At 59.0% G+C, this 57,671-nt stretch carries 47 protein-coding genes and 1 riboswitch (1 of these 48 running past the window's edge); of the genes, 13 read left to right on the plus strand and 34 right to left on the minus strand.

All coding sequences use genetic code 11. From position 1 onward, the window contains the following. Positions 1–117: 117 nt before the first annotated feature. The 4 genes from B0G75_RS27255 to xylA form a co-directional block, all read right to left on the minus strand. A complete protein-coding gene (locus tag B0G75_RS27255) occupies positions 118–1,317 on the minus strand; it encodes a sugar ABC transporter permease (RefSeq protein ID WP_106313076.1) in 1,200 nt (399 codons plus the stop codon). Next, positions 1,314–2,873, minus strand: coding sequence for a D-xylose ABC transporter ATP-binding protein (gene xylG / locus B0G75_RS27260; protein WP_106313079.1), 1,560 nt, complete (start codon positions 2,871–2,873; stop codon positions 1,314–1,316). Before xylG ends, B0G75_RS27255 begins: the two co-directional genes overlap by 4 nt. A 79-nt stretch (positions 2,874–2,952) precedes the next feature. Continuing rightward, complete coding sequence (xylF, locus tag B0G75_RS27265; RefSeq protein ID WP_106313082.1) at positions 2,953–3,981, minus strand: D-xylose ABC transporter substrate-binding protein; 1,029 nt, start codon at positions 3,979–3,981, stop codon at positions 2,953–2,955. 168 nt (positions 3,982–4,149) lie between these two features. Then, positions 4,150–5,472 carry a xylose isomerase gene (xylA, locus tag B0G75_RS27270; protein ID WP_106313085.1) on the minus strand — a complete coding sequence of 441 codons (1,323 nt, stop codon included), beginning with the start codon at positions 5,470–5,472 and terminating at the stop codon, positions 4,150–4,152. Positions 5,473–5,742: 270 nt separating this feature from the next. On the opposite strand from xylA, the gene B0G75_RS27275 reads away from it, so the two are divergent. The 3 genes from B0G75_RS27275 to B0G75_RS27285 all read left to right on the plus strand — a co-directional run bounded on the left by B0G75_RS27275 (position 5,743) and on the right by B0G75_RS27285 (position 8,552). Beyond that, positions 5,743–6,960: a DNA-binding transcriptional regulator gene (locus B0G75_RS27275; RefSeq protein WP_106313342.1), complete on the plus strand. Its 1,218-nt coding sequence runs from the start codon at positions 5,743–5,745 to the stop codon at positions 6,958–6,960. A gap of 33 nt (positions 6,961–6,993) precedes the next feature. Further along, a complete protein-coding gene (locus B0G75_RS27280; RefSeq protein WP_106313088.1) occupies positions 6,994–8,079 on the plus strand; it encodes an aldose epimerase family protein in 1,086 nt (361 codons plus the stop codon). Between the two features lie 170 nt (positions 8,080–8,249). Beyond that, positions 8,250–8,552: a DUF4148 domain-containing protein gene (locus B0G75_RS27285; protein WP_106313343.1), complete on the plus strand. Its 303-nt coding sequence runs from the start codon at positions 8,250–8,252 to the stop codon at positions 8,550–8,552. Positions 8,553–8,769: 217 nt separating this feature from the next. On the opposite strand, the gene B0G75_RS27290 is transcribed toward B0G75_RS27285, so the two are convergent. Continuing rightward, positions 8,770–9,024: a hypothetical protein gene (locus B0G75_RS27290; RefSeq protein ID WP_258194719.1), complete on the minus strand. Its 255-nt coding sequence runs from the start codon at positions 9,022–9,024 to the stop codon at positions 8,770–8,772. Between the two features lie 297 nt (positions 9,025–9,321). Between B0G75_RS27290 and B0G75_RS27295 the strand changes: the two genes are divergently transcribed. Further along, positions 9,322–11,052 (plus strand): methyl-accepting chemotaxis protein, encoded by a 1,731-nt coding sequence (locus B0G75_RS27295; protein WP_106313091.1) that lies wholly within the window; start codon positions 9,322–9,324, stop codon positions 11,050–11,052. 201 nt (positions 11,053–11,253) lie between these two features. Here the strand turns inward: B0G75_RS27295 and B0G75_RS27300 are convergent, their stop codons facing one another. The 6 genes from B0G75_RS27300 to B0G75_RS27330 form a co-directional block, all read right to left on the minus strand. Continuing rightward, a complete protein-coding gene (locus tag B0G75_RS27300; protein ID WP_106313094.1) occupies positions 11,254–11,715 on the minus strand; it encodes a hypothetical protein in 462 nt (153 codons plus the stop codon). Between the two features lie 695 nt (positions 11,716–12,410). Further along, entirely contained in the window at positions 12,411–14,714 is a 2,304-nt protein-coding gene (locus B0G75_RS27305) for an AAA family ATPase (protein ID WP_106313097.1), read from the minus strand. Positions 14,715–15,275: 561 nt separating this feature from the next. Then, positions 15,276–16,529 carry a HEPN domain-containing protein gene (locus B0G75_RS27315; protein ID WP_106313103.1) on the minus strand — a complete coding sequence of 418 codons (1,254 nt, stop codon included), beginning with the start codon at positions 16,527–16,529 and terminating at the stop codon, positions 15,276–15,278. Between the two features lie 359 nt (positions 16,530–16,888). After that, on the minus strand, positions 16,889–17,767 hold the full coding sequence (locus B0G75_RS27320; protein ID WP_258194721.1) for a hypothetical protein: 879 nt from the start codon (positions 17,765–17,767) through the stop codon (positions 16,889–16,891). Beyond that, positions 17,748–19,292, minus strand: coding sequence for a hypothetical protein (locus B0G75_RS27325; RefSeq protein ID WP_146142542.1), 1,545 nt, complete (start codon positions 19,290–19,292; stop codon positions 17,748–17,750). Before B0G75_RS27325 ends, B0G75_RS27320 begins: the two co-directional genes overlap by 20 nt. 19 nt (positions 19,293–19,311) lie before the next feature. Then, positions 19,312–20,673, minus strand: a complete 1,362-nt coding sequence (locus B0G75_RS27330; RefSeq protein ID WP_181309361.1) for an OmpA family protein — start codon at positions 20,671–20,673, stop codon at positions 19,312–19,314. Positions 20,674–21,257: 584 nt separating this feature from the next. Between B0G75_RS27330 and B0G75_RS27335 the strand changes: the two genes are divergently transcribed. Next, entirely contained in the window at positions 21,258–22,361 is a 1,104-nt protein-coding gene (locus tag B0G75_RS27335) for an acyltransferase (protein WP_181309362.1), read from the plus strand. A gap of 125 nt (positions 22,362–22,486) precedes the next feature. Here B0G75_RS27335 and B0G75_RS27340 read toward each other — a convergent pair whose 3' ends face one another. The 12 genes from B0G75_RS27340 to B0G75_RS27390 form a co-directional block, all read right to left on the minus strand. Further along, positions 22,487–24,061, minus strand: a complete 1,575-nt coding sequence (locus B0G75_RS27340; protein ID WP_106313115.1) for a hypothetical protein — start codon at positions 24,059–24,061, stop codon at positions 22,487–22,489. A 4-nt stretch (positions 24,062–24,065) separates the two neighbouring features. After that, positions 24,066–24,503 (minus strand): FdtA/QdtA family cupin domain-containing protein, encoded by a 438-nt coding sequence (locus B0G75_RS27345; RefSeq protein ID WP_374956922.1) that lies wholly within the window; start codon positions 24,501–24,503, stop codon positions 24,066–24,068. A gap of 4 nt (positions 24,504–24,507) precedes the next feature. Continuing rightward, the gene (locus tag B0G75_RS27350) at positions 24,508–24,861 is read right to left on the minus strand and encodes a GtrA family protein (RefSeq protein WP_106313121.1); all 354 of its coding nucleotides are present in this window, start codon (positions 24,859–24,861) and stop codon (positions 24,508–24,510) included. Between the two features lie 2 nt (positions 24,862–24,863). Next, positions 24,864–25,793 carry a glycosyltransferase family 2 protein gene (locus tag B0G75_RS27355; RefSeq protein WP_106313124.1) on the minus strand — a complete coding sequence of 310 codons (930 nt, stop codon included), beginning with the start codon at positions 25,791–25,793 and terminating at the stop codon, positions 24,864–24,866. A gap of 4 nt (positions 25,794–25,797) precedes the next feature. After that, positions 25,798–26,748 carry a GNAT family N-acetyltransferase gene (locus B0G75_RS27360; protein WP_106313127.1) on the minus strand — a complete coding sequence of 317 codons (951 nt, stop codon included), beginning with the start codon at positions 26,746–26,748 and terminating at the stop codon, positions 25,798–25,800. Beyond that, a complete protein-coding gene (locus tag B0G75_RS27365) occupies positions 26,745–27,560 on the minus strand; it encodes a hypothetical protein (protein WP_258194723.1) in 816 nt (271 codons plus the stop codon). Before B0G75_RS27365 ends, B0G75_RS27360 begins: the two co-directional genes overlap by 4 nt. Before the next feature lie 107 nt (positions 27,561–27,667). Further along, a complete protein-coding gene (locus B0G75_RS27370) occupies positions 27,668–28,348 on the minus strand; it encodes an acetyltransferase (protein ID WP_106313133.1) in 681 nt (226 codons plus the stop codon). Between the two features lie 11 nt (positions 28,349–28,359). After that, on the minus strand, positions 28,360–29,040 hold the full coding sequence (locus B0G75_RS27375) for a class I SAM-dependent methyltransferase (protein WP_258194724.1): 681 nt from the start codon (positions 29,038–29,040) through the stop codon (positions 28,360–28,362). A 68-nt stretch (positions 29,041–29,108) separates the two neighbouring features. Then, positions 29,109–30,230, minus strand: coding sequence for a DegT/DnrJ/EryC1/StrS aminotransferase family protein (locus tag B0G75_RS27380; RefSeq protein ID WP_106313139.1), 1,122 nt, complete (start codon positions 30,228–30,230; stop codon positions 29,109–29,111). Positions 30,231–30,512: 282 nt separating this feature from the next. Beyond that, the gene (locus tag B0G75_RS40820; protein WP_181309363.1) at positions 30,513–30,662 is read right to left on the minus strand and encodes a hypothetical protein; all 150 of its coding nucleotides are present in this window, start codon (positions 30,660–30,662) and stop codon (positions 30,513–30,515) included. A 166-nt stretch (positions 30,663–30,828) separates the two neighbouring features. Further along, positions 30,829–32,289: an amino acid permease gene (locus B0G75_RS27385; RefSeq protein WP_106313142.1), complete on the minus strand. Its 1,461-nt coding sequence runs from the start codon at positions 32,287–32,289 to the stop codon at positions 30,829–30,831. 208 nt (positions 32,290–32,497) lie between these two features. Beyond that, entirely contained in the window at positions 32,498–34,423 is a 1,926-nt protein-coding gene (locus B0G75_RS27390) for a potassium transporter Kup (RefSeq protein WP_106313345.1), read from the minus strand. Between the two features lie 389 nt (positions 34,424–34,812). Beyond that, a riboswitch (yybP-ykoY riboswitch) is annotated at positions 34,813–34,978 on the plus strand. Positions 34,979–34,988: 10 nt separating this feature from the next. On the opposite strand from B0G75_RS27390, the gene mntP reads away from it, so the two are divergent. Together mntP and B0G75_RS27400 are read left to right on the plus strand one after the other, a co-directional pair. After that, positions 34,989–35,558, plus strand: a complete 570-nt coding sequence (mntP, locus tag B0G75_RS27395) for a manganese efflux pump MntP (protein WP_106313145.1) — start codon at positions 34,989–34,991, stop codon at positions 35,556–35,558. A gap of 161 nt (positions 35,559–35,719) precedes the next feature. After that, positions 35,720–36,040 carry a pyrimidine/purine nucleoside phosphorylase gene (locus tag B0G75_RS27400; protein WP_012428513.1) on the plus strand — a complete coding sequence of 107 codons (321 nt, stop codon included), beginning with the start codon at positions 35,720–35,722 and terminating at the stop codon, positions 36,038–36,040. 124 nt (positions 36,041–36,164) lie between these two features. On the opposite strand, the gene B0G75_RS27405 is transcribed toward B0G75_RS27400, so the two are convergent. Both B0G75_RS27405 and B0G75_RS27410 read right to left on the minus strand, forming a co-directional pair. Next, on the minus strand, positions 36,165–39,278 hold the full coding sequence (locus B0G75_RS27405) for an EAL domain-containing protein (protein ID WP_106313147.1): 3,114 nt from the start codon (positions 39,276–39,278) through the stop codon (positions 36,165–36,167). Beyond that, positions 39,275–40,069, minus strand: a complete 795-nt coding sequence (locus B0G75_RS27410; protein WP_106313150.1) for an ABC transporter substrate-binding protein — start codon at positions 40,067–40,069, stop codon at positions 39,275–39,277. The genes B0G75_RS27405 and B0G75_RS27410 overlap by 4 nt, the downstream gene beginning before the upstream one ends. A gap of 424 nt (positions 40,070–40,493) precedes the next feature. Here B0G75_RS27410 and B0G75_RS27415 point away from each other — a divergent pair, with 424 nt between their 5' ends. Together B0G75_RS27415 and B0G75_RS27420 are read left to right on the plus strand one after the other, a co-directional pair. Beyond that, the gene (locus B0G75_RS27415; protein ID WP_106313153.1) at positions 40,494–41,555 is read left to right on the plus strand and encodes a catalase family peroxidase; all 1,062 of its coding nucleotides are present in this window, start codon (positions 40,494–40,496) and stop codon (positions 41,553–41,555) included. After that, the gene (locus B0G75_RS27420) at positions 41,552–42,094 is read left to right on the plus strand and encodes a cytochrome b (protein WP_106313156.1); all 543 of its coding nucleotides are present in this window, start codon (positions 41,552–41,554) and stop codon (positions 42,092–42,094) included. The genes B0G75_RS27415 and B0G75_RS27420 overlap by 4 nt, the downstream gene beginning before the upstream one ends. 87 nt (positions 42,095–42,181) lie before the next feature. On the opposite strand, the gene B0G75_RS27425 is transcribed toward B0G75_RS27420, so the two are convergent. From B0G75_RS27425 to B0G75_RS27450, 6 genes are all read right to left on the minus strand, one after another. After that, the gene (locus B0G75_RS27425; RefSeq protein WP_106313159.1) at positions 42,182–43,924 is read right to left on the minus strand and encodes an ABC transporter substrate-binding protein; all 1,743 of its coding nucleotides are present in this window, start codon (positions 43,922–43,924) and stop codon (positions 42,182–42,184) included. Between the two features lie 108 nt (positions 43,925–44,032). Further along, on the minus strand, positions 44,033–44,314 hold the full coding sequence (locus B0G75_RS27430) for a DUF2160 domain-containing protein (protein WP_106313162.1): 282 nt from the start codon (positions 44,312–44,314) through the stop codon (positions 44,033–44,035). Continuing rightward, positions 44,314–45,123, minus strand: a complete 810-nt coding sequence (locus B0G75_RS27435; protein WP_106313165.1) for a carbohydrate ABC transporter permease — start codon at positions 45,121–45,123, stop codon at positions 44,314–44,316. The genes B0G75_RS27430 and B0G75_RS27435 overlap by 1 nt, the downstream gene beginning before the upstream one ends. Next, positions 45,113–46,009 (minus strand): carbohydrate ABC transporter permease, encoded by an 897-nt coding sequence (locus B0G75_RS27440; RefSeq protein WP_106313168.1) that lies wholly within the window; start codon positions 46,007–46,009, stop codon positions 45,113–45,115. Before B0G75_RS27440 ends, B0G75_RS27435 begins: the two co-directional genes overlap by 11 nt. Continuing rightward, positions 46,006–47,094 carry an ABC transporter ATP-binding protein gene (locus B0G75_RS27445; protein WP_106313171.1) on the minus strand — a complete coding sequence of 363 codons (1,089 nt, stop codon included), beginning with the start codon at positions 47,092–47,094 and terminating at the stop codon, positions 46,006–46,008. Before B0G75_RS27445 ends, B0G75_RS27440 begins: the two co-directional genes overlap by 4 nt. Then, the gene (locus B0G75_RS27450) at positions 47,081–48,187 is read right to left on the minus strand and encodes an ABC transporter ATP-binding protein (RefSeq protein ID WP_106313174.1); all 1,107 of its coding nucleotides are present in this window, start codon (positions 48,185–48,187) and stop codon (positions 47,081–47,083) included. Before B0G75_RS27450 ends, B0G75_RS27445 begins: the two co-directional genes overlap by 14 nt. Positions 48,188–48,546: 359 nt before the next feature. Between B0G75_RS27450 and B0G75_RS27455 the strand changes: the two genes are divergently transcribed. Continuing rightward, positions 48,547–50,445, plus strand: coding sequence for a S9 family peptidase (locus B0G75_RS27455; RefSeq protein ID WP_106313177.1), 1,899 nt, complete (start codon positions 48,547–48,549; stop codon positions 50,443–50,445). Positions 50,446–50,526: 81 nt separating this feature from the next. Here B0G75_RS27455 and B0G75_RS27460 read toward each other — a convergent pair whose 3' ends face one another. The 3 genes from B0G75_RS27460 to B0G75_RS27470 form a co-directional block, all read right to left on the minus strand. Further along, positions 50,527–51,486: an alpha/beta fold hydrolase gene (locus B0G75_RS27460; protein ID WP_258194726.1), complete on the minus strand. Its 960-nt coding sequence runs from the start codon at positions 51,484–51,486 to the stop codon at positions 50,527–50,529. Between the two features lie 189 nt (positions 51,487–51,675). Beyond that, positions 51,676–52,392 (minus strand): glutathione S-transferase C-terminal domain-containing protein, encoded by a 717-nt coding sequence (locus B0G75_RS27465; RefSeq protein ID WP_106313181.1) that lies wholly within the window; start codon positions 52,390–52,392, stop codon positions 51,676–51,678. Positions 52,393–52,594: 202 nt separating this feature from the next. After that, positions 52,595–53,617 carry an SGNH/GDSL hydrolase family protein gene (locus tag B0G75_RS27470; RefSeq protein WP_106313184.1) on the minus strand — a complete coding sequence of 341 codons (1,023 nt, stop codon included), beginning with the start codon at positions 53,615–53,617 and terminating at the stop codon, positions 52,595–52,597. A gap of 322 nt (positions 53,618–53,939) precedes the next feature. On the opposite strand from B0G75_RS27470, the gene B0G75_RS27475 reads away from it, so the two are divergent. The 3 genes from B0G75_RS27475 to B0G75_RS27485 all read left to right on the plus strand — a co-directional run. Next, the gene (locus B0G75_RS27475) at positions 53,940–54,854 is read left to right on the plus strand and encodes a LysR substrate-binding domain-containing protein (RefSeq protein WP_106313187.1); all 915 of its coding nucleotides are present in this window, start codon (positions 53,940–53,942) and stop codon (positions 54,852–54,854) included. Positions 54,855–55,035: 181 nt separating this feature from the next. After that, positions 55,036–56,343: a dicarboxylate/amino acid:cation symporter gene (locus tag B0G75_RS27480; RefSeq protein ID WP_106313190.1), complete on the plus strand. Its 1,308-nt coding sequence runs from the start codon at positions 55,036–55,038 to the stop codon at positions 56,341–56,343. Beyond that, positions 56,340–57,671, plus strand: partial view of an aspartate/glutamate racemase family protein gene (locus tag B0G75_RS27485; protein ID WP_106313193.1) — the 5' portion only. The gene runs 162 nt beyond the window's last position; the window shows 1,332 of its 1,494 coding nt (coding positions 1–1,332); the start codon lies at positions 56,340–56,342; its stop codon lies off the right edge, out of view. Before B0G75_RS27480 ends, B0G75_RS27485 begins: the two co-directional genes overlap by 4 nt.

Here is a 57,671-nt window from a genome sequence, read left to right on the forward strand (position 1 = left end):
GGTCCTGTTCTTCTTTGTCACGGTTGCTTCGGTCATAGGACGTTATTTCCGTTATCGTCTCATGACCTCGGCACACAGAAAATCTGACAGGCTCCGCCGCCGCACCTCCCTTCAATCTCATCGCCGGTTCGACCCCGACACGACATCGATCCACACGGCCAGCACGAGAATGCTGCCCTTCACGATCATCTGCCAATAAGCGTCGACGTCGAGCATCGACATACCGTTGTCGAGGCTCGCCATCACGAGCGCGCCGATCAGCGCGCCATAGACCGTGCCGGAACCGCCGCGCATCGACGTCCCGCCGATAAAGCACGCGGCAATTGCATCGAGCTCGCCCATCGATCCCGCCGACGGCGAACCCGCCGCCAGCCGCGCCGTATTGACGATGCCGCCGAATGCGCACATAAGCCCCATCAGCGCGAAGATCGCCAGCTTCACGCGATTGGTGTTGACGCCAGAGAGCCGCGTCGCTTCAAGATTCGAACCGACCGCATAGATACGCCGCCCGAACACGGTCTGCGTGGCGATCCACGTGAAAATACCCAGCATCGCGAGCAGCAACAGAACCGGCACCGGAATACCGCCGTAACGATCGAGCGTGGCGACGAAGCCCGCGAGAATCACACCCGCGCCAACCACTTTCACGACGTCCTGCCAGAACGGCACCACGCGTAACTGATAGCGCTCGCGATTGCGCCGCTGCCGTATCGTCAGAAACGCCAGCAGCAGAAACAACACCACCGCGAGCGTATCGCCCGCGAGCCGCGGCAAATACCCTTGCCCGACGAACACGAAGCTGTCCGACACGGGCGCAATCGTCGAGCCGCCTGTCACGCCGAGCAGAATGCCGCGATACGCGAGCATGCCGCCGAGCCCAACGATAAACGAAGGCACGCGCCGGTAAGTCGACCACCATCCGTTGAACATGCCGACTAGCACGCCGAGCAGCATCACCACCGGCAACGTGACGCCGATCGGCCAGTGACGGTTGACGTCGAGTATCGCCGCCACGCCGCCGAGCAAACCGAGCAGCGACCCGACCGACAGATCGATCTCGCCGGCGATGATCACGAACACCATGCCGCATGCGAGCATGCCGGTAATCGACATCTGCCGCAGCAGGTTCGACAGATTGCGCGGCGTGACGAACGCGCCGTGCGTGAGCGTTGAAAAGAAAATCCAGATCGCCGCCACGGCGATCAACAGCGCGAGAATCTTGTAGCGCGCGAACAATTGCTGAATACGCTGCGGACCGCCGAATGCGCCTCGCGGCGCGGCTTCGTCGGCGCGTTGGGAAGTAACGTCGGGCGTCATGCGGCACTCGCTGCGGTTGGGTTCGGGGATCGCTGCACGGGACGGATCGCGGCGCTGAGAATGTCCTCTTGCGTGAGGCCGTCGTTGACGAAATCGCCTCGCAACTCGCCTTCGCCGATCACCAGCACGCGATCGCTGATGCCCAGCACTTCGGGTAATTCAGAGGACACCATCACGATCGACATGCCGCGCTGCGCCAGTTGAAAGATCAGCTTGTAGATTTCATATTTCGCGCCGACGTCGACGCCGCGCGTGGGTTCGTCGAGAATCAGCACTTTCGGATTGGTCAGCAACATGCGCGTCAACACGGCCTTTTGCTGATTGCCGCCCGACAGACTCGCAATCGACAACATGGGATGCGCGGCGCGCACCGAAAGCCGCTTCATCTCCGTATTAATCGTATCGAGTTCGGCTGCGGAATCGATTCGCCCGCCCGACGCAAAGCGCTGCAACACCGCCAGCGTGATGTTGTGGCCGACGCTCAGCCCCGGCACGATACCGTGGCGTTTGCGATCTTCCGGCACCATGCCGATGCCCGCGCGAATCGCATCGACGGGAGCGCGAATCTTGAGCGGCTTGCCGTCCATCACCACGGTCGCCTCGCTCACGCCGGGATACGCGCCGAAGATCGCCTGCATCAACTCTGTGCGCCCCGCGCCGACCAGACCGGCCACGCCGAGAATCTCGCCGTGCCGCAGCGCGAACGACACGTCGTTCACACGCTTGCGGCGCGGATTGGTCACGTCGAAACAGGTGACGTGACGCGCTTCGAAGATCACATCGCCGATCGGATGCGGCTCGCGTGGAAACAGGTTCTTGATCTCGCGGCCCACCATCAATGAAATGATGCGGTCGGTGGTAAGTGCGCGCATTGGCTCGGTCGCGACATGGCGGCCGTCGCGAATCACGCTGATCGTGTCGCAAACGGCCGCCACTTCATCGAGCTTGTGCGAGATGTACACGCAGGCCACGCCGCGCCGCTTCAGATCGCGCACGATGTCGAGCAGAATCCGGATCTCGGAAGAAGTCAGCGAAGAAGACGGTTCATCGAGAATCAGCAGCTTGGCTCGCTTGTTCAGCGCCTTCGCAATCTCGATCAACTGTTGATGGCCGCCGCCATAGTTCATCACCGGCTGCGCGGCATTGATTCCGCTAATGCCGAGTTCGCGCAGCAGTTCGTCCGCGCGCTGGTACATCGCGGCGTAATTCATGCGGCCACCGGGCAGCGTGATTTCATTGCCGAGAAAGATGTTCTCCGCCACCGACAGTTCCGGCACCAGCATCAACTCCTGGTGAATGATGATGATGCCGGCGCGTTCGGTGTCGCGTACGCTGGCGGCTTTCAGCGGCTCGCCTTCCCAGATGATTTCGCCGTCCCACGTGCCCCACGGATATACGCCTGAGAGCACTTTCATCAGCGTCGATTTGCCTGCGCCGTTCTCGCCGCACAGGCCCACGCACTCGCCGGGAGCGACCGTGAGGTCGATACCGTCGAGCGCCTTTACGCCGGAAAACGCCTTGACGATGCCGCGCATCGTCATGAGAGCTTGCGTCATTCGCTATGCCTCGCTGCAAGGCGCGCGGCGGCGCCGATGCGTATGAAACGCATCGAGGACCGCCGCGCACACGTTACGCTCATTGGCTCGCGAGCTGGGCCTGGCTGTAGAAGCCGTCCTTGACGACTACATCGACATTGCTCTTGGTGAGCAACGTGGGTTGCAGGAGCACCGTGTCGACTTTCTTCTTGCCGTTGTCGTATTGCGAGTTAAAGGCGGGTTTTTCGCCCTTTGCAAGCGCGACGGAGAGCTTGGCTGCTTCGCCGGCAATCAGTTTGAGCGGCTTGTAGACGGTCATGGTCTGCGTGCCGGCAATCACACGCTTCACGGCCGCGAGGTCCGCGTCCTGGCCCGACACCGGCACCTTGCCCGCCATGTGCTGCGCGGCGAGCGCCTGGATCGCGCCACCCGCGGTGCCGTCGTTCGATGCGACGATCGCGTCGATCTTGTTGTTATTCGCCGTCAGCGCATCTTCGACAATGCGCAGCGCCGTGGACGCGCTCCATTCCGGTACCCACTGCTGACCGACTACTTTGATATCGCCCTTATCGATGGCGGGCTTTAGTATCTTGAGCTGACCTTCGCGCAGCATCTTGGCGTTGTTGTCGGTCGGCGCGCCGCCGAGCAGGAAGTAGTTGCCCTTCGGTTGCGCGTTGTAGACGCCTTGCGCCTGCAATTCGCCGACCTTTTCGTTATCGAACGAGATATAGGCGTCTACGTCGGCGTCGAGAATCAGGCGGTCATATGAAACGACCTTGATGCCCGCTTTCCTCGCTTCGGCGACTACGTTGCCGAGCGTCTTCGAATTGAACGGCACGATCACGATGACATCGACGCCGCGCGAGATCAGGTTTTCAATCTGCGAAATCTGGCGCGCTTCGCTCGCGTCGGCGGATTGCACCGACACTTTCGCGCCGAGTTTTTCCGCTGCGGCAACGAAATAGTCGCGATCGCGCGACCAGCGCTCGACGCGCAGATCGTCGATACAGAAGCCAATTTCAGGGTGATCCTTGCTTGCATGCGCGAGCGGCGCGACAAGCGACAGGCTGGCGAGCACCGCTCCACACACGAGCGAACTCAATACGGTACGACGCGTTGCGAATTTCATCTCTGTCTCCTTCTTCTGATAGCCGGAATACCGGATTGGACGGTTTGCGCTGCGAGCTGCAAGACCGGACAAGCGACAACCCAAAGCTTCTATTCACGCGGTCGACATGGCCACGCAATTTTTATTTAGTGTTGCGACTTCTTGATGCAGTGCTTCCTGAAACGCTGATCAACGTCCGCTGTAAATCGCCTGATTCACGATGTTTTCCATCAACTCCTGATGGCCGCTTGCGTGCTGCGGGTTCAGACCGCGCGCCATTGCGTCCTCAGCCAGCGTGGAGAGCGAATAATCGCCGGAAGAAATCTTGCGGCCAAACTCCGCGTCCCAGCCCGCGTAGCGTTGGCGTTTGAATTGATCGAGACGATCGTTTTCGATCAGCACCGCCGCGCGCTCGACGGCGAGCGCGAGATTGTCGATCGCACCGATGTGGCCGTAGAACAGATCTTCCGGATCGACGCTTTGGCGCCGCACTTTCGAATCGAAATTCATGCCGCCGGTTGTGAAGCCGCCGTGTTTGAGAATTTCGTAGAAGGCGAGCGTCAGCTCTTCCACACTATTTGGGAATTGATCCGTATCCCAGCCGTTTTGCGGATCGCCGCGATTCGCATCGACGCTGCCGAAAATACCCAGCGCGTAAGCCGTGGCGATCTCGTGATGAAACGAGTGCCCGGCTAGCGTCGCATGATTGGCCTCGATGTTCACGCGAATCTCTTTGTCGAGCCCGTGTTGCAGCAAAAATCCATGCACGGTCGCGACGTCGTAATCGTATTGATGCTTGGTCGGTTCCTGCGGCTTGGGTTCGATCAACAGCGAGCCTTTGAAGCCGATCTTGTGCGCATGGTCGACGACCATATGCAAAAAACGGGCGAGTTGAGCGCGTTCACGCACGAGGTCGGTATTGAGCAGGGTGTCATAACCTTCGCGGCCGCCCCACAGTACATAGTTATCGCCGCCCAGCCGTTGCGTCGCATCGAGCGCGTGGCGCACCTGCGTCGCCGCAAATGCGAACACCTCCGGATCGGGACTGGTCGCGGCACCGGCCGCGTAACGCGGATGCGAGAACAGATTGGCCGTGCCCCACAGCAGCTTGATACCCGTGCTCTCCTGCTTGCGCGCCAGATAGTCGGTGATGCGCAGAAAGTTTTCGCTGTACTCCTTCAGACTCGACCCTTCGGGCGAGACGTCGGTATCATGAAACGTGTAGTACGGCGTGCCCAGCTTCGAGAAGAACTCGAATGCGGAATCCGCCTTTTGCTGCGCTCGTTCCATTGCGTCGCCGGCTTGCTGCCAAGGACGCCGAAACGTGCCTTGCCCGAAAATATCCACGCCCGGCCAGACAAACGTATGCCAGTAGCAAACGGCAATGCGCAGATGTTCTTCGAGTGTCTTGCCGAGCACCTTTTTGCTTTTATCGTAGTGACGGTACGCAAGCGGATTATCCGATTGAGGGCCTTCGTAGCGGATCTCGGGAATGTGTTCGAAGTAAGACATCAGCGTCTCCAGTTTATGGTGCACCGCAACCCGTGCGACGTCGCCGCGCCGGTCGACAAGGTGACGCCATGCTGCCGCTTGCACGATGCGTCGGCAATTGCGAAATTGCGCAGCGTGCTTGATGTTTCTTACCGCCCTTGATTTTGTTTCGCACCGGCGCGCGATTCGGGGCCTAGAATAACCAGACGCTTAAAACTGGTGCTGTTCAATTAAGCATCCAACAGGAGACGAAGGTGTGACGGGCCGTTGGCCCGTGCGCCGCTCACCGCCATGACCCGTCCGCAAACACCACAGACGACCCATCGGATCGCGCTGCTGTTCAACGCGAACAAGGTCTACGACCGCGAGATCATCACCGGTATCGGCAACTACCTGCTGTCCACGCGCGTGGCGTGGGATCTGTTTCTCGAAGAAGATTTTCGCTGCCGGCTGACGGGCATCGAGCGCTTCGACGGCGACGGCATCATCGCGGATTTCGACGATCCCGCAGTGGGCGAAGCGCTGCGCGATTGTCCGCTGCCAGTGGTCGCCGTGGGTTCGTCGTTCGAAGATCCGGCGCACTATCCTCCGGATTTACCCTATATCGCCACCGACAACAGCAAGCTCGTCTCGCTCGCTTATACGCATCTGATCGGCGCGGGCCTCGAGCACTTCGCGCTGTACAGCTTGCCGCAGGCCCAGGAGAACCGCTGGGCGCAACAGCGAGAACTCGCGTTCGCTCATTTGCGCAGCGCGGATGGACATAGCGCCGAGCAGATCGATGGCGAGATGTATCGCGGGCTGTCGACCAGCGCGCCCTCATGGAACCAGGCGACCGAGCAACTCACCACGTGGCTGCGGGATTTGCCGAAGCCGGTCGGCATCATCGCCGTGACCGATGCGCGTGCGCGGCATCTGCTTCAGGCGTGTTTGATTGCCGGCATTCCCGTGCCCGAAGAAGTCGCGATCATCGGCATCGACAATGATCCGTTGACGCGTACGTTGACGCGCATTCCGCTTTCTTCGGTCATTCAGGGCACCGAGGAAATGGGCCGCACCGCGGCTCACCTCTTGCATCAAATGCTGCGTGGTGCGCGCTTTCCCGGGCGGCGCATTCTCGTTCCGCCGGTAGGCATCAACGTGCTCGAATCGACGAAGCACGAACCGCTGGCGAGTCCGTATGTCATGCGGGCGCGGCACTTCATTCGACAGTACGCATGCCAGGGCATTCGCACCGAACAGGTGGCCGACTATGTGGGCGTGTCGCGTTCGTCGCTCGAAGAGTACTTTCGGCGCGAACGGCAGTGCACCGTGCATCAGGAAATCCTGCGCCATAAACTCGATGTCGCGAAGGCACTGCTGGCGAAGCGCGATGCGTCGAGCGCGGAGGTGGCGATCCGTTGCGGCTTCACGTCGCTGCAATATATGTACGCGGTGTTTCGCCGTGAACTCGGCTGTACGCCGCGCGAATACCAGGAGCAGGCGAATTCGACGTCCGCGCCGGGCTGAGCATGCCTATTCTCTTTTCTTTTCACTGACGACATGATCAGCATCGCACAACTTTCTTCCGAGCCGTGGGGCACATTGCGCGGCGGCGATTCGGTTCGACTCTTCACGTTGCGCAATGCGCACGGTATGAAAGTCGCCATCAGCGATCTCGGCGCGACCCTGGTCTCGTGGCATGCGCCGGATCGCTCCGGCGTGCTCGGCGATATTCTGCTCGGCCACGACACGCCCGCTGAATATGTGGCGGCCACCACTTATATGGGTGGACTGATCGGTCGCTGGGCGAACCGCATTGCCGATGCACGCTTTACGCTCGACGGCATTGAGTACACGCTCGATCGCAATGAAGGCGCGAATCTGCTGCATGGCGGCACGGTTGGTTTTCATCGCGCGCTGTGGGACGTGAGTGAGGACAACGGTGCGTTGCTCATGCGGTTGGAGTCGCCCGAAGGCGATGCCGGCTTTCCGGGCAACGTGACTACGCAAGTGCGCTACTCGCTCGACGACGATGGCACGCTAACCATCGCCTACGAAGCAATCACCGACGCCGCGACGCCGCTCAATCTGACGAGCCATCCGTACTTCAATCTCACAGGCCGGCCGGGGGCCGACATTCGCGGCCACGTGTTGTCGATCGATGCCGACCGCTTCTTTGAAGTCGATGCCGCGATGATTCCGTGCAAGCTCGCGGAAGTCGCAGGCAATGCCTTCGATTTCCGGCAGAGCGCACCGATCGGCGCGCGGCTCGACTGGCCGCACGCGCAGTTGGCGACAGCCGGCGGTTTCGATCACTGCTACATGCTGCACGATGCACGCGACGCCGGCAAAAACGGCGCCACTCCACCGTTGCGCCAGGTTGCCTGCGCTTACGATCCCGGCAGCGGACGCGAATTGACCGTCTCGACCGATCAACGCGGCTTACAGTTTTATAGCGGCAACTGGTTAAAGGGCGACACAGGACGCGGCGGCGTTGCGTATCAAGCGCATGCCGGTTTGTGTCTCGAAGCGGGCGGTTTTCCGAACCAGGTCAATATGGCTGAGCAGGACGACGTGATCGTGCGAGCCGGCGACACGTATCGGCAAGTGACTGCGTACCGTGTCGATGTACGCCAAGGCGTGTGACGCGATTACTCGTATATTGCGAACGACATTACATCGAGCCGACTTACTGTTTGTGGCAACACTGAATTACCGCATCAGGGGTTTCCCCTGGAACACGCCCTTCCTAGAATCCGTGCATGGTGCCGAAGATTGCTGCGGCGCCCAATAAAATATTCTCGGAGGGAAGCATCATGAAATCGCTTATCAAAGCCGTGGCGCTAGTGGTGGTGTTTGCAGCACCGGTGGCATCGTTCGCACAATCCGAGCAACCGGTCACGCGCGCCGAGGTCAAGGCGCAGTTGAAGCAGATCGAACAGGCCGGCTATAACCCCGCGGTCGCAACCGACTCCACCTACCCTGCTGACATTCAAGCAGCCGAAGCACGCGTCGCCGCACAGAACAGTGGAGCGACGGGATATGGTCCTTCCACCGCTGGTTCGTCGGAAACCGGCTCTAATGTTCCTGCTGGGAATCCGAATCTGCAAGGTCAGTAGTACGCAATCTGTTTTAGGCAATTCGATGCGAGCGCATGGTTCAGGCATGCGCTCGTGTTTGCGCGTCGAATGCGTGACTATGACAGAGCGATGTCAGAAAATCCTTTGACGAAAAAAAATAATGGCTCAGCTATGCTAAGGCGGCAGTTCGATGGTTCTCCGTCATTGCCGCGCCTCCAGCCATTCCTGTGAATACCGACAAAATCGCGTCGCTTCACTAGACAGTCGACCCGCCGCGCATTTTCGCATTTGCCTTGTTGCGTGATCCGCGTTTGTCCGCCTCTGGCCACTCGGACATGGCAACGTCGATGATGCTGCTGCCAAGCGCTTCGCCCGATGCGCCCGCCTGTGGAAGATTCAAAACGGCCTGCAAAACGCCGAGATAGTACCAGGCAAAGGCGTCCACATCGGTCCCCGGGGCAACTTCGCCATTCGCCACGCCTTCCCGCAGTAGATCCGCAAAGAATTTCATTTGCGCCGTTTGCCGCGTTGCGAATTCAAGCTCCGTAGAGATTCCGGAATCGTCCGTATTTCAAGGCGTTCCAGCGGAATCAGTCTAGGCAATCCTATGATGAATGGCGTCGATTCGGCCATTTAAAAAATCAATTACGCGCAAACCTTTGCGCCAAGCTCTCCAGCCTTTGCCCTCCTTCAGCGATGCGACAGCGGGCCGTAATACCAGATGCATGGGCGTGAAGGTTTTGCCCTGCGACCCGACGGCTCGAATCCCCCTCCCCGTGTACCAACGATTGGCAACTGGAGTTGAAATATGAATCTCAGCAATCTGTCAGTGAAGGCAAAACTCACGGGAGCCTTTGGCGTGCTGGCCGCTATTGTCCTTATCGTGTCAGGCATTTCGTTGAAGTCACTGAACGATGCCAACGACCGGTTCGCAAATTTCGTGTTGGGCGTCAATGCCCGCGCCGATATGGCTGCGCAGGTTCGAACCGCGGTTGACCGACGTGCGATCGCCGCACGCAACATGGCGCTCGTGACCACGCCGGGCGATTTCGAAATGGAAAAGGCCGCGGAAGCGCAGGCCCAGATGGATGTCCAGTCGAACATCGCGAAACTTAACCAGATGGTTTCGTCCGCGACCGATGCGACGGAAAAGACCCGCAGCCTTGTGAGCGAAATCAACCGAATCGAAACAGCTTATGCACCTGTCGCCCAGGCAATCGTTGCTCTCGCCGTTGGAGGCAAGCGCGACGAGGCGGTGAAGAAAATTGACGACGATTGTCGGCCGCTGCTCGCCGCCCTGGTCAAGGCAACGGACGACTACGCGCAATACACGCGCACCCGTGAACAGGAACTCGTCCAACAGTCCGAAGAACATTACGCAGCGCAGCGGAGCTTGCTGATGGCGATCTGTCTCGCCGCTGTTGCGTTGGCGGTCGTGGCGGGCATGGTTATCACGCGAGGACTGCTGCGTGCACTCGGCGCCGAGCCGGTGGCCCTCGGTGAGGTCACACGGCGCGTCGCCGCTGGCGATCTGAGTCCCGTCGCGGGCGCGAAGAATGCGCCGGGCGGGAGCGTGCTCGCGTCAATGGGCGAAATGCAGGCAAGTCTCGTCAGCCTGATCGGTCAGGTGCGTACCGCCGCAGACAGTATCGCGACCGGCTCCAGCCAGATTGCTTCGGGCAACGTCGATCTTTCGTCCCGCACCGAACAACAGGCCGCGTCGCTGCAGGAAACCGCGTCGAGCATGGAAGAGCTGACTTCGACAGTGAAGCAGAACGCGGAGAACGCTCAGCAGGCAAGCTCGCTTTCCGCCAACGCGTCCGAAGTGGCGCTGAAGGGCAACGAGGTAGTGAGTCAGGTCGTCGGTACGATGGGCGAGATCAGCACGAGCTCGACCCAGATCGCGGAGATCACGGGAATCATCGAAGGTATCGCGTTCCAGACCAACATCCTGGCGCTGAACGCGGCCGTGGAGGCGGCCCGGGCAGGCGAACAGGGCCGTGGATTCGCGGTGGTGGCAAGCGAAGTCCGCAGCCTCGCGCAACGTTCGTCCAGCGCGGCGAAGGAAATCAAGGATCTGATCAACGCGTCCGTCCAGAAAATCCATGACGGATCATTGCTCGCGAGTCAGGCGGGAAAGACGATGTCGGAGGTCACGCAGGCTGTCGCGCGAGTGACCGACATCATGGGCGAAATCGCCGCCGCGTCGACGGAACAAAGCCGGGGCATCGAACAGGTCAACCACGCGATCACGCAGATGGACGAGGTCACGCAGCAGAATGCTGCGCTCGTGGAGGAAGCGGCGGCCGCATCCAAGTCGCTCGAAGACCAGGGGCGGCAACTCAATAAAGCCATTTCGTTCTTTCGTCTGGATGCCGGCGCCGTTTCGCATGTAACGGATGGACAGGCATCTTCAGTCCATCGTCAGGTGCCACGCAAACAGCCTGTACGGCGGACCATTGGGAACACCGCGGCGGCGGGCCGTCCGGCAGGCGCGGCGACAACGGCCATTAATAACGATGGCTGGGATAAGTTCTGAGTCTGGTTGAACGAAGTAGTCAGCGGAGCCGGCCATGGAGATAAGCGAAAAGATCAGCGTACGCAAGCTTCTTGTTTCGGTGGAGTTTAAGGGGTAGGTTTTTGTGGTCGTTTTGTGAGTGCTTGTGAAGGAGGCGCATGCGCACCGCTTGTGCATCGCGCCTCGCTTCGTTGATGCTTTTGGTTCACCGCTATCCGTTGATCAGTGCCGCACGGGGACCAAGTGCTGTGTTTGCGTTTTTACGATCGATGCGGTTTTCGCGGGCGTTCTCTTCCGCTTTGCGACGTTGACGGTGGATTGTGATCCAGTCGCGATCTTCGATGCTTCCGCGAGAAGGCGTGTTGCGTGGCTGGCCGTGAGGCGGGATTGAGAAACGCCTTTTGCATCGAGTGCGATCACCTGGAAAAGCTCGCGGTCGTTTTCGAGGTCTTGCTGATATTGCTCTGCTGTGTCCACAAGCAGCTCAAGCATGGTCTGGCGACGGCGTCTTTCGTCGCTCGTGATGGGAGGATTCCTACATATAGAAGACGCGAGTGTGATCAGCGTGTTCAGTTGGCTCAATTGCCGGTCGCAGAAGTCGAATGCAGATAGGGCGAGTTTTTCGTAATGGAGTGCGTCGACAGGTGGGCGTGAAACGGTTTGACTCTTGATGGACTTGGTCATTTTGCGATCTCCCTGATACCTACTTAGATCGCCCGACACTCGCTTTGGGAAGTGGGTGAGCGGGCACGTAGCGGGATTGACAGACCGTGATCGCAACGAAACGGCGAGCCTTGCGGCTCTCCCACTACGACCCGCCCATTGAAATATAGACGTGCAGCAGTAGACGCACGACCCGCTGGGCGGGTGTGCGGTTACGATCGCAGGCTGTCAAACCTGGCCGCCGGGTGTTTCCCGATGGCTTGATGATTATAAATCAGGTGGGATTATGAGAGGATAATTGGGCGGGTTAAAGGGTTGATTTAGAGTGATCGGACGGCCAATGTTGCTGGCGCAGGTCCGGCGAAGGTCTGCCTAGCGGCCCAACCCGCGCGTTGCAGAAGCCAAGTCCTGACCTGACGCAATGACGGTGCATCGGTCGGAGCGGCCGCTTACGACTCGCCTCCCACGCTCCACGAACGGCCGTTTACATGCAAGGCCTGAGACCGTAGTCGACCCATCATGGACATTTACCTTGCTCACGAACATGTCCGTTGAAGGTTCGGAAACGGCCTCTCGCGGTGCATTCAAGAATGGTGACCACAGGCCGATGCTTGCCAATATATTGCCCCTTGTGCTGACAACAAGATCGTTAGAATGATTGCCGCTGAACCAACGTCCGTTCTCGGGGAGTGATCATATCGTGAGAAATAAACTTCTCAGAAGAGCTTGCCAATTTGGATGAAGCGAAGTGCTGCGGAGGCGAAGTGGTACAGTTCACCGTCGTTGACATCGGTTCGCGTGTGACCGCCGGAGGTGTCGTGGTGAAACATCGCAGCGTACTCGTTGAACGCAAGTAGCTCTGGCACAAGCGGCTGCAACATGTGTATTGGATTGCTAGTTTGAGCGTCCTTGATGAGCTGAATCATCGCCCCGACCGTCTGGCCCTCGGCGAATCGGCCCAAAAAGCATCGGTGGAGGTGGCCTTCAACGAGCAGTCTGAGCGCTTGCGCCACTTCGAGCATGTTAACTTGTGCCGCTCCCGTCATGTACATCTCAACGCGCCGATAGCGCTTGTAGTAGGGCGACGCGCAGAATTCATCTAGGTCGAACTGATCTATGACGGTGAAGTTCTCCGGCCCGCGTCGCAGCTCTAGCGAAACGACCTCCCCGCCAACCTTGGTCACACGTTTTTGAATGTCGCGGAGGAAGTAGGCGTCGTGGCCCAGAGCGATAATTTGCTTGCACTCCAGACTGATTGCCAGAGCGGTTTCCACTGTTTTTGCACGACGGTGGAGGTCCAAGCTGGTGAAGACATCATCGAGGACAACGACAGCCTGGGCACGATCAGGATCTGCGAACAGTCGGGCTAAGAAAAGTGCGAACGCAAGGGTGCGCTTGTCACCTTCGCTTAGGACGGTATGGAACGTCAACGCCCCTCCGTTCGCTGGACCAACAGGCACTAATGCACCGCGTACTTCGAGCACGTACTCGCTACGCGGCACACCGCCACCCATATAGTTAGGTTTCAACTCACGAATCGAGAACGGTGCGCCGAAGTCCCGCAGGCGAGCATTGATTGCTTCTTGGAAGGTAGCAAGCGACTCGGTCATGAGCTGATCCAGCTTCTTGCGAGCTGCAAGTTTCTTCCGTTCCGCTTCCTGTCGTTCGCCTTCGGCCTTCGTCCGTTCGGCCAGATGTTGCGTAACTTCGGGGGCATTGCGGACCATCCGGAGTTCGATGAGGCGTCGCTGCGCCTGCAGGGCTGCCGTATCGGATTGCGCAAGGCCATTCTTGTACTTCGTAACCTCTTCGTTCAGCGCCTGTATCGCATCGTTGTGCCGAGCGACATTATCTGAGATCTCCTGCAGGATGGTCGCGGCTTGCTCCAGTGGCCCGACGTCGACTGACTCTAGAGGCTTTGCGGTTTTTTCCGCGACAAGGACGTTGACTATCGCACGTGCCTTGTCTATTTCCTCGTGCGCAGCGTCCATGCTGAAGACGGGCAGATCAAGCCGTAGTAGGCCCGACCAACCTTCCTGAGCGCCGGTGTTGAAGTCGATGGTCGCGCGCCATTCGTGAACAAGAACTCCACTGACTTGATGGTCGGCCAGCCCCTGTAGAGAAGCTACGCGCTGCAGGTGCTCTTTGTATGCCTGATTGAAGTAGTCCTTGTAGGCTTGAAGCAGCGCCAATCCGGCCGTCTCCTGCCCGCAGAAGGGGCAGTGTTCCTCTGGCTTATGGTGAAGTCCTTCATTGACCCAGCGTTCTGTCTCACGACCAAGGTGTGCGTCGAAGTGCTTTCGCACCGCTGCTTCTGCATCCTCCTGCAGTCTTTCAAAGTGTGACTCAAGGATTGTGCGGATGTTATCGAAGTTGTAGACCAGCGCGCTCAGGAGTCGAAAACCCTGACGCCCTAGAATTTGTTGAACGCTGCGGGCTTCGTTCAGCTGCTTGTCGAGTTTGGCAAGCAGTTGGGGACCATCGGCGACAGGCTGCAAATCTAGGAAAGCCGCGAGCGTTGTACCTCGGTGATAGCCCTGCAGGGCCGTCTCGGTGGCTGTGACTTTTTGGGTAGCGCCTCGCTGCGCATCCGACTGTTTCTGGAACTCTTCGCGTTGGACAACCGCGTCGGCGCCCAACGCAAGCTCCAACAGAGACGCACGCTGGTCAGGCGTCACGGCCGCGCCCGCATAGACGTTACGCTCGACGAACTCCTGATTGAATACATGAAGGTTAGGGGCCGCGGCGGACCATGCGTTGCCATCGAATGAAATGGTCGAACCGCCGCCGGAAGTTTGGAAACGTAGATGAACAGCCTGGTTGCCTGTTGCACCGATGGTCTTGCGGGCCTGAATGGCTTGCGCATCCCCCGCTCCGCAAGCGCGCAGCAAGGCCGAGAGTGTCGACTTGCCTCGTGCATTGTCAGCGTAGACAACCGTGACCTTCTTCAGCGTGACAGCCGACGGCACGCCGGCCTTGAACACGCCTACGTTATCCACCCGAATGATTTTCTCAAGCATCACGCTCCCCCGTCACTGATCATGCGCCCGTTTATACGTTGCTTACTTTTAGCCTGCGTTCCTGCGCAATTTACGAGGGTCATTCTAGAGCGGCTGAATCGATATTGGCTTGTGTATGTCGATATTTCGTTTGACGGAGTGACGTCCAGCAGCGCGCTATAGTCCTTGAGGCGGCGGACGGCCGCTCCGGCGGCATGCTGGAGGCGTAGTCGTACGCTACGGCCGACTCAGTTGAATGTCTGCATATCGACATCTGAGGCGCCGCGCACGGCACTCGCAAATTGAACCGGCTCGCCCCAGGAATCGTCCTCCGACGTCCCTTCTCCAAACGGCGGCACGCCGCTCATCAACAGACGTTCACCAAGCGACGCGAAGGACCGCTCATGGCCGCACCTTGCCCCACGGTCGTGCGCGGCGATCGCGCCGGGCGTGCATTTCATGCAAGAGGCATAACGCGACCCGAAGCAGTCGCTCGTACTCGACGAAAGCGGACGTTCCAAGTGCTCAACGAAGCAATCGCCAATATCACATGGGAAGTCCACCGTACGCACGTTGGAACGTTTACCACGCCTCGCCATCGGAAAGGTCGTCATCTATACCAACGCGATAATTTGCGCCAACAACTAGCCCATCCCATTCGGGAAAGCCGCCTTCTTCGACGATCTTGCAAATTGCCTGTCCGCACAGTCTTAATCCCGACGCAAGCGTTTTCTTTACCTCTTCTGCGGATGTTTTTGTCGGAGCGACGGCTCCGCTATGGGCCGCAAACGATCGATAACTGTAGAGCTTGTTGAACGTATCGAAGAGTTCGGCCCTGTGTTGACCGTTCCTCCCCAGAAGCCAAGCACCCCTGAGTCGGAACTGCAGGGAAAGCTGTTCCTTCGATGGTTGGTGAGCAAGCAACAGGGACTCCAAGGCAATCCCTAAGTCGAGCGCACGGTCTACGCTATCTTGATGCTTCACAGCCTCGTTTAGGCGGTGAAGCGGAACCTGGAGTTTCTTTTTTACAGACGGGCTGAGGTTTGAGTATTTATCGGCGACGCTTCGAAGTTCATCGAGATTCTCAGCGCTTAGCTCACGGCTGGTGAAAACCCGAGTTTCGTTACGTGCCCGGCCCCAACTAAACCCGACGTGGCCCTTCATGAATTCACCATCAGCGAGTTCTGAGTACGACTTAAAAACAACGGGCGAAGACGGGCCAGCGACGGTCAGAATATCTGCGACTTGGTAGATCGTTGGAGTATCGGCGGGATGAGAGAAACTCGGCAGTTTATCGAGAAGTTTTGGTTTGGCCTCGCGGATGGAATACAGCGCCGCTCCGGGCTTCCTCTCTTCTTCGTCCAAAAGATGCGACATCGAAAATGGCAGCGCAGGCTGCGGGGTGCCGCGGAATCGAAGATATGTTTGGAGGGTCGAAGAAGGCACAGCTGACAGCGGGCAAAGAAAGATACCCGAAACAATCTCTGTTGTTTCTCGAACGCTGACGCCCTCCAGCAGCAGAACGTCAATACACCGGTTGGATTCAGCGGCAAGAAACGCGTCCATGGAAGCTATTGCTTGATCGACCCCGCGTTCTATTGCTTGTGCAATTAACGCTCGCAATAGAAACATGACGCCGAAGGAGGCAGCCATTGTTCCTTGGTTGAAGATTAATTGATCCAGTCGCGCGATTTCAGGATCCTTGCAGGCTTCGATCAGAAGGTCGTCGGGCACCTGGATGATGGCGGGCTCAAGCGGGTGTGAATTTTCAAAGCGAAATTTCGAGTGATCTGCATTACGTGCAACGGCTTGCGCTAAAACTGTCTTCAAAGTCATTCGTGACACAGGTTTTCTCTCATTGATGGGGACACTTTTAGGAACGTGCTATCCCTTGGGCGGCTTCGAAGCTTTAGTTCGAGCGCCTCTCAACGACATTCGCCCTATAGCCCGTTATCTATGCAATAAAATCGCGTGGTCGGATTGTGGCATTGGTTGCTTCTAATTGTCGACGATCCATACGAGGTTGTTGAATGACCGAAGGTGGCCGGCTGGCGCCCGACGCGGAACTACCCGGAAGCGAACCTCCAGATGGGAATACCACGCAGCGAGGAAATTCCACAGGCCGAACAAGTGCCCGTTCATCACACCATCTTCGAACGCATCTCAATCGCTCGTCGCACTTTTACTGCCGCCCCTTAATACTCAACCGCCCCCAACAACGCCGGCGCCCCAAACTCCCCCACCTTCGCATTCGACTTCTGGAAATAAAGCGTCCAGAACTCCTTCAAAGCACCCATAGTCTGCGGATCACGATAAACGTTCTTAACCTTCACATCCCCAGCCAACAACCCCGCGCCGATCACATAAACCCGCGCCCCACCGAAATCCCCAATCAATCCCGCAGCCGCCGCCTTCTTCATCTCCACCTGCGGATCAATCCGCCGAACGGCGTTGTGCGAATAAAAACTAGACACAGAGCTGTTCTCCAGCATATCCGACGCAAGCAACACAACCTTATCTGAAGCAGGCGAAGCGCGAACCTTATCGCTGATATCCTTCAACGCCGCCAGAATGTCCGACTTCGCCAGATCATTCGTAGCCACCGACTCGACACGCGCAATCGACGTAAGCAGCGCCTTCTTCGCAAAAGCCGACTGCCCCGTCATACACGCATCAAAGCTCCGCAACGCGCGTTCACTAATATCGTCCCGCAATTTCTCAGGTATCGGCGACTCGATAACGCCGCGCGTCACGACCTCGGTGTAATGCCCTTGCGAGAAAGCCGAAAAATCGAACAGCGTATAGGCGCCCGCGGGCCTAATGGCCTTCCCGGCCATCTCCGCAATCTGGGCCTGCAACTTCTCATCGAAAACCGTCGTCTGGTCGATGGCAATGAAAAGCTCGTGATCGACGCCGCCGTCTACCGGCTTGATGTGATTGGCAGCGTAGCAACTCGGAATATCGTTCGTGACGCCGGCTTGTGCCGACACCGCAATCGCGGTTAAACACGCTGCCGCGACTACGTGAGTGAAATGTTTAATCATTGGCGTCGAATCAAGCCTTGAAAAGATCATCGAGTTCGGATTCCAGCGCGAGCTTAGCCTTCTCAGCCCGCTCTTTCCGAAGCTTGATCGCACTGACCACTTCAGTTCGCACCGACTCATCAAGGCCGTAAATCAGTTCCTTCTTACGTGCCACATCAGACTCGGCTTCAATCTTCGTGACTAGCGCATCAATGCTCGCGGTCGCCGGCACTTCGTCAGACGCTGCTGCAGATACCGCGACAACCTTCGCGGGCGCATCGGTCGCAACGCTTACGGATGCTGCTTGCCGTGCCGTCATCTGAGGCTCCGGCGTATCGACGACCACCGTCGCCGCAGTTGTCGAACGAACCACCCCGCTTTCCAGATCGGTGAAATTCCGATGCTCCAGCACATAGTCCCGGAACGTCTTCGAGAAGGTCTTGCCCGAGATATCCGCGTTCTCAGCCATCCGCTTCTGAAGGTTCTCCAACTGCGACTGCGCAATAGCCCGGAACGGTGCGTAGTAGTTGTTGTAGTCCTCGAACGTCTTGAAGCCTTTCGTCGTTTTCCACGCGGCGAGACTTTCCCGCCCACCGAACCCCCACGCAAAGCCACCAAAGATACCCACGATCTGCGTGACCACAAAAATCACAGCCAGCGTGATAAAGGCCGCAGCACCTTCGCTTCGAGTCGACGACGATTCCTCTGCTTTCGCACGATCGTCAGCCGCTTTCTGACTGGCGACGAGTTCGGCCGGCATCGCGTTAGCCGTCGCGAACGGATTACCGGCGTCAGCGCTCTGGCTCACGCCCATCGCTTCACGCGTCTGTTCCGCGTTGAGGTTGCTCCAACGCATCCACGTCGACGTCCCTGCAATCACGATAATGACCGCAACGGTCAACGCCACCATGAAATAGCTGTGACTCGTGCCGACGCGATTGGCAACCTGCGTGTAGTCGGGTTCGCCATCATCGACGGACTGATCGTCGTCGAGTTTGACCTTGCGGCTCGAAAAGCGCTCTTGCGATTTGTCCTGCTTCCATTGCTTCCGGCATCGCGCAACGAGATTCGAACGATAGAGCTGGTGCCCCGCAACGTGCGTCAGAAACACCATGATCACGCACAGCACGAACACGATAGCCACCATCAACAAGGTGTGCGTATTCGCGCTGCCATCACGGGCCATCCAGCTGCCCAGCAGATATGAAAACCCAAGACCCTCGGCGATAACAAGTACGCTCAGCAGCGTGAGAAGCCACAACGGCGTCGGCGAACGTCCGCTGTCGTCCGACTTCGCGAGATATTCATTGCGCTTGCTGAACTCGGCTTTCGACAGATACGAAATGAACTTGTTGTAGTCGCCGCACAGCGTACGCTCGGAATCCGTCCAACCGTCCTTACCGTGAATACCATGGCGCGACAGACGCGCCGTCTTCCCGAGAACAGGGAACGTGTACTTCCAATGATTGAGCCAGAACTCGAGTGTCGAGCGGAAAGAGAATGCGCCCACCGCAAGCAGCACCACGACGATGCACCAGATAGCCGGGCCCAAATTGGCCTGAATGAAATCCATCATGTTCGTTATTACCCTCTTGTTAGGTGCGTGCGATGACCGGCACGTAATTCACCGTGAAATACTGACTGCTCTTGCGGCGCACGAGCTCACCGGACGTCGCCTTGCCATTCGAGAAGATGATGTCGGCACAGTCGAACACGCCGCTGTTGTTCACGAAGACCCGATACAAGACGCCGCCCTTCACCGCGTAGGCGTTCACATCGGGAGACAAAGTCACTTGCGGCGAGCCGTTCGGACCAGCGCTCCGGCCAAAGTCTTTCCATACGAGCAGCGTCGGCTTTGCCCCTGCGGTCGCACCGTTGCGCAGGACAGAGACATCCTTGAGCGCGAGATACTGTCCGTTCAGCGCGGCGCCCCAGCTGCTTCCATACAGATTCGGCAAGTGATCGCGCACGGGCACTGCCCGGTCATCGGCAACGGACTTCATCGCTCGCGAAACGCGCGGCCGGTCGTTCACGCAGCTCTTCGCCACCGGCGCCTCATCGGCTACCGCTGAAGAGAAGACCGAGAGTGTCGAGGACGATGCCGGCAAAGCTGCAAATTGGAGGCCAAGCGTCGCAGGGAGCGCCTCATGCCAGCCGAAATCGATGCCATCGGACGACGCTGAACGAGTGGATGCAACTGGCGTAGCAGGCGCGGCATTCGATGCGGCTGTCGTGTTGGCCGACACGGGAGCCGATGCTGCGCGCGCGGGCGTGGCGCCGGCCACCGCGGTCTCTGTCGCAGCGCGATTTTTGGTAGCTGTGCGACGCGCCGCTTTGGTCGTCGGGTTACCAGAAGTTAAAGGCGCCGTCCCCGCAGCAGCCTGATCGGACTGAGCAGTCACCGCGCGGTAGTACTGGTATTTAGGCACGCGGCTGCTCGCGTAGCTTTGCAAAATGTCGGTCCTGGCGCCGCTGAGATCGACGATCTCGACCCGCCGGTTAGCCGAACTACCCTCTGCAGTGTGATTATCGGCAATCGGCAAGGTCTCGCCTGCGCCCTGGTAGAACACGTTCTCCGGCGCAATGCCGTGGTCCGCGAACAGCCGCGCGACGGCTCGAGCGCGGCGCTCCGACAGCTCCGCGTTCAGTTCCGAACTGCCGGTGTCGTCCGTATGGCCGATGAGCAGGATTTTCGCTTGAGCCGCTGCTGCTTTGTCGGCCGCGCTCGACGCCTCGGCTACCCGACTGGACGTGCGATATTGCTCGGCAATCTCAGCGAAATAGACCGCCGCGTCCGGCGTCAATTCGGCCGAGCCTGTTTCGAATTGAGTATGTCGCGCGGTGTCGACGATCGTGAAGGAACTGCCGACCTGCTCGGTCTTGCCGGTATCCGGAGCACGCGCCTCAAGCGCGGTCGCCGTGTAGGTGAGGTCGTGCTTGGCAGCGATTTTCGACAATGCGCAGCGCCGGCTATCGACCGCATGTCCAATGAGGCCGCCGGCCAGGCCGCCTGCGGCGCCGGCGATCGCCGCGGCCGCAACCTTGTTTTTGTTGGCGATGACCGCGCCTAGAACAGCACCAAGCCCGACACCGACTGCGATGCCAATGTTCCGGTTGCTATTTGCGCATGGGTCGGGGTTTGCAAATGTGCTCTCGAACACATTCAAGTCTGCGGTTTTGTCCGGATCCGCCGGCGCCCCGCTAGTCTGCTGGAAGCCGCCGGGATTAGCACATCCAGACAACGCGAAAACGGTGATCGTAGCGAGCCAAAGCGGCCTCGCTTTTCCTATTCCTCTCACTGAGAAACCCCTCGGTCGATATATTTTTAATTGCGCCAACGCGTGCATCGGCATTGGAAACGCCGTGACGCTGTCGAGACAAGCGCTCACATATCGATATCGGCTGGGGTGGGGTGAACTTTAGGAATATTTGTGTGGGACGATGGCGGTGAACGTGCGCCGTCGTTGCTGACCCACAGACGCCATGCAGGCGCGTCCGCCATCATTTTTGTTACCATTGCCGCTTAATTTGAATGAGCGCCATGGCAAACGGCAACAAAACCTTCTATCTCCCCTGGATCGACGGCCTCAGGGCAGTCGCGGCTTTGTCAGTCGTCGTGCATCACAGCGATCTTCTGGCGGAGCCGTCGATAGCTGCATTCAGGAATTTCCTCGGGTGGTTCGGGGTTGATCTGTTCCTTGTACTAAGTGCGTTTCTTCTGTCACGCCTTCTGCTTATCGAACGAGAAACGACGGGCGACGTCAGCATCCTCAACTTTTATATTCGTCGGGCCTTGCGCATCTGGCCGCTATATCTGTCGTTCGTCACGCTCGCGCTGCTTTGGGGTCTGCTTTGGGGCAGTCAAGACACTGTGCAGCTGTTCGGCTGGTACGTTTCTCACCTGACCTTTACCCAGAACATCGAGGCGGCGTATCACGGATACACGCCGTTTCCGTTCTCGTCGCATTTATGGACGATCGCGCTCGAAGAGCAGGCTTATTTGCTAATCCCCATCGCAACCGCAACGTACTTTTCGCGTGGTCACGTACGAGGCTTGAAAATGGCGCTCGCTGCGGCGGCGATAGGCTTTATGTTGATGCGTCTCGGCGTCGTGCTGATCGGTCGTAGCCATCCATTCGTATGGGTGTCGCCGCTAAGAGCCGACACGTTTCTGTTCGGGATATTCATGGGCCTCGGCACTTCAGTAGGAGAATCTGTGGATTTGCAGGCGCGCAAGTCATTGCTTTCTGCTACCGCCGCTTTGTTGATACTCTCGGCGCTCGTATGGATGGGGCCGCCCGGTATCTCGCGAGTCTGCGAGGTGATTGGTTATCCTGTCATGGCGTTCGCGTGCTGTCTGATTGTCTACGCGGTCTCGATGTCATCGAAGCTGCGCGCAGCGTTGGGTTGCCGCCCTATGCGGCACCTAGGGAAGATTTCGTACGGGATTTATGTGTTCCACATTTTTGCTCTGACGGAGACCGCTAAAGTCCTGGATCAACTCGAAGTGCACAACCGGTTCTCGAGATTCGCTGTCGCCGCCGTGGCCACGGTCTTGCTCGCGGACGCTTCCTATAGGCTTCTTGAGCGCCCTTTCCTGCTCTTGAAGAACCGTTTCACCTCGGTACAGAGTCGCCCCGCCTGAAGTCGCAGGATAGACTCCTGCCTGCATATGCCGACTCCGGCGAACGGGCGTCATGCTCGGCATGGTTGGGCGGTTTTGGCTGAAACACTAGCGCTTCCTTGCGTGCTGCCCTAGCGTATTCCGTGTCAACGCTGGTGCAAAAACAACTCTGCGCTGGAGTTTCCGTAATCGCGGGCGGTCGACGCATCAACCCTGCCAGCGGGCCGATACTGCGGAAGCTCCCGGATCGCATGTGCGACCGCCGAGCTGCCAGGCAAGTCTCTCTCGGTCGCTACGACTACATCGGCAGGACAGTTTTCGATGGCTCGTTTGACGGCTTTTTCATCGAAACGCAGCGTGACAGCCGTAACGGTCAAATTACTGACGCCGTAACACGGCGGGCGAAGACCCGTGAGCGGATACAGTATCAGCATTGCCGCGCTCGTACTCAGAGTGGCGTTGGCGGGAGCAACGCGTCTGATTTCATCGGCCATGAGCAGATAATTGCTACGCTGAATCGACTCGTTGGCCCAATATTTGCCGTGCGTTTCCTTGAAAGCGGGGTAAGTGAGTCCCCAAAACAGGCTGCGTTGATAGTCAAGCTGCGGCCGCACGAGTAGTAAGGAGACACCAATGCACAAGCAGCTGCAAATAAGCTTCTGCGCCCGACCAGTGAATTTGCAAGCGCTCCAACCCAAGCTCGTGATACCGCAAAGACCGATCAGCGACCACGAGAAGTGATAAGGCAGACCCAGCTTCGCGAGCGGTTCAACGAACGGAATCAAGGCAACTGCGGCCCAGAAAGCGAGAGGCTTTAGATATTGCTTCGTTCTTCCGCGAATCGACGCGAAGACGATGCATGCCGTCGCCGCCAAGCTCATGACCAGCCCTGCGGTAGCTGCCTGCGCAGCGAGTTGCCCACTCGACTTGAAGAGCTTCCATCGCATATCGCCGAACGCCCCATACCCGGTGCCACTATCAACGTAACCCGCTATAAAGCTGGAAACGCCGCCCGAGCCTCGCAGGGCGATTGCCAGGATAAGTATGAGCGATCCAGCCGCCAGCCCGCCTGCAACGTAGTACATCAACCTGCGAGTGCCCCGCTCCACGAAGATTGAGACCGCCCCCAACACAGCAAAAAGAAGTAGCGTTTCTCGCAAAAGTACGCCGAGCGCGACGAGTACGCCCATGGCAAAGTATCTGGACGAACTGGCTTGCTGCTCGGACAAGAACAGGATCACCGCATAGAGCAATGGACACAGCGCTATGAAAAAGCTGTTCTTGAACCCATATTGGATGAATGTCGGGTGGTTCAGCAGCGCAAAAAACAGCGCGGTGATGAGCGCACTCGCTGTCAGGCTTCCACTCAAGCGCGCTGATATTCGCAGCATCAAGACAGCGGCCAGCGCGTCCGGAACGATATCAATCAGTCGCAAGGCAAAAATAGGATTGACCTTAAGCGAGTAGACGAAAGACGTCATCAACGGGTAGAGCATCAACATGCCGTCATTCGGAAGACGCAGGTCTTGCGATAACCGGTCATGAATAATCAGCGCGTAGTACGCGTAGATGCCTTCGTCTGTGGACGGATAGCCGCCGACGACCGCCAGCCGCAGCGCAACAACGATTAACACGACGAACAAAGCAGCGGCAACTATCCCTATGCGCTGGCTGCGCGCACCCGAGGTTAGCTCCGATCTCAATGTTACGCTGCGGTACATTCGGTCAACCCTGCTTTGACGCTAGATTTTTTATCAGGGCGAGATAGTCATCGTAGTCCCGAATATAGTCCTCTTCCTTGTACATATCAGACGCGAGAATCAGCGCGACCGAGCCCGGATCGAAATTGACCTCTGCTGCCCAAATTAGCGGGGGGACGTGCAGGCCCTTCCATGGCCGATTCAAATGGATGCGCGTGCGGTTCTTGCCATCATCGACCTCGACATCGAAGCTACCCGAGAGACAGATGATCAACTGATTCAGCGAATGGTGCGCATGTGCGCCCCGGCTTTCTTCAGTGGGCACGTCGTATAAGTAGAAAACTCGTTGGATCGCGAACGGGACATGTTTATCGCTTTCAATAAACGTGAGATTGCCTCGTGGATCGGTGATCTTCGGCAGCTCGTAGAGCTTGCAGTCGGAAATGGCAGGCATAGTATTCATCGGCCTATTCACGGAAGATTGCACGGGTGAGAATGAACATCGCGGGAACTGTCACACAAACGACGATGAGTGGCGCGACCTGCGTCGGAACGTGCAGCACATGTACGCAAAACCTCAATATGCCTAATCCGAGCGCATAGTTGAGCAGGTAAGCCAGCGGATATGACGCTGCAGTCCGCACGCTCAGATTTTTTTTGAATACCCACTTGGCACTTAGCAGATAACCCAGCGCGATCCCGACCGCGTATGTGACTGTGTAAGCCCACGTGTACGGGAGAAACTTCAGCAAGAGCAGGTAAAGGAGGTACGTAGCGAGGGTATTGAAAACGCCCGAAACCAGGAATCGCCTGAACCTCATCTTTACCAGACCTGCTCGATAACTGTCTCAGGGCGCCGGTTTGTTTCTTCAAAAATCCGCCACAAGTACTCACCAATCAAGCCAAGCATGACAATCACGAGTCCCAGCATGAAGGAAATCAGAGAGACAATCGTCGCAAATCCGGGAACGGAAATGTTGTGAAGGAATGCGCCGATAACAACAATGAGTCCGTAGACAAAACTGCACACTGAGATCACGGCGCCGACGCCCGAAATCACCCGAATTGGCGTGATTGAGAATCCCAGCATGATGTCGAGAAACGCTGAAAATTTCTTGGCAAACGTCCAACCCGACTTCCCGTGGCGACGCGCCGGACGGTGATAGGTGATGACGCTGGGCTCGTAACCCAGCCAATAAGCGAGGAGTGGCGTAAAAACCGATTTCGAACTATTCAGAAGGTGGGGCAACAGCGCCTTGTCCATCAACGCCATGTCATACCCGCCGTCGGGGTAGTCGCGAATGACCAGAGCACGCAGCAATTTATAGTGAATACGCGAGAAGATCTTCGACATGACCGGATCATCTCGGGTGACACGCTCGCAAATAACAAATTTGGAACCGGCGAGCCACCGGTCGACCATCTCATTGATCAGCCCAGGCGGATCCTGCAGATCCGCGGCAACAACGATGAATGCGTCACCTGTCACGAAGCGGAAGCCGGTCTTCGAACAGTGAACCGCCCCGAAGTTGCGAGTCAGCTTGACGACCGTGGTGGCAGGCCGGCTGCTCTTGAACTCCAACAGCAGTTCCAGAGAATTATCCTTTGAGCCGTCATCGACGAAGATAAGCTCAAGCAGGATATCGCGGGCGAGCAAGCCCTGTTCGAGCGCGACTAGCTGCGGGAACAGGTGCGGCAGACTTCCGGCATTGAAATACACCGGAACGATCAAGGATATTTTTTTCTGACTCACAATCTCAAATCGCCAATTCGTAATATTCGTGGGCTACACCGCCGCCGCCAAATTCGGACTTGAATCGAAACAGTCCGTCGTTCAGTACCAGGCCTGCCGATTCATTGCTCGTTCCAAAGTCGAAATACCGTGCTCCACTAGCGCGGGCTTCTTCTATCGTGGCGCCGAATACTGCGTCGAGCGCGCTAACCTCGTTGCCTCTCTCACTGGACGCGATGTATTGAGCGTGCCACACGCTTTTCGAGCAGAACAAAAGAACGCCTGCGATCACGCTATCGTCCATGACTGCGCAGCGAAGCTGAATCTCGTCTGGAAAGCGCGACGCGAGCAGGGCTATTTCGTCGGACGTGTGAACCGGAACAGCTTCGTAACGGCGCGCGAGCGTTTCGGTCAGAACCGCCCAGAATGCAGACAGATCATCGATAGCCGCACGTACAGAGACGGTCTTGCACGCCTTGCGCCTCGCACGCTTTCTACGCTCGCTGACGGGCCGCTGGTGTTGCAGATCGATCGTGCATGACAGATCGCATCGAACACGCTGCGCGCCATGACGGAAAAGCGCATACACATCGTCTTGCGAGGGAACCCGCGCGTAGATGTAGGGAACCACTTTGTAGACCAGTTTCCGGATACCACGGTCGCGATAGTGCTCCTTCAACGCGCCGATTGCGTCGATCATTCGCTGACCATGAAGCCAGCCGGCGTGTGCAATGCCACCGTATGTTGCGCCCGGATGACTCACGACGATATCCGGATCACCGGCAGCCCGCGCCGCTGGAAACAGACCCACCAAACGCCCGTCGTTCATTAGCAGGACGGAAGCGTCTTCGAAGCGTGCACCGTGGTACGACAGAAAGCGTCGCGTATGCAAGAGCGTTGCGTTGTCGCATTGGCGACACCACTCATCCCATGCCTGCGCGTGTTCGGCGCTGTAGTCGACGATATCGATGTTCACTTGATCAGTTCCGCCACACCGAAGCCCGTCACGCCAAAATCGTTGCCGTTATAAAAGCAGAAAGTTTTGTCACCGGCATCGACCACCGCCGCGTATTCGACCGTCTCGTTGTCCCAGCCGGATGCGGAAACGTCCAGTCCCATCTGCTCGTCTAGTCGCGTCCAGTGCCGACCATCGGATGATTCGGCGTACCCCATCCGATAACCCAGCGGCTGCTTCTTCCGGACGCTATAGAACATCTGGTAGCCGTCGCGCTTCTTGACCACGTAGGGCCGGCCGAACCCATGTTCGGCGTCGCGATTCATTTCGAAGACGCGGCGGCCCGCGTCGGGCCATACGATCCCGTCCGGGGACTCCAGATAATGGAGGTCGTAGACCGGCATGGCCTTTCCTTCCAGCGTCTCCCATTCGCTTCCCGCGACGTACCACATGCGGTAAATGCCGCCTTCGGCCAAGACAAATGGGCCTCCACGAATATGCAGTTCATGCGGCGATCTTTCCAGAATCGGCGTAGCTCGAAGACGTTCAAACGTCTCGCCGCCGTCGTGACTGATGGCAAGTCCGGTCAACAAACGGTAGCGGATTTGATGGCAAATCTCGAAGCCAACGTAATACATCGCCAACGTGCCATCTGGCCGCGCGAGCACACATGTCTGGAATACGCCATTGTCGTCAAAGGCACCCGGCACACCCACGTCGAGGACAGGGTCTGGCGATACGCGGAGCACGCGCGTTGGATCGCCGGCGTCGACGTCGACGAAGCCAATACGGCCAATGCCTTTTTCGTCACGCCCTTGCACGTAGAGGCGCAAAGTGCCGTCCGCCAGAAACAGCGGCGTCGGACACGACGCATGGGATCGGGCCCACCAAAGGTCGCCGTTCGGACACCAGACGACACCCAGCTTTCTCCATTCCATTTTTAGTCCGCGCGTACTTTGAAGAAGCGGCGAGCGCTTACCCTTGCAGGCTCGCTCTTGACATCGCCGTAGAGCTTGTCAGGTTCCGTGTCACTCGAGATCGAAACGCCGGGTCCGATCCAGTTGCTTTCGCCAATGTTGACGTTATTGCTGACCGTCGAATTGACACCCATGAAGGTATGGCGCCCTATGGTACAAAACCCGGAAATCACGACTTGCGATGAGATGAAGCAGTGACTGTCCACCTTGGTGTGATGCCCAATGTGATTGCCGCTCCAGAGCACGACATTGTCCTCAATACGGACAAACGGCTGCACGGTATTGTTCTCGAAGATAAAGCAGTGTTCGCCAATCGATGCATTCGGCCACACGAACGCTTTCGAACTGATATAGCTCGCGGGCTTGTAGCCCTTCCCCTTGCACGTTTCATAAAGGCGCGCACGCAGCCGATTCAGTTGCGAATAGACAATTGCCGCGTAGAAATTGACCCGCTCGGGCGGATAAAGCTCTTCGAGTCGCTCCAACGGCACCACCGGCAGATCGAACAGGCGGTCGCGCGTCATGAACTCCGATTCCACGGCGAAAGCGACCACGTTGTACTCCGAGTCGTGCGTAAAGTACTCGTAGGCAACTTCGGCGAATGCGCTGTCGCCAACGATAACCAGGTCTCGGGTCTTTTCCATTTGCGTCGCTTTTACGGTCGTTGGATCAGGATGTCTTCGCGACGATTCGCCATGGGCAACGCTCGCCCTTGTGGCAACACATAGGCATCGAACCCGGCGGATCGCGCTCTTTCGAGAATCGAGAAAACGATTGAGTCATCGATCTGGTCATGCTCGATCTGATTGAAGCTCACGATCGGGTCGTCGGCTGTGCGCATGAACTCCTTGTGAAAACGGACGCCCGTTTCGCTGGAGAAGAAGCGTTTGCGCTTGGACACATTCGGTATGTCGCCAAGCAACATCTGGCCTCCCGGCGCCAACAGGGACAGCGAATCGTCGAGGAAGCGGAAGAACGGTGCCTCCAGCACGATATATTGCAGAACGCTATAGCAAAGAATGACGTTTGCAGTCTCTCTGAGTCCGTCGATGAGGCCAGGGCAATCGGGGTAGCGCGCCGCAACCTTCGTGATGAATGGCCGATCGTCCAGTTGCTGCAACATTTCTTCGCTATCCACCAAGGTGAGCGAATGGCCGTTCTTCTCGCAAAGACCGATTAGCATGCCCGGAAGATCGCTACATCCTGGGCCGATGTCGAGCACGTTCTGTTTCGGAAGTTGCAGGTTGTCCAACTTGCCGACGATGTCCGCGAAAATGTGACTCTCGAACCCTTGACGATATTCGTCCGGAAAACCGATGCGCTCGTATTTCGACAACGAGTCGTCGCTAGCGAGCCGCCGGAAATCGTCGAAGCCGATCTGCGATGTGCGGTTCTTTGGTTGATTCATTGCGCGGACTCACGTGCGAAATAAGCACAAACGGATTCGATGACACGGTCCACCTGCGCTTCGGTCATTCCCGGAAAGCACGGCAACGTGACGATCTCGGCCGCGCTCTGTTCCGTCACCGGTAAATGTTGACGGGGCGAAGCGGACCGGCTCGTGTAAGCGGTCTGCCAGTGATCGGGAATCGGATAGTGCACTTCCGTTGCGATGTTCTGTTCGCCGAGATAGGCGCGAAATGAATCACGGTCGCGCACGCGAATGACGTAGAGATGGGCGACGTAATCCGCGTCGACGGATGAAGCGACCCTGGCCGGCAGTTCATTGAAGGCAGCGTTGTATCGACGCGCCACGGCTCTACGTTGCGAATTCCAGTCGTTCAGATGTGGCAACTTCTCCCGCAGAATCGCCGCCTGCACTTCGTCCATGCGGCTGTTCCGGCCGCCCGCCAGTTCCACGCTGTACTTGGCGCTCCATCCGTACTGACGCAGCATCTTCAGCTTCTGCGCAATCGCCTGGTCCGAGCATACGGCTGCACCGCCGTCACCCAGTGCACCCAGGTTCTTTGTCGGATAGAAACTAAAACAGCCGATGACGCCAAAGCCTCCCGCAATACGCCCCCCGCGCATCGCGCCATGAGCTTGCGCGCAATCTTCGACGACAGGAACCCCGGCTTGTGCTGCAATCGCAACGATTTCTTCGATAGCGGCGAGTTGCCCGTACAGATGCGTGACGAGAATCGCCTTCGGCTTCTCGCGCGAAAGCAGCTCGCGAAGGGCGGCCGGCGACATGTTCAGCGACGAAGCATCGACGTCGACGTAAAGCGCACGCGCGCCAATGGCATTGACCGCCGTGCTGCCGTAAAAGCCGGCGTTGGCCACCAGCGCTACGGAATCGCTGGGCGTTACATCTAGAGCCCGCAACGCGAGTTCTAGCGAGTCGGTTCCGTTAGCAAGTGCAACGCAGGTATCGACGCCGATATACTCGGCGAACTCCCGCTCGAAGTTTGTCACTTCATTGCCGAGGATGAACCAGTGACTGTCCGCCACACGGTTGAAGGCACCCGCGAGGTCGATGCCGCGATTCGAGGCTTCAATGGAAAACAGAGGGACCTTGCCGGCCATAGCGCACGTACCTCCGCAGTATGATTTACGTCATCGCACGCGAGCCGTGCGATGACTTCGATTAATGGTTACCGTGTGAAATGTGCCCGAATCAGGATCCGAGAAGGTGACGACGGCAAACGCTTATCATAACTCATGGCGAATGTCGATGTCACGTTTGGACGGTATTGGGCGGACGCTGGAAAGACGGGTCGTGAGCTTCGATTTCGATGCCACGTGATAGCGACATACGATGTGCCGGCAGAACGCGGCATGCCTTGATACGAAAAACCTAAACTCCTTCTAACTCCTCTCCCGTTCATCCGGCATATGCCGCCGCATAAAAACGTCGATGCCATCCACGCGCGACGAAGCAAACGCCCTAACCACCACAACACCCACGATACCCAAAACAACCACCACAGCCGGAATCTCGAACAAGGTCATATCCACGATAAACCTCCTCATAAACCAGGAGCAGCCACGGCGCGTCACAACATCGCCGCGGCCACGCCTCACACTCCCAGTCTACGAAGCCACACCTCACCCACCAAACGAGCATTTTTCATCGCTATGTGAGAAATACTCGCCGTAGCGCCAATCCAGCGCCACCGCTTTTTCAATGCCGCTCCGGATAGCGCAACCTCGAATGATTCCGGCCATAAGACATGTAAATAGTCATGCCGATCAGAAGCCACACAACAAGCCGCACCCACGTAACAAGCGGCAGCCCAGCCATGAGCAGCAGGCAAAACAAAATCCCCAGAACCGGCACGACCGGCACTCCGGGAACCCTGAAAGGACGCGAAGCATCCGAGTCACTGCGCCGCAAATAGATCACCGCGCCGCACACAAGAATGAACGCGAACAAAGTGCCAATACTGACCATCTCTCCCAGCACGCTGATCGGCGTCAGCGCCGCGACGATCGCAACGACCGAGCCAATCAGAATCTGGCTCAAATAAGGCGTTTGAAGACGCGGATGAACTCGCGCGAAAAGAGGCGGCAGCAAACCATCCGTCGACATCGTGAAGAAAATGCGGCTCTGCCCGTACAGCAGAACGAGAATCACAGTGGTCAGTCCTGTCAACGCACCGATCTTGATCAGAATCGAGAACCAGTCCACGCCGATGGCATCCACACCCTTGGCGATCGGATCAGGAACATTCAAATCAGCGTAAGGTACGAGCCCAGTGAGCACGCCTGCAACGAGGATGTACAAAATCGTGCAGATGATCAGCGACCCCAGAATACCGATCGGCATGTCCCGCTGCGGTTTCTTCGCTTCCTGCGCCGCGGTGGAAACCGCATCGAAGCCGATGAACGCAAAGAACACCACGGCCGAGCCGCGCAGGATCCCGCTCATGCCAAAGTTACCGAACTCGCCGGTATTCGCGGGAATAAACGGATGCCAGTTCGCCGGCTTGATAAAAAACGCGCCGAGCGCGATAAAAGCCACCACCACGACAAGCTTGACCGCCACCATGATGTTGTTGAGCCGCGCCGATTCCTTCGTACCGAGCACGAGCATGGTGGTAAGAATGGCGATGATCACGATCGCGGGCAGATTGACGATGCCTGTCGCGGTGGTGCCATCGGCTAGCTTGATGACGGTGCCGGGTGCAGTGGCTAGAACAGGGGGGATATTGATCCCCACGTTATGCAGCAAGCTGACGATATAACCGGACCATCCGACTGCGACCGTGGCTGCGCCCATCGCGTATTCGAGGATCAAGTCCCAGCCGATGATCCACGCGAAAATTTCACCCAGCGTGGCATACGTGTACGTGTAACTACTGCCGCATACCGGCAACATGGCAGCCAGTTCCGAATAGCAAAGACCGACGAACGCGCACGCAATGCCGCCGAGCACGAACGACAGGACGATGCTCGGGCCTGCGAATTGCGCTGCGGCGGTGCCCGTCAGAACGAAGATGCCGGCGCCGATGATGGCGCCGATACCCATCGCGGTAATGCTGGTGGCACCGAGTGATTTCGATAGTGCATGGCCTTCATCCGCGTCGGCGCTTCCCACAATATCGGCGACGGATTTTCGTGCCATGTAGCTCGTATCAGCCATGATGAGTCGTCCCGTTCAATTGGTGTTGGGCACGAGCCGACTCGGCTTGCTTCGGCTCGCGGAGCACGACAAAAACATCTGTTACTGAAAACTAGCGGGTAAGGTAAGGGGAATGGAAAATTCAGTGTATTCCGAATTAAAAGCAAAGTGAATATTTGATTCTGTCTCGTCCGCGGTCAAAGCTTTTGCTCGCGTTCGTAGGTAATCCTCAAATCTCCACCCGTGCCCCCAACTCGATCACTCGATTGGCCGGCAGCTTCAGATAAGCCGCGACGTTACCCACGTTATGCAACATGACCGAGAACAAACGCTCTCGCCACATCGCCATGCCGCTATCACGAGTCGGCACGAGAGTCGCGCGGCTCAGGAAGTAGGAAGTCTCCGCCGGCTCGAATGCCAAACCGTACGCCTTGCAAACTTCAAGTGCGCGCGGCAGATCGACTTCATCCATGAAACCATACGTGATTGTGACCTGGTAGCATTCCGAATCGAGTGGATGCACGCTCACACGCTCACTGGCGGGAACCCACGGTATCTCCTCGTTGTTCACCGTCACGAACACAACCCGTTTGTGCAACACGCGGTTATGCATCAGATTGTTGATCAACGAATGCGGCACACCGTCAGGATCCGGCGACAGAAAGATCGCCGTGCCACCGCAACGAATCGGCGATTCCTTCAGCAGTGTCGCCAGATAAGGCTTGAGCGGCGTCGTCCCGGCTCTCACGCGCGCTTCGGCACGCATCATCTCCCAGCCTCTTCCCCAGGTCGCCATGATCGTGTAGATGATCAGCCCGACCAGAAGCGGGAACCAGCCGCCTTCCATCAGCTTCAGTAGATTTGCGGAGAAGAATGCCGCGTCGATCATGAAGAAGAAGCCGGTCGCGAATACGCATAGAAACCAGTTGTAATGCCACGCATAGCGAATGACGAAGAACGTAAGAATGGTGGTGATCAGCATTGTGCCGGTCACCGCAATACCGTACGCGGAGCCGAGCGCCGTGGATGAACCGAAGCCGACCACCGCTGCCACGACGGCAGCCAGTAACGTCCAGTTAATGCCCGGCACGTAGATTTGCCCCATCTCCCTTTCCGATGTATAGACGACGTTCATGCGCGGAAGAAAGCCGAGTTGCATCGCCTGCTTCGTCATCGAATACGTACCCGAGATAACGGCTTGCGACGCGATCACGGTCGCGACCGTCGAGAGCACGATCATCGGATACAGCGCCCATTGCGGAAACAGTTTGTAGAACGGATTTTGCAGCGCGCCCGGATCGGCAAGCAGCAACGCGCCCTGCCCGAGATAGTTCAGCGCGAGTGCTGGAAACACGAGGCTGAACCACGTCAGCCGGATTGGCCTCGCGCCGAAATGTCCCATGTCGGCATATAGCGCTTCGGCGCCGGTCAACGACAGAACGACCGCGCCCAAAGCAACGAACGCCAGCCACCGATGATGCAGGCAGAACGCCAGCCCCGCGAGCGGATTGAGCGCGACGAGAATCGCGGGCGCCCGCATCATGTTGACGACGCCCACCACGGCAAGCACGATGAACCAAAGCACCATCACCGGTCCGAACACGATGCCGATACCGGCCGTGCCATGCTTCTGCATCAGGAATAATGTGACCAGCGCAACCAGCGTCACGGGAATCACACAGGTTTTGAGGAACGGCGCGGCCACTTCGAGACCTTCGACCGCGCTCAGCACCGAGATCGCCGGCGTAATCACACTGTCGCCGTAAAAGAGCGCCGCGCCCATAATGCCGATGCCCAGTAACGTATGGCGCAAGCGCGGGCGCGCAGAAACCGACGACGCGGCCAGCGCCAGCAGCGCCATAATCCCGCCCTCGCCGTGATTGTTCGCGCGAAGAATCAACGTGACGTATTTGAGCGAGACGACGACGATCAGCGACCAGACGATCAGCGACACAATGCCGACCACATTCAGCGCGTTGAGCGACAGCCCGTTGACTGGATTGAACACCGTCTGCAGCGTGTACAGCGGGCTGGTGCCGATGTCGCCGTACACCACACCTAATGCTGCAAGCGCGAGTGCAGGCATCGCCGGGCGGTGATGCCCGCGCCCGCCGGAATGGCCCGCATCGGGCGCGGCGGATACTGACTGGCTCATGTCTCGCTCCAGTTTCGCGTTCTCGCGGTGCAACATAAGGCTTGGGCCGGTGCACGCGCGGAACCGATTCATGCTTTTATCAGGCCTCGTTTTTCGAGGAGTCGCCTGCGCCCCCAATAGTCAGCATCGCGGAAGCAACTTTCGTACGAGAAACGGGCGTCCCGTCCCTGATGCTTCACGCGCATTCATATTGTTCTAATGTGGTGCGTACCTGCCCTCCGCGGACGTGCCCTGTCTCTTTTTCCCGAAAGGACGGTGTGCCACTAATTCAACATATACCATCGGCGGTTTGCCACGCTACTGATACGTGAAGTAGCGACCGATTTCTTTCCTGGGCAGACACGCAAGGCGCAAGCACCATTACATAAACCTTTCGACATGGTATGCTCGCACCTGTCTTTGGGGAGTAGCCGGCTTCTACCCAGAAGCGCCTGCATCAACATTCTCGGTCGCGCAGACCGTGGTGCAGGCAGCCCTTTGGTTGGCAAGACCATCGACACACCACGCGACCGGTCGGGCGCGGCGGTGTGTCGCGGTTTTCCGCCCGACCACGAGCCCTCCTCTCATGAATCCTGTCGCCACGCTGTTCCTTGCTTTCGCCATGTCCACCGACGCCTTTGCGGCCGCAATCGGCAAAGGCGCCACGCTCAATCGTCCTCATTGGCGCGAAGCTGTCAGGACGGGACTCATCTTCGGCGTCATCGAAGCACTAACGCCCCTGGTCGGCTGGTTTCTCGGCAAAGCTGCAGCGCAATACGTCTCGGCATGGGATCACTGGATCGCGTTTTCGCTCCTATTGGTCCTCGGTGCCCGCATGATTTTCAACAGCTTTAACACCAAGGAAATCGAAGAGACGAAGCCGTCGGCTCACTCGTTCTGGTTGCTGGCGCTGACCGGCTTTGCCACGAGTATCGACGCCATGGCGGTCGGTGCGGGCCTCGCTTTCGTGGACGTCAACATCTATTCCACTGCCGCCGCGATCGGTCTCGCCACCATGGCGATGGTCACGATCGGCGTGATGCTCGGCCGCGTCATCGGGCATGTGGCGGGCAGGCGCGCGGAACTGGCGGGTGGCGTGGTGCTGATCGGCATTGGCAGCACGATCCTGGCTGAGCATCTGAACATCATCGGCTAGACGATGTTTGACGGCGGCCCGCTGATCTCCATTTCTTTCGGCGCAATCGGCGTCGGGCGCCGCCAGCCGCCTGTATGATGGCGGGTTCGCGTCCGATCCGAAGGTCCGACCTGAAGTCCACGCAAACGCATCCATTCACGACAACCCAGAGGAAGATTGGCATGACGGCCGCAACGCAATTCGATCAGGTTTCCATTGTTAAACGAGCCAACGTCTATTTCGACGGCAAGTGCGTCTCGCACACCGTTCTGTTCGCCGACGGCACGCGCAAAACGCTCGGCGTGATCCTGCCGGGCGCGCTCAACTTCGGCACCGACGCGCCGGAACTGATGGAAGTGCAGGCCGGCCAATGCCGCATCCGCCTCGAAGGCAGCGACGAGTGGAAGACGTATGCTGCGGGCGAGTCGTTCTCGGTGCCCGGGAAAAGCCGCTTCGATATCGACGTGATCGAAACACTCGACTACGTCTGCAGCTATCTGTAAAACGTGTCGCGTTGCACGACGTTGGAATGACGCGCTCTAAATCTCCGGTTTAGAGCGCGGGCTTCTCATAAAGAACGCACGTGGATTGCAGCAGCGTTACGTTACCGACGGCACGCCACGTGCCTCATGTTCGCTCAGCCACGCACTGACGTGTCTCTACATTGTTCAACAGCGCCTCAAAATCCTCGATAGGAAGCGGGCGGCAGAAATAATAGCCCTGATACGCGTAGCATCCCGCTGCAGCGAGGAAATCCCGCTGAGCCTCGGTCTCGACGCCTTCGGCGATCACACCCAAACCGAGGCTGCGCGCAAGCGCCACGATGGTTCTGGCAATCACGGCGTCGTTGGAATCGACCAGGACGTCGCGCACAAATGAGCGGTCGATCTTCAACTGATCCAAAGGCAGGCGCTTCAAATAGGACAGCGACGAATAGCCGATGCCAAAATCGTCGAGTGCAAAGACAATGCCTTTCGCTTTCAACGCACTCATCTTCTCGATGATGTCCTGCACGTTGTCGACCAGCACGCTTTCCGTCAGTTCCAGTTTCAACCTGTCGGGCCGCGCGCCGGTGCGGCCGATAATCGTCAATACGTTGTCCACGAAATCGGCTTTGCGGAACTGCTGGATGCTGACATTAACCGCAATCGTAAGATGCGCCATGTCGGGCCGCATAGCCCATCGCGCCAGTTGCGCGCAAGCGGTCTCCAGCACCCAGCTTCCCAGCGCAACGATCAGTCCGGTCTCTTCAGCCAGCGGAATGAACTCGGCGGGCGGCACGATACCGCGCTGCGGATGCTGCCAGCGCACCAGCGCTTCCGCGCCTGTCACTCGCGTACCCACGACCTGCGCCTGGTAGTGGAGCAGGAACTGATTGTCCTCGATGGCATTGCGCAAGCCCGCTTCCAGCGCGGCTCGCTGCACCACGACGGTTTGCATGTCTGGATCGAAGAAACGCACGGCATTGCGTCCTCGTTCCTTGGACTTGTACATCGCGAGGTCGGCCTGCTTGAGAAGTTCGTCGATCGAGGCCTGATGCCCTCTGAACACCGTGGCGCCGATACTCGCACTCGTGCGGTACTCGATCTTGCCAAGGTGATACGGACTGCCCAGAACAGCGAGGATTCTTTCGCCCACGGCCTCCGTCTGGTTGGCTGCCTCCTGCCGGTTCTTGTGCAGGTTGCCGAGCACCACCACGAACTCGTCGCCGCCCACTCGTGCCACGGTGTCGCTTTCGAGTACGCTGTCTGCCAGACGCTGCGCCACTTGCTGCAGCAGCAGATCGCCCTTGTCGTGGCCCAAGGTATCGTTCAACGTCTTGAAGTGATCCAGGTCGATGAACAGCAGCGCGCCACACGCTTCGTTGCGGGCACTGGCCGTGATCGCCTGCCTCAGGCGATCCAGTAGCAGGGTGCGATTGGGCAACCGGGTCAGCGCATCGAAGAAGGCCAATTCCTTGATTCGTTCTTCCGCGATCTTGCGTTCGGTAATGTCGTGATGCGTGCCGACATAGTGACTGACAGTGCCGTTGTCGCTCATCACGGCGGAGATCGTGAGCCATTTCGGGTACACCTCGCCGTTCTTGCGGCGATCCCAGACTTCTCCTTGCCATCCGCCCGCACTGTGAATCTCTTCCCACATCTCCTCGAAGAATGCGTCGTCGTGGCGGCCGGATCGAAGCACGCGCGGTGTCTGGCCCACGATCTCCTCGGCGGTATAGCCGGTACATTCGGTGAAAGCCGAGTTCACGCGCAGAATGGTGGCGCTCGCGTCGGTGATCATCATCGGTTCCATCGAGTCGAATGCGACAGCGGCAATGCGCAGTTCAGCCTCGACCTGTTTGCGCTCGGTAATGTCGCGGCCGCTCGTGCGAAAGCCGATGAACTCTCCCTTGGAATCGGTAATGGGAACCCAGGACGCGGACAGCCACATGAGCGAGCCGTCCTTGCGAACGCAGCGAAACTCGAGGTCATCGCCGCGCAAACCCTGTAGCGCCTTCTGGAATTCAGGCGCCACGCGGGGAATGTCCGCGGGATAAATCACGGTGCCTGCAAAATCCGGTAAGGCCATGCACTCGTCGACCGTATAGCCGATGTACGCCTCCACCGCCGAGTTGATCCAGCGCGGCTTGCCATCGGGTCCCCACCAGATTTCCCAGTTGACCGTACAGTCGGCAATCGCGCGGAATTTCTCCTCGTTCTCGCGCAATTCTTTTGTCATTGCCGAGGCGAGCCGCATCGCGCGGCCCCGGCCGGTCATCATCAGCCAGGTGAGCAGCGCCAGCAGCAGGCTTAGGCCCGTGCCGGTGCTAGCGATAGAGAGCGCGGCGTTACGGCCGAAGCGAGCCTTGAAGTCGTCCTGGGCGCTCATCGAGAGTGTCCAGTCATGCCCGCCCACAACCAGATATTCGTTGGCCGACATGTCCGCGGCCCGATGATGACCGGGCGCCTCAGGCGTCTTGTGCAACAGCGCGGCGGCCGACATTTCGACGCCGTCGTAGATAGCGATAGTGAGACCGGGTGGCTGCTCGCCGTACAGGCTGGCGATGACATCGTGCATGCGGAACGACGCGAACACCCAGCCGACCAGGTGCGCGCGGCGCTGGGCGACGCTGTCTTGTGGCTGGCCTCGTGCATAGATCGGCAGGTACATGATGAATCCGGGGCGAGCATTGCCGGAATCCACCGAGAGACGGACCTTCCCGGAAAGGGTCGCCATGCCGGAGTCGCGCGCCTGCTCCAACGCACGCCGCCGCACCGGGTCGGCCCATGCATCGAACCCGGGCGCCGCGCGATTGATACCGATGAACGGCTCGCGCTGGATGATGGGCGCGTAGTCCTCGCGCGAGCCTTTGGGCTCGATCGCGTAGTCGGGCACGCCCTGCCGGCGCATCGAAGCTATATGCTCGACCTTTTGCGTCGCCGGCACCCAGGCGACGACACCGATCGCCTGGATGCCGGAGAAGTTGGCGTCGAGATTGAGCGTGCCGACGTAGTCACGAAACCGGTCGCGGTCGATCTCGCCTGTCGCGGCGAACAGGCTCTGCACACCGCGTAGCAAGAGCTCGTACGTGCCCATGCGCTGCTCGATGCGGCTGACCGCGTCGCCCAGCGAATAGTTGAACTGGGACAGCAGTTCTTGACGGGCAGCTTGCCGCTCATGGTCCCACAGCATCCACGTCACGCTGAGCGCGGCGGAGAGGACCAGAAACGGAAGCAGGACGAGGCGTGCCCAGTTCACGGCTGGGTCTTGAAATCGACCATCGAATCGGCGAGGTCAGGTTTGAAATACTTCTCGAAGATGCGCCGCACAGTGCCGTCCGCACGCATCTCATTCACCAGCGCGCGCCACTTTTCCCGCTCGGCCGGCGACAGTGCCTTCTTCGACATGATGAGGCCGTGACGCACGGCGGGGTCGTCGAATTCCACGATGGTGGTTACGTCGCGGATTTTCTTTTCATCGATTGCAGGGTAATCGAAAGGTTCGATGATCATGCCTTGAATGCGCCGGAGAATCAGCGCCTGATACAGCGGCTCCAGACCGCCGGCCTGGCTGACGCGGTTTTCGGCCGACAGCTTGTCGACCAGCCGGTTGGCCGAGTCGCTATAGCGGAAGCTGCGGATCACGCCGAGCTGAAACTGGTCGTTGTGCTCGAAGTCGGCAAGCCGATGAATTCCAGCGTCCTTGCGCACCAATAGGTAGTACTTGTTGCTGAAGTACCAGGCGAAGTCCGCGTACTCATTACGCTCGTCGTTGGCAATGCCCGACAGGCTGAAATCCAGTCCGCCGGATTCAATCAGCTTCCAGATCCGGGCTCGCGACATCAGGCTGACTCTGATCTGGCAACCGCTGCGGCGAATCAGCTCGTCAGCGAAGTCCTTGTCGATGCCGGTATCGGTGTCGACGGAATAGAGCAGGCCGTGATCGTGTAAAGCGAGCGTAAACGAACGCGAACACTCGGGACCCGCGGCCATGGCGCTGCCCACGCAGCTTAGCGCCAGCAACAAACCGCCGAGGCATTGTCGAATCACAGTGTCTCCGTCGTACGAAGATGACTTGAGTACCACATTCAATTTCCCGACGACGAAGCCGACGAGATACTGCTATCTGGTCAATTTGAATGCGGCCAATGAGATGCTTTTTTTACGGACTGGCCAGCATACACCTGTCCGTAGTGCCAGCGGAACATTCAACCGGAGGCGCTCTTCACGCAATATCGGCAATGGGCTGCAATTCTTGAGGCGGCGGTTGTTATTTTTTGCGTGGGAGCGGATTCTGTCGATTTGGAGAACTTCCATGACCAATCCGGACATTCGCGAGATCATCGGTTCATGTCGTTTGGCACGACGCCGAATAAGGCTCTTGACTGAGTAAGCACGATTCCCCAACCAATGGCACTATTCTCCCCACCCTGCTAGATTTCCACTCAGCCGAAACATTGATCGGGAGAGATCGATGGCCGACAGACCGACTTCCAACGCCTCCACAGTCCGTTCGCTGGTCCTGATTGCCGTCGTCGTGGCCGCGCTGGCCGCGGCCTTCGCCTATACGGCCGGTTGGCTCTCGCCGGGACGTCTCACGCCGGCAAAGATCGTCAACGGTCTCGCGCCGCCGGGCGGCGCGGCGCTCGGCTTCCGGCGCAATCATGCCAAGGGCATCTGCTTTACCGGTACATTCGAATCGAATGGCGGAGCTGCGACCCTCTCGAAGGCGCCAATGTTCGCGCCAGGCTCGTATCCGGTCACAGGACGATTCAATCTCGCTACGGCCGACCCCAAAGCGCCGGACGCCACGGTTAGGGTGCGAGGCCTCAGCCTGCGCATCGCCGGACCGGATGGAAGCGAATGGCGCACGGCGATGATCGACGCGCCCTTCTTCCCGGTCGCCACACCGCAGGCGTTCTACGCTCTGCTTCAGGCGTCGGCCAACAGCAGCGATCCGGACGCGATGAAGAATTTCGTCGCCGCGCACCCGGAGTTCGGCACGTTCGTCGGCTGGGCCGGCAGCGCGCCGTGGACGGCCTCGTACGCGCAGGACCGCTACAACAGCCTCAATAGCTTCATCTTCACGAATGCCCAGGGGCAGGAGCAGCCCGTGCGCTGGTCCTTCGTACCGGCCGCGCAGCCCGAGGCCGTTTCCCCCGACCAGCTGAAGGCAAAAAGCGCCGACTTCCTCGCCGCGGATATCACGCAACGGGTGCAGAGCGCCCCGCAACGCTGGACGCTGGTCATCACGGCCGCCAATCCCGGCGACCCGACTGCCGACCCCAGCAAAGCCTGGCCGGAAGACCGTCGCAAGGTGGAGGCGGGCACGCTGGTGGTCAACGCGATCGAGTCCGAGGCCGACGGCCCGTGTCGCGATCTCAACTTCGATCCCACGGTCCTGCCTTCCGGCATGCACGTCTCGGACGACCCGTTTCCGGCCGCGCGCTCAGCCGCCTATTCCGTCTCGTTCAACCGGCGGACCGCCGAGGATAAGGACTATCCGCGCCATCCGGCGGGAGGAGCCACGCCATGACGACCCCGATCCACGCTCGCTTCACACCGCTGCAACGCGCGCTTCACTGGCTCATGGCGGTCTGCATTCTGGCGATGCTGTTCATCGGCGTCGGAATGGTGTCGACCGTTCGGCCGGATTATCTTTCGCTGGTGTCGATCCACAAGCCTCTGGGCATTGTGATTCTCGTGCTGGCGCTGATTCGCCTGGTCGTGAGGTTGACGCGCGGCGCGCCGCCGCTGCCGGCGTCGATGCCGGAACCGATGAAACTCGCCGCCCGCCTCTCGCATCTCGCGTTCTATCTATTGATGATCGGACTGCCGCTGATCGGCTGGGGCATGTTGTCGGCGGCGGACTATCCCGTCGTAGTGTTCGGGATACATTTGCCGCCCATCCTGCCGCATAGCAACGGTCTGCACACGCTGCTATGGAACGCACACCGGGCGCTCGCATTGTGTTTCTTCGCGCTAATCATGCTGCACCTCGCGGCAGCGCTTCTGCACGCGCTTGTGAGACGTGACGGTGTATTCGAGGCGATGGCATCCTGGTCGAAGCGGTGAGACGCGCGCCTCCAGCGATTGAAACGAAGCGGGCGACCTGAACAGGCCGCCCGCTTCTAACTCCACTCGGTTACCGCATCGCCACGCTTACCGCACCTTCCCCTGTTTCCACGCAGTCAGCAGCTGATCATATTTGACCGTTTCGCCTTTCGGCTTCTCGTTCGTCAGCTTCTTCCACGGTGCGTGCTGATCCGACAACCATTTGTCCGGAGAGCTTTCCGGATTCAGCTCCGGCGCGCAGACCTTCATCCCCGCGCGCTGCAAACGGCCCAACACCTGGTCCATTTCCTTCGCCAGATTGTCCATCGCGGCTTGCGGTGTCTTTTCGCCGGCGACTGCCGTCGCGACGTTCTTCCACCACAGTTGCGCCATCTTCGGATAATCGGGCACGTTGTTGCCGGTCGGCGTCCACGCGACACGCGCCGGGCTTCGATAGAACTCGATCAACCCGCCGTACTTGTCCGCGTTCTTCGTAAAGTAATCGCTATGAATGTCGGAATCGCGGATGAACGTGAGACCAGTAATCGACTTCTTCAGCGAGACGGTTTTGGACGTGACGAACTGCGCGTATAACCACGCGGCAGCGCGCTGGTTCGGCGGCGTCGACTTGAAGAAGGTCCACGAACCGACGTCCTGATAGCCGTTCTGCATGCCGTCCTTCCAGTACGGACCGTGCGGCGATGGCGCCATCCGCCACTTCGGCGTGCCGTCCGCGTTGGTCACGTTGCCGGGTTTCAGCATCGATGCGGTGAACGCGCTGTACCAGAAGATCTGCTGGGCGATCTTGCCTTGCGCCGGCACCGGTCCCGCTTCGTTGAACGTCATTCCCGAGGCTTCGGGCGGCGCGAATTTCTTCAGCCAGTCGATGTATTTGGTGGTCGCGAACACCGCGGCCGGACTGTTCGTACCGCCGCCGCGCGAGACCGACGCGCCCACCGCATGGCAACCGTCCGGCGTGACGCGCACGCCCCATTCATCGACCGGCATGCCGTTCGGAATGCCCTTGTCGGCTTCGCCCGCCATCGAGAGCCATGCATCGGTAAAGCGCCATCCCAACGACGGGTCTTTCTTGCCGTAGTCCATGTGCCCATAGACTTTTTCGCCGTCGATATTCTTCACGTCGTTCGTGAAGAATTCGGCGATGTCCTCATACGCGGACCAGTTCACCGGGACGCCCAGCTCGTAGCCGTATTTCGCCTTGAACTTGTCCTGCAGGTCCTTGCGCGCGAACCAGTCGGCGCGGAACCAGTAAAGATTCGCGAACTGCTGGTCGGGCAATTGATAGAGCTTCTTGTCCGGCGCGGTCGTGAAACTCGTGCCGATGAAGTCTTTGATGTCCAGACCAGGGTTCGTATATTTCTTGCCTTCGCCGGTCATATAGTCGGACAGCGGCATGATCACGCCATAGCGATAATGCGTGCCGATCAGGTCGGAGTCGGAAATCCAGCCGTCGTAAATGCTCTGCCCGGATTGCATCGACGTCTGCAGTTTCTCGACGACGTCGCCTTCCTGAATGATGTCGTGCTTGACTGAAATGCCGGTGATTTCGGTGAACGCCTTGGCGAGCGTTTTCGATTCGTACATGTGCGTGTCGAGTGTTTCGGACACCACGTGCACTTCTTTGACGCCTGCCGATTTCAGCGTCGCAGCGGTATCGATGAACCACTTCATCTCGTCCATCTGCTGCTGTTTCGATAGCGTGCTGGGCTGGAATTCGCTATCGACCCACTTCTGCGCTTCGGGCGTGCCGGCGATCGCCGCGTGGCTCGTGAAGCCAGTCGCGATGACGCCTGCCACGGCGAGCGTGACGATTCGTCTCCTCTGTTGCATGGCTCTCTCCTGTGTCTCCGCACCCCTTGGATCAACTGCCGAGGTCCGCCCGGGGCATCAACGGAACCGGTCTGTCCAGATACGCAAACCTTCAGGACGCAACGCTGTTCATCCTTTCCACATGACGATCAGCAGCACGAGCATCGACGCCGCGAAACCGGGCCACGCGCTCGCATGTTCCGCGCTGATGCCGATCCACGCGAGATTGATATACGCGGCAATCAGCAATCCGATAAACAGCCGGTCGCCACGCGTGGTGCCGATCGGCAGGAAGCCTTTGCGTTCGACGGTGGGCGAGCGGATTTCCCACACGGTCATGCCCGCCAGCATCACCACGATGCAGCCGAAAAAGATCGCCACTTCCGCTGTCCAATACATCCACGTGAGCATCAGACTCTCCCCATCGCAAAGCCCTTCGCGATGTAGTTCCGCACGAAATAGATGACGAGCGCGCCGGGCACGATGGTCAGCACGCCTGCCGCCGAGAGCACGCCCCAATCCATCCCCGCCGCCGATACCGTGCGCGTCATCACGGCGGCAATCGGCTTGGCGTTGACGGTGGTGAGCGTGCGCGCGAGCAGGAGTTCGACCCAACTGAACATGAAACAGAAGAACGCGGTCACGCCGACCCCCGACTTGATCAGCGGCAGGAAAATCTTCACGAAGAACGCGGGGAACGTATAGCCGTCGATGTAGGCGGTTTCGTCGATTTCACGCGGCACGCCCGACATGAAACCTTCGAGAATCCATACCGCGAGCGGCACGTTGAACAGCATGTGCGCGAGTGCGACCGCGATATACGTGTCCATCAAACCGACGCTCGAATACAGCTGGAAGAACGGCAACAGGAACACGGCGGGCGGCGTCATCCGGTTGGTGAGCAGCCAGAAGAACATGTGCTTGTCGCCGAGAAAGCGATAGCGCGAGAACGCGTACGCGGCAGGCAGCGCGACCAGCACCGACATCACCGTGTTCATCAGCACGTAGATGATCGAGTTGATGTAGCCCCAGTACCAGGACGGGTCGGTGAAGATGACCTTGTAGTTGTCGAAGGTCACGTGATGCGGCCAGATCGCGAACGCCGACATCGTCTCTTCGTTCGTGCGCAGCGAGATCGACAGCATCCAGTAGAGCGGAATTAGCGCGAACAGGATGTACCCCGTCAGCACGACCACGCGCATCCAGCGATTACTGTGCATAGTCGTCTCCGCTGCTGGCCGGGCCGCCTTTTCCGACGCGCTCCATCCAGTTGTACAGAATGAAACACAGCAACAGGATGATCAGGAAGTAGATCAGCGAAAACGCCGCCGCCGGGCCGAGGTCGAATTGACCGACCGCTTTTTGCGTCAGGTACTGCGACAGGAACGTGGTCGAATCGCCCGGGCCGCCGCCCGTCAACACGAACGGCTCGGTGTAGATCATGAAGCTGTCCATGAAGCGCAGCAGCACGGCGATCATCAACACGCCGCGCATCTTCGGCAGCTCGATATAACGGAACACGGCGAAGCGGCTCGCGCCGTCGATTTCGGCGGCCTGATAGAAGGCGTCGGGAATCGCGCGCAAGCCGGCATAGCAGAGCAGCGCGACGAGCGGCGTCCAATGCCAGATGTCCATCACAAGCACCGTGATCCACGCGGCGGCGGGACTGGCCGTGTAGTTGTATTCGACGCCCGCGTGATTGAGTGCATAACCGAGCAGGCCGATATCCGGCCGCCCGAAAATCTGCCAGATCGTGCCGACCACATTCCATGGGATCAGCAGCGGCATGGCCAGCACGACCAGCGAAGCCGACGCGCGCCAGCCCGAAGCGGGCATTGCGAGCGCAAGGCCGACGCCGAGCGGAATCTCGAACAGCAGCACGCACGCGGAGAAGATGATCTGCCGCCCGAGCGCACCGCGCAGGTCGTCGTCGTTGATGATCGCGCGAAACCACTCGGTGCCGACGAACACATGTTGCGTCGGGCTGATGATGTCCTGCACCGAATAGTTGACCACCGTCATGAGCGGCAAGATGGCGGAAAACGCGACGCAGATGAACACCGGCACGACCAGCAGCCACGCTTTCTGGTTGACGGGCTTGTTCATCGCGCGATCCTTTCATCGTTGCTGAAGAACACGGTTTCCGCCGTGGCGAGCTTCAACCAGACCGCCCCTTCGCCGACCCGCACATGCGGCTCGACTTTTGCCCTGAAGACGTGGCCGTCGCACTGCGCAGTAACGAGTTGGTAATTGCCGAGTTGCTGCACGCGCAGCAGGTGCGCTTTCACCGCGCCGGCCTCACCGTCGCTCACCACGCGCACGAACTCCGGGCGAATGCCGAGCGTCAGCGTGCCGTTGGCGTGCTTCAGCGTATCGAGCGTAGGCGGGTCGAGTCGTAAATGCTGCGTGCCGATCTTGATGCCGTCGGCGTTCAGTTCGATCGGGCAGAGATTCATGCCCGGGCTGCCGATGAAATAGCCGACGAACGCATGATCGGGCCGCAAAAACAGCGCGCCCGGATCGCCTTTCTGCACGACACGGCCGTTCGTCATCACGACGACTTCATCCGCGAAGGTCAGCGCCTCGACCTGATCGTGCGTCACGTAGATCAACGTCAGCTTCAGTTGCTGATGGATCTTCTTCAACTGACGACGCAGGATCCACTTCATATGCGGATCGATAACGGTCAACGGTTCATCGAACAGGATCGCGGCGACGTCCTTGCGCACGAGGCCGCGCCCAAGCGAGATTTTCTGCTTCGCATCCGCCGAGAGATTGTTCGCCTTGCGCGGCAATTCACGCGTCATGTCGAGAATTTCCGCGACTTCGTGAACACGCTGTTTGACGTCATGCGCCGACATTTTCCGGTTGCGCAGCGGGAACGCGAGGTTGTCGAACACGCTCATCGTGTCGTAGATCACCGGGAACTGGAACACTTGCGCGATGTTGCGTTCGCGCGGGCTTTTCGCCGTGATGTCGCTGCCGTCGAACAGCACCTTGCCTTCCGACGGCGTCACGAGACCGGACACGATGTTGAGCAGCGTGGACTTGCCGCAACCGGACGGCCCGAGCAATGCATACGCGCCGCCGTCTTCCCAGACCATGCTCATCGGTTGCAACGCGTAGTCATCGAGCGTGGCGGGGTTGGGTGCGTAAGCGTGCGCGAGATTCTGGAACTCAATGCGCGCCATGAGCGGCCTCCGGGCCAGACACCAGCGTCGTGTCCGCGCCGAACACGAACAGTTCGTCGGGGTCGATGTACACGTCGAGTTCCGTACCGAGATCGATCTGATGCACGCCTTGCAGTTGCGCCACCAGGTCGATGCCGCCCTGCCGCGTGTGCAGATGCAGATAGGTTTCGGAGCCGCTCAATTCGGCCAGTTCGAGCCGGCACGGCACGGCGACGGAGCGCGGTGTCCGCGGCGCCAGTCGCAGATGACCGGGGCGCACGCCGATGCGGAACGTTTCGTTCTCACGAACGGCCCGCGCGCTGGCCCGCCCGAGCGGCACGTCGATGCCGATCGGCAGGCGCGCGGTGCCGTCGGCGGTGAGATCGCTGGCGAGCATGTTCATCGGCGGATCGTTGAAGACGGCCGCGACGTCGATATTGGCGGGCGCGTTGTACACATCGAGCGTCGGGCCGTGTTGCAGCACGCGCCCCTTGTCGACGATCGCCGTATAGCCGCCGAGCAGCAGCGCTTCGAGCGGTTCGGTCGTCGCGTAGACGACGGTGGTTTTGCCGTCCGCGAACAGCGTCGCCAGTTCGACGCGCAATTCCTCGCGCAGCTTGTAGTCGAGATTGACGAGCGGTTCGTCCAGCAACACCAGCGACGAGCGCTTGACCAGCGCCCGCGCCAGCGCGCAACGCTGCTGCTGGCCGCCCGACAGTTCGCCGGGGCGCCGTTGCAGCAGGTGATCGATGTGGAGTTTGGCGGCGACTTCGTGAACGCGCCTTTTGACTTCGTCGGCGTGCGTATTTTGCAGCTTCAGCGGCGACGCGATGTTGTCGAACACGGTCATGGCCGGATAGTTGATGAACTGCTGGTAGACCATCGCGAGGTTGCGCTGCCTGACGCTGACGCCGGTCACATCGTTGCCGTCGGCCAGCACCCGGCCCGAAGCCGGGCGGTCGAGCCCGGCCATCACGCGCATCAGCGTGGTCTTGCCGGCTTGCGTCGGTCCAAGAAGCACGTTGATCGCGCCGGGGACAAGCCGCAGATCGACGCCGTACAGGTGCGTCTGAGCGCCCGAAACGACTGTCACGCGCTCCAGTTCCAAGACCAAATCGCTCTCCTTTGTTCTAGTGCGTCTCCGGTGCTGCGGGTGCCTTCTGGCTCATTTTGGGCGGATGGCAAGGCGCGCCCCTTTTTCTGAAAGGAAATCAAAACAACGGATTCGATGTTCCTTTTTGTTCGTTTACGTTTAAATTGGTGTTAACCATACAATCGGTCGACGACGAAGTTCGCTGGCGTTTACCGTATCGATAACGATTGCTTTCGTTGAATATGCTATTTGACGCAAATCGTAATCTGGGTGTCAGCCTAACAGAATGGCAATCAGTCTGATGGATTGCCTGCTCGCGTCGCGCGGATAGGACGCAGGTTTGGCGCGCATGGTCAAATGGGGCTTTTGAGGAGGACCGCATGAGTGCTGTCAACGATAAAGAAGCCGCTGACCGGACCGTCAAGCTCTACTCGGTACGCGACTTTTTCCGCAGGCCCGAGAAACACCAGTTCACGATTTCGCCGGATGGCCGGCATCTCTCGTTCTTGACCCGGCACGCCGGCCGCCAGAACATCTTCGTTCAGGAAGTCGGCCCCGATGGCTCTCCGCTCGGAGACGCGCGGGCGCTGACCAACGAAACCGAACGTGACGTACCCGGGCACGCCTGGAAAGGCAACGACCGCATTCTGTTCGTCAAAGACTTTGGCGGCGACGAAAACTATCACGTGTTGTCCGTGCCGATTCATGGCGGCGAACCGGTCGACCTGACGCCATTCGACGGCGTCAAGGCAAGCATCGTCGACGATCTCAGGGATGATGACCGCCACATCCTGATTCAGATGAACCGGCGCGACCCACAGGTATTCGACGTGTTTCGCGTCGACGTGGTCACGGGCGCATTCACCCCGATCGCTGAAAACCCCGGCAACATCATGGGTTGGATGACCGACCACGCCGGCAGCCTGCGCGTCGCCACGGCCTCGGACGGCGTCAACACAACGCTGCTGTATCGCGATACCGAAACCGAACCGTTCCGCCCGATCCTGACGACCAACTTTCGCGAAACGGTGTCGCCGCTATTCTTCACCTTCGACGATCGGCGCTTGTACGTGCTCTCCAATCGAGGCCGGGACAAGACGGCCATCTTCGAGTTCGACCCGCAAACCGCGCAGGAGGGCGAGCTGCTGTTCGAAACCGAACACGTGGACGTAGGCGGCATGACTTTTTCGACCCATCGGCGCGTATTGACTGCCGCGTGGTATGTGGATGACCGCCTGCATCGGCATTTCTTCGACGAGTGGGCTCGCTCGATCCACGAGGACCTGGCGCGTCAGTTGCCCGGCCAGGAAATCGCGATCACGAGCATCACACGCGACGAATCGCGCGCGATCGTGCACGCTTCGAGCGACCTGTCGCCGGGCTCGATCTGGACATACGATATCGCCAGCCGTCATCTGTCCAGGCTCACTGAGCTCATGCCCTGGCTCGACCCCGCCGATATGGCACGCATGGAACCGATCCACTTCGCCGCGCGCGATGGGTTGCAGATCAACGGCTATCTGACGTTGCCCGCGGGTATCGAACTCGGGCAAAAGCTGGAGCGCCCGCTTCCATTGATCGTCAATCCGCACGGAGGACCTTGGGCGCGCGATTCGTGGGGATTCAATCCCGAAGCGCAATTGCTCGCCAATCGCGGGTATGCCGTCTTGCAGTTGAACTTCCGCGGATCGACGGGCTATGGACGCGCGTTCTGGGAAGCGAGCTTCGGTCAATGGGGCAAGACGATGCAGGACGACATCGACGACGGTATCGACTGGCTCGTCGGGCAAGGTCTGGTTGACCCCGCGCGCGTGGGCATCTACGGCGCGAGCTACGGAGGCTATGCGGTGCTCGCCGGCGTAGCGTTCACACCTACGCGCTATGCGGCTGCAGTGGATTATGTCGGCGTCTCGAACCTGTTCACGTTGCTCGAATCGTTGCCGCCGTATTGGAAGCCGATGCTCGACATGATGTACGAGATGATCGGCAATCCGCAAACCGAAACGGGCAAGCAGGCGCTGCACGATGCATCGCCGCTATTTTTTGTGGATCGGATCGTGACGCCGCTATTCGTCGCGCAAGGCGCGAACGATCCGCGAGTCAAGCAAGCCGAAAGCGACCAGATCGTGAGCGCGCTGCGCGAGCGTGGGATCGACGTCAAGTACATGCTCAAAGACAACGAAGGGCACGGCTTCCACAACGAAGAAAACCAGTTCGAGTTCTACGAAGCCATGGAAGCCTTTCTTGCGCAACATCTGGGGGGCCGTTCGGGGGCGTAGCGTCAAGGAATCTGCGTGGGACGGCGGCCGACGCAAACTCGCGGCGGCCTGCCGTGCCGGACACGACAGGCCCATGCCGATTTAAAGTCCTCTCAAGAACGCCACTAGCAAGTCGCTTACTTCGGCCGAACGTTCCCGCTGAATCCAATGACCCGCGCCATCGAGAATATGGCAGCCGCGCAATCCGGGCAGCACGCGTGTCAGGTTCTCGATACGCGCCTGCGAGCCCGGAAACTTGAGAACATCGTCTCTCGCGCCCGCCACGAACATCGAAGGCTGACGGATCACGGCTCCTCGCCATGCGGCCATTAGTTCCGACGAGCGTCGAATACCGCGGTACCAGTTGAGTCCGCCTCTGAAACCCGTGCGCGCGAACTCGCCCGCCACATAAGCGATCTCTTCGCTGGTGAGCCAGCCTGGCAGCGTTTCGGGGTCGACGGTATTGTCGAGGAAACCTGCGCCGGGCGCTAATATTCCCGCCACGACGCGCTCGGGTCCATCGCCTGACATGCTGAAAGTGATGCGTCGAATCGCGGCTTCGGAGTCGGCCTCGAACTCACGCTCGGCTACACCGGGGGTCTGGAAGTACTGCATATAGAATGTTCGTATTCCTTGGCGATCCAGTGCGCTAAGCAAATCCTCCCGTGCGGGCGGATAAAACGGCACACTCATGCCGACAACGGCACGGAACAGATCCGGCCGCAACATCGCCGAATTCCAGGCGACCGGCGCGCCCCAATCGTGGCCGACGATCACAGCCTCGCTTTCACCGAGCACGTTGACGAGTTCGACCATGTCGCCGACGAGATGCAGCATCGTGTACGAGTCCGCGTCCGGCGGCGCATCGGTGCCGCCATAGCCGCGCATATCGGGTGCGACGGCGCGGAAGCCCGCAGCGGCGAGCGCCGCCAACTGATGTCGCCAGGAGTACCAGGACTCCGGAAAGCCATGGCATAGCAGCACTAGCGGACCGCTGCCCTGGATGGCCACACGCATGCGCAGTGCGCCCACCTGCAGTGTCTCGAGGCGCAGTTCGTGCAAGGTCGGCTCCATGAGTTCAGTTAGCCTGGCAAGCAAGGCGGAGCGCCAATGACGAGGAGTCGGTTTCGATCGTCCGAGTGTTCATTGTCTTCCGCTCCCGATGCGCTTCATATGGGCGCCGTATGTAAGCGCTCCAGCGAATCAGGCAACCCTGACAGACCATTTTGCCGAGTTGCCCATTCGCCCACCTCAAGGGGATATTCGTACGCGTACCTCGTTGTTGATCCGCTCGTGAATGGCCTCGCAATGGCGAACTAGCGCCGGACGCGAGAGCACGTACTGCTTCAACGGCGTGTCGATACGGTAGTAGTAGATGTTCGCGACAAAGCCATAGATCGCCGCGTCGACAGTTGTCGGCTCGGGGCCAAAAACGAATCCGTCGTTGCCAAGCAGATCCGCCACGACACGCAGATCGTCGATACCTCTCGCATAGACCTGCTCCGGCTCATAGCGGCCAATGCCCTGATAGTGATAGCGCAACCGGTTGTATTCGCGCGCGGCTTCGAGATCGCTCGCACTCACGTCTTCGTGTGTTGCGAGAATGGCGTCGCGGAAAGACGGCCAGAAGCGGTCGTCGCGCCAGCGTGAAAAGCTCATCGGCCAGTACAGGTCGTCGAGCGTTCTTCGCACCAGGAAGTCGAGATTCGATTGCCCCGGCGAAAGCGCGTGGTCGATGCGCAGGTCGTACCGGCGCTTTAAATGGGCGATGATCCCATCGCTATCGCCGATCGTTTCTTCGCCATCGACCAGATACGGCAACTGTCCGCGCGGCGCAAGGCTCGTGTCGAGGATGTGCCGATGCTCGAACTCCATCCCGCACAGACGCATGAACGCGAATACCTTGAGACCGAAGGGATTGTTGTCGGCGACGCCGAACAGGTCGGGATAGGAATAGAGCGTCAGCATGAGGCACTCCTCGCCGGGGACCGTCACTCTGCGAAGTAGTCGCTACCGCGGAGTGCGGAAGTGAGCGGGTACGATGCTGCCAAGCTTACTCGACTCGTGGTTGACCGTCATGTGATTGGCGTGCGAACGTCGCGCGGACGCCCGGTGACGATATGTAGGGGTGACAGGTTTTTCCCAGGCGACCTGCGCTATCTCCCTGCCTTCAGTGACCCAGGCCGCTCCTGGCGAGTTGCTGTTCAACGAACTGGGCAAACAGCGAATGCAGATGCGTCGTCGGATGAAGGTCGTCGGCGAACATGTACGTCTGGTCCGCGTTGCTGGCCACGTAGGTTGGAGGCGAACACAGCAAGGCCGTGTTATCCGGCGTTTTCTTGGGGTCGCAGGCCTGGCCCGTGTTCGACACGGCAAAGCCATTGGCCTGAAAGTTCGCGATGATCCCGTTCAACCACGTATAGGCATCGATCTGGATGACTTTCGCTTGCACACCAGCGGTCTGCAACGCGGTGTTCAGCGTGTCGTTGAACAGTTGCGATAACTGGGTCAGGTTCGCGCCGCCATCGGACGAGGCAAGACCGGTTGGCGAGAGCCCGACGTTCGGAAGATTGACCAGCACGACGTGCGCGCCGCCGTTCTGGACGATCTGTCCGACTACCTGAGCCAGAGTGTTGGCCGCCGTCTGCACGGTCGGCGCCGCAGCAGGCAGTTGCCCGGCGCGAAGCACGTCGTTTGCGCCGGCCCACACGAGCACCAGTTGATTGGAGTTGAAACTCCCGTGCGCCGATAGATAGCTGGACACCTGCTGATTGACCGGCATCTCGATGTTGCCGATCACCGAGGTCAGAAAATCCGATTGGTTGGCCGGCGTCGCTACAGTAGCACCGCCTTCCGCGTACCCGAGGCCGCTCTGCGCGGTAAGCTTGTGCGTGATGTCGATCGTATACGCAGCCTTTAGCGTGTCGCCGTAGTACTGCGCGACATCCTGGGTCCACACCTGCCCGGGATTAGTCGTAAAACGGCCGCCGCCAACCGGGCTTGCGAGCGGCGCGTAGGTTCCGACGTCGGAAAGGCTGTCGCCGAAAGAGACGATTTGCAAATTGATGCCGCCTGCCGGTGTCGCAGCTGGGCTGCTGCTGCTCGAGTCGCCTCCGTGCCCGCCGCATGCCGTAAGCAGTGAGGTCGCCACTGCAAAAATTGCAGCGCGTACCGTGTCATTTCTTCCTCGCATCGCAACATCTCCCTGGCCGGCCGGAGACGTTGCGACGTTACGGCTAAATTGCCGGTCGCTCTCTCCCGATAAGCACTCTCCCGAAGCAATAAGCGTGCGCTATCGTGACTGGCGCTGCTGTGACGTCGTGCACACTTTCGAGAACGGCGAGCGACGCGGAGCAATTAGGGGAATATCGCCGCTTTTAATGGAAGGATTCCGTATCAACCCAGCGTCCGGTTTTCGGCACATCTCTGATGGCATATCTGACGCATTTCGCCAGCGTAGAATCACACACTCACTTCGAAACACGCGCTCCCTTCTACACGAAAACGGCTCCGACATGGAAATCAAGTGGATCGAAGACTTCATCGCACTTTCCCAGTATCAAAGCTTCTCGCGCGCAGCGGAGTTTCGGAATGTCACCCAGTCAGGGTTCAGCAGGCGCATTCAGTCACTCGAGCAGTGGGTGGGCGCGGACCTGATCGACCGCAGCAGTTTCCCGCCGACGCTGACGCCTGCCGGACAACTGTTTCGTGAGGCCGCAGTCGACATACTGGGAAAACTGTTCGATACACGGGCCATCATTCGCATCGATCAACGCATGGCGGGTAAAGGCTTGCAGATTGCCGCGGGTCATACGATCGCGCTGAGTTTCCTGCCTGCGTGGTTAAAGGCGCTCACGGCACGTTTCGGCGAGGTCCGCGCCCGAGTGATACCCACTAATGTTCACGACTCCATTCTGATGCTCGTGAACGGCAACTGCGAACTGATGTTTGCTTATCATCACCCGGAGCTTCCGCTGCACCTCGACCCGGTCAGGTACGAGCATCTCACCGTGGGCGTCGATGTACTGCTGCCTGTTTGCCGACCCAACCCACGTGGCGCGCCTATGTTCCGGCTGCCGGGAACGGCGGCCCGTCCATTGCCGTTGATTTCGTATACGGAAACCAGTTATTTCGGCCGCTGCCTTGCCCTGCTTTTGAGCCGGGTCGACACGACGCCGGCTTTGCGGCCGCACTACGAGTCCGATATGGCCGAGGTTCTCAAGAAACTGGTGCTGGAAGGCGAAGGCGTCGCCTGGCTTCCCAAAAGCTCAATCGTCGCCGAGCTCGACGCGGGCGAGTTGGTCCTCGCGGGCCGCGACACATGGAGTCTCGAAGTCGAACTGCGCGCCTACCGGGATGCGTCGAATCGCAATGAGTTTCTCGACATGCTCTGGCGCCACCTTCGCGCTGCGTCGCCGGCGGTCGATTAGGGGTTAACCCGCCTTATGCGAGTTTCGCATATCCCCATGCCAGACCCGCATCGCGTCTTTTTTGCCCATCTCTATCATCCGTCCATGCACAGAAACGTCGCGTCGCTAACGACGTTTTTGCCTTCTGGCAGCGTATCGCGGTCACGTCGGACCCTCGTGCGCCTTCCTCGGACTGATGGAAATGAAAAACCGTCTTACTTTCTATATTGTGGTCGGCATGGCGCTCGGCGTGATCGTCGGCTATGTGTGTCATCGCAGCGCTGCGGGTGCTGCCGAAGCGAAGACCATCGCGGGTTACTTCTCGATCATTACGGACATTTTCCTGCGGCTCGTGAAGATGATCATCGCGCCGCTTGTCTTCGCCACGCTGGTGTCCGGTCTCGCCGGCATGGAAGGCACAAGCGATGTGCGCAGGATCGGGTTCAGATCGGTAGGATGGTTCGTGTGCGCGTCGCTTTTCTCGCTCGCGCTCGGCCTCGCCCTTGCGAACGCGCTGCAACCGGGCGCAGGGCTGCATATGACGCAGACCAGTTCCGATGTGGCCACGGGCCTGAACACCGCGGGCCTGAATTTCAAGGACTTTGTCACGCACGCGTTTCCTTCCAGCATCATCGACGCGATGGCGCGAAACGACATCCTGCAGATCCTTGTCTTTTCCGTCCTGTTCGGCGTCGTCCTAAGCGCCATCAAAAAAGATCCGCGTGTCACACCGTTGATCGCCGGCATCGATGCGCTCGTACCGGCCATGCTGAAGCTGACGGACTATGTGATGCGGCTCGCGCCCATCGGCGTCTTCGGCGCTCTGGCATCCGCGATCACCGTGAATGGCCTGGATGTGCTGACCACGTATGGCAAGCTCGTCGGCAGCTTCTATCTCGGTCTTGTCGCGCTGTGGATTGTCCTCATCCTCGTGGGCCATGTCTTTCTGGGCAAGCCGATCTGGAGGTTGTTAAAAGCGATCCGGGAACCCGCCATGCTCGCCTTTTCGACCGCGAGTAGCGAGGCTGCTTACCCACGTCTTACCGAGAAGCTCGAAGCGTTCGGTATCGACAAGAAAGTAGTCGGCTTTACGCTGCCGCTCGGCTATGCGTTCAATCTCGACGGCTCGATGATGTATCAGGCGTTTGCCGCGATTTTCATTGCACAGGCATTCGGTATCGACATGCCGCTCAGCACGCAAATCATGATGTTGCTGGTCCTGATGCTGAGCAGCAAGGGAATGGCCGGCGTCGCGAGAGGTTCCGTGGTGGTGGTCGCCGCCGTTGCGCCGATGTTTCATCTGCCTCCGTCCGGCGTAGTACTGATCCTCGCCATCGATCAGATACTCGATATGGGGCGGACCGCTACGAATGTGGTTGGCAATAGCATCGCGACGGCGGTTATTGCGAAGTGGGAAGCGAAGCGCGCCGTCAAACATATCCACGGCACCGACAGCCTGGCGTTGGGCCGATTGCAAGAATCGCGCGAGTTGCAAGGCGAGACCAAATGATCGGCGCAAGCGTGCAGAGCGGAAGAAAATTCGGCGTGGTGGGCGGCCTGGGTCCGCTGGCGAGCGCCGACGTCTTTTTCAAGCTCGTTAAATCGACGCCCGCGTCGAGCGATGCGGAACACGTCGACGTCATCTTCGAACAGCATCCCTTTCGCGGCGCGGTCGCCGGTAGTGAAGCAACGACTCCGCGGAAGCTGTACATCTTCGACATGATCAGCAGTTTCGAGAAGCGAGGCGTGACGACCGTCGTACTCCCATGCTTTCTCAGCCATACGTTCATCGATGAGTTGAAGGCTAACTCATCGTTGCAGATTGTCGATATGGTCGAAGCCGTGCGCAGCCATGTGCGTAGAAAATTTCCGACGGCACGGCGAATCGGCGTGCTGACCTCGGACTTCACGCGTCGAAAAGGCTTGTTCGAAAAGTACTTCGCGACGCCGGAGTTTGAACTCATTCATCCCCGCCCACGCGAGAACATCGACCTGGTCACCGAAGCGGTCTACGGCGCGAACGGCGTCAAGAGCGGCAACCTGTCCGGCCGGCCCGTCGCGCTTCTGCGCGCGGCGTGCGAGGACCTGATCGCACAAGGCGCAGATATCATCGTGCCGGGCCTGACCGAAATCGCACTCGTGGCCGAGGAAATGGGTCTTTTCCGGGTACCACTCATCGATTCGAATCTTGCATATGCGCAGTACGTGATAGCGGGCGATTACGGTTCGCCTGAATCGATTTTCAAAGTTGGCGTGGTGGGTGGCGTTGGTCCGGCGGCGACGGTGGATTTCATGCAGAAGATCGTGCGCAACACGCCGGCGAATCGCGACCAGGACCACATCAGGCTTTTGATTGAACAGAACCCCCAGATTCCCGATCGCACGGAAAACCTGATCGGTGACGGCCCCGATCCGACTATTTCGCTTTACGCGACCTGCAAAAAGCTCGAGTCGGGCGATGCGGATCTCATCGCTATTCCGTGCAACACGGCGCATGCATTTGTCGAACGCATTCAGCCGTATCTGAGCATACCGATCATCAATATGCTGACGGTGACGGTCCGTTATCTTCGAGAGAAGTTTCCGGCGCTTGGCTCGGTCGGCGTGCTGGCCACTTCGGGGACGATCGCAAGCGGCGTCTACGAGAAAGCACTGGAATCAGAGGGATTGCGGCAAATCGTACCGCGCGCGGAATTGCAGGCGCGGGTCATGGAAGCAATCTACGGCAAGAAAGGCGTGAAGGCGGGCTTTACCACCGGGCAATGCCTGGACGATATCTCCGTTGCCATTCATGGACTCGTTGCAGAAGGTGTCGAAGTCATCATCCTGGGATGCACC

The sequence above is a fragment of the Paraburkholderia sp. BL18I3N2 genome (genome assembly GCF_003001875.1).
Taxonomy (GTDB): domain Bacteria; phylum Pseudomonadota; class Gammaproteobacteria; order Burkholderiales; family Burkholderiaceae; genus Paraburkholderia; species Paraburkholderia phytofirmans.

What these genes read in the sequence shown, in the direction of transcription:
- B0G75_RS27255 (WP_106313076.1), bottom strand. Translation starts at nt 1,317, where the DNA reads ATGACGCCCGACGTTACTTCCCAACGCGCCGACGAAGCCGCGCCGCGA.
- xylG (WP_106313079.1), bottom strand. Translation starts at nt 2,873, where the DNA reads ATGACGCAAGCTCTCATGACGATGCGCGGCATCGTCAAGGCGTTTTCC.
- xylF (WP_106313082.1), bottom strand. Translation starts at nt 3,981, where the DNA reads ATGAAATTCGCAACGCGTCGTACCGTATTGAGTTCGCTCGTGTGTGGA.
- xylA (WP_106313085.1), bottom strand. Translation starts at nt 5,472, where the DNA reads ATGTCTTACTTCGAACACATTCCCGAGATCCGCTACGAAGGCCCTCAA.
- B0G75_RS27275 (WP_106313342.1), top strand. Translation starts at nt 5,743, where the DNA reads ATGACCCGTCCGCAAACACCACAGACGACCCATCGGATCGCGCTGCTG.
- B0G75_RS27280 (WP_106313088.1), top strand. Translation starts at nt 6,994, where the DNA reads ATGATCAGCATCGCACAACTTTCTTCCGAGCCGTGGGGCACATTGCGC.
- B0G75_RS27285 (WP_106313343.1), top strand. Translation starts at nt 8,250, where the DNA reads ATGAAATCGCTTATCAAAGCCGTGGCGCTAGTGGTGGTGTTTGCAGCA.
- B0G75_RS27290 (WP_258194719.1), bottom strand. Translation starts at nt 9,024, where the DNA reads ATGAAATTCTTTGCGGATCTACTGCGGGAAGGCGTGGCGAATGGCGAA.
- B0G75_RS27295 (WP_106313091.1), top strand. Translation starts at nt 9,322, where the DNA reads ATGAATCTCAGCAATCTGTCAGTGAAGGCAAAACTCACGGGAGCCTTT.
- B0G75_RS27300 (WP_106313094.1), bottom strand. Translation starts at nt 11,715, where the DNA reads ATGACCAAGTCCATCAAGAGTCAAACCGTTTCACGCCCACCTGTCGAC.
- B0G75_RS27305 (WP_106313097.1), bottom strand. Translation starts at nt 14,714, where the DNA reads ATGCTTGAGAAAATCATTCGGGTGGATAACGTAGGCGTGTTCAAGGCC.
- B0G75_RS27315 (WP_106313103.1), bottom strand. Translation starts at nt 16,529, where the DNA reads ATGACTTTGAAGACAGTTTTAGCGCAAGCCGTTGCACGTAATGCAGAT.
- B0G75_RS27320 (WP_258194721.1), bottom strand. Translation starts at nt 17,767, where the DNA reads ATGATCTTTTCAAGGCTTGATTCGACGCCAATGATTAAACATTTCACT.
- B0G75_RS27325 (WP_146142542.1), bottom strand. Translation starts at nt 19,292, where the DNA reads ATGATGGATTTCATTCAGGCCAATTTGGGCCCGGCTATCTGGTGCATC.
- B0G75_RS27335 (WP_181309362.1), top strand. Translation starts at nt 21,258, where the DNA reads ATGGCAAACGGCAACAAAACCTTCTATCTCCCCTGGATCGACGGCCTC.
- B0G75_RS27340 (WP_106313115.1), bottom strand. Translation starts at nt 24,061, where the DNA reads ATGTACCGCAGCGTAACATTGAGATCGGAGCTAACCTCGGGTGCGCGC.
- B0G75_RS27345 (WP_374956922.1), bottom strand. Translation starts at nt 24,503, where the DNA reads ATGAATACTATGCCTGCCATTTCCGACTGCAAGCTCTACGAGCTGCCG.
- B0G75_RS27350 (WP_106313121.1), bottom strand. Translation starts at nt 24,861, where the DNA reads ATGAGGTTCAGGCGATTCCTGGTTTCGGGCGTTTTCAATACCCTCGCT.
- B0G75_RS27370 (WP_106313133.1), bottom strand. Translation starts at nt 28,348, where the DNA reads ATGGAAAAGACCCGAGACCTGGTTATCGTTGGCGACAGCGCATTCGCC.
- B0G75_RS27380 (WP_106313139.1), bottom strand. Translation starts at nt 30,230, where the DNA reads ATGGCCGGCAAGGTCCCTCTGTTTTCCATTGAAGCCTCGAATCGCGGC.
- B0G75_RS27385 (WP_106313142.1), bottom strand. Translation starts at nt 32,289, where the DNA reads ATGGCTGATACGAGCTACATGGCACGAAAATCCGTCGCCGATATTGTG.
- B0G75_RS27390 (WP_106313345.1), bottom strand. Translation starts at nt 34,423, where the DNA reads ATGAGCCAGTCAGTATCCGCCGCGCCCGATGCGGGCCATTCCGGCGGG.
- mntP (WP_106313145.1), top strand. Translation starts at nt 34,989, where the DNA reads ATGAATCCTGTCGCCACGCTGTTCCTTGCTTTCGCCATGTCCACCGAC.
- B0G75_RS27400 (WP_012428513.1), top strand. Translation starts at nt 35,720, where the DNA reads ATGACGGCCGCAACGCAATTCGATCAGGTTTCCATTGTTAAACGAGCC.
- B0G75_RS27415 (WP_106313153.1), top strand. Translation starts at nt 40,494, where the DNA reads ATGGCCGACAGACCGACTTCCAACGCCTCCACAGTCCGTTCGCTGGTC.
- B0G75_RS27420 (WP_106313156.1), top strand. Translation starts at nt 41,552, where the DNA reads ATGACGACCCCGATCCACGCTCGCTTCACACCGCTGCAACGCGCGCTT.
- B0G75_RS27425 (WP_106313159.1), bottom strand. Translation starts at nt 43,924, where the DNA reads ATGCAACAGAGGAGACGAATCGTCACGCTCGCCGTGGCAGGCGTCATC.
- B0G75_RS27430 (WP_106313162.1), bottom strand. Translation starts at nt 44,314, where the DNA reads ATGCTCACGTGGATGTATTGGACAGCGGAAGTGGCGATCTTTTTCGGC.
- B0G75_RS27435 (WP_106313165.1), bottom strand. Translation starts at nt 45,123, where the DNA reads ATGCACAGTAATCGCTGGATGCGCGTGGTCGTGCTGACGGGGTACATC.
- B0G75_RS27440 (WP_106313168.1), bottom strand. Translation starts at nt 46,009, where the DNA reads ATGAACAAGCCCGTCAACCAGAAAGCGTGGCTGCTGGTCGTGCCGGTG.
- B0G75_RS27445 (WP_106313171.1), bottom strand. Translation starts at nt 47,094, where the DNA reads ATGGCGCGCATTGAGTTCCAGAATCTCGCGCACGCTTACGCACCCAAC.
- B0G75_RS27455 (WP_106313177.1), top strand. Translation starts at nt 48,547, where the DNA reads ATGAGTGCTGTCAACGATAAAGAAGCCGCTGACCGGACCGTCAAGCTC.
- B0G75_RS27465 (WP_106313181.1), bottom strand. Translation starts at nt 52,392, where the DNA reads ATGCTGACGCTCTATTCCTATCCCGACCTGTTCGGCGTCGCCGACAAC.
- B0G75_RS27470 (WP_106313184.1), bottom strand. Translation starts at nt 53,617, where the DNA reads ATGCGAGGAAGAAATGACACGGTACGCGCTGCAATTTTTGCAGTGGCG.
- B0G75_RS27475 (WP_106313187.1), top strand. Translation starts at nt 53,940, where the DNA reads ATGGAAATCAAGTGGATCGAAGACTTCATCGCACTTTCCCAGTATCAA.
- B0G75_RS27480 (WP_106313190.1), top strand. Translation starts at nt 55,036, where the DNA reads ATGAAAAACCGTCTTACTTTCTATATTGTGGTCGGCATGGCGCTCGGC.